Annotated in this window: 43 protein-coding genes, 1 tRNA gene and 1 pseudogene (2 of these 45 running past the window's edge); 32 read left to right on the forward strand and 13 right to left on the reverse strand. The window is 53.0% G+C overall.

Annotated features, from left to right (window positions below):
• Positions 1–2,575 carry the 5' portion of a phosphotransferase RcsD gene (rcsD, locus tag OGX91_RS20185; RefSeq protein ID WP_286627234.1) on the reverse strand. It extends 95 nt beyond the left edge of the window, so 2,575 of the gene's 2,670 nt are visible here — the first part of the coding sequence; it begins with the start codon at positions 2,573–2,575; the stop codon falls past the left edge of the window.
• A gap of 741 nt (positions 2,576–3,316) precedes the next feature.
• On the opposite strand from rcsD, the gene OGX91_RS20190 reads away from it, so the two are divergent.
• The 6 genes from OGX91_RS20190 to mgtE all read left to right on the forward strand — a co-directional run bounded on the left by OGX91_RS20190 (position 3,317) and on the right by mgtE (position 10,638).
• Positions 3,317–4,417: a porin OmpC gene (locus tag OGX91_RS20190; RefSeq protein WP_286627235.1), complete on the forward strand. Its 1,101-nt coding sequence runs from the start codon at positions 3,317–3,319 to the stop codon at positions 4,415–4,417.
• 115 nt (positions 4,418–4,532) lie between these two features.
• Positions 4,533–5,588 (forward strand): FAD:protein FMN transferase ApbE, encoded by a 1,056-nt coding sequence (gene apbE / locus OGX91_RS20195; RefSeq protein WP_155021348.1) that lies wholly within the window; start codon positions 4,533–4,535, stop codon positions 5,586–5,588.
• A 79-nt stretch (positions 5,589–5,667) separates the two neighbouring features.
• Positions 5,668–6,732: a bifunctional DNA-binding transcriptional regulator/O6-methylguanine-DNA methyltransferase Ada gene (gene ada / locus OGX91_RS20200; protein ID WP_005129364.1), complete on the forward strand. Its 1,065-nt coding sequence runs from the start codon at positions 5,668–5,670 to the stop codon at positions 6,730–6,732.
• Positions 6,732–7,382: a DNA oxidative demethylase AlkB gene (gene alkB, locus OGX91_RS20205; protein ID WP_040230573.1), complete on the forward strand. Its 651-nt coding sequence runs from the start codon at positions 6,732–6,734 to the stop codon at positions 7,380–7,382. Before ada ends, alkB begins: the two co-directional genes overlap by 1 nt.
• Positions 7,383–7,451: 69 nt before the next feature.
• Positions 7,452–9,095, forward strand: coding sequence for a multidrug ABC transporter permease/ATP-binding protein (locus OGX91_RS20210; RefSeq protein WP_182290222.1), 1,644 nt, complete (start codon positions 7,452–7,454; stop codon positions 9,093–9,095).
• A gap of 106 nt (positions 9,096–9,201) precedes the next feature.
• Positions 9,202–10,638 (forward strand): magnesium transporter, encoded by a 1,437-nt coding sequence (gene mgtE, locus OGX91_RS20215; RefSeq protein ID WP_005129351.1) that lies wholly within the window; start codon positions 9,202–9,204, stop codon positions 10,636–10,638.
• Here the strand turns inward: mgtE and OGX91_RS20220 are convergent.
• Complete coding sequence (locus OGX91_RS20220) at positions 10,601–11,848, reverse strand: SulP family inorganic anion transporter (protein WP_005129349.1); 1,248 nt, start codon at positions 11,846–11,848, stop codon at positions 10,601–10,603. The two genes, mgtE and OGX91_RS20220, sit on opposite strands and share 38 nt — an antisense overlap.
• 278 nt (positions 11,849–12,126) lie before the next feature.
• On the opposite strand from OGX91_RS20220, the gene mqo reads away from it, so the two are divergent.
• Positions 12,127–13,788 carry a malate dehydrogenase (quinone) gene (gene mqo, locus OGX91_RS20225; RefSeq protein ID WP_040230576.1) on the forward strand — a complete coding sequence of 554 codons (1,662 nt, stop codon included), beginning with the start codon at positions 12,127–12,129 and terminating at the stop codon, positions 13,786–13,788.
• 47 nt (positions 13,789–13,835) lie between these two features.
• On the opposite strand, the gene eco is transcribed toward mqo, so the two are convergent.
• The gene (eco, locus tag OGX91_RS20230; protein WP_005129346.1) at positions 13,836–14,333 is read right to left on the reverse strand and encodes a serine protease inhibitor ecotin; all 498 of its coding nucleotides are present in this window, start codon (positions 14,331–14,333) and stop codon (positions 13,836–13,838) included.
• A 412-nt stretch (positions 14,334–14,745) separates the two neighbouring features.
• On the opposite strand from eco, the gene napF reads away from it, so the two are divergent.
• From napF to OGX91_RS20305, 15 genes are all read left to right on the forward strand, one after another.
• Positions 14,746–15,237: a ferredoxin-type protein NapF gene (gene napF, locus OGX91_RS20235; RefSeq protein WP_040230577.1), complete on the forward strand. Its 492-nt coding sequence runs from the start codon at positions 14,746–14,748 to the stop codon at positions 15,235–15,237.
• Positions 15,227–15,490, forward strand: a complete 264-nt coding sequence (napD, locus tag OGX91_RS20240) for a chaperone NapD (protein ID WP_005129340.1) — start codon at positions 15,227–15,229, stop codon at positions 15,488–15,490. The genes napF and napD overlap by 11 nt, the downstream gene beginning before the upstream one ends.
• The gene (napA, locus tag OGX91_RS20245; RefSeq protein ID WP_005129339.1) at positions 15,487–17,973 is read left to right on the forward strand and encodes a nitrate reductase catalytic subunit NapA; all 2,487 of its coding nucleotides are present in this window, start codon (positions 15,487–15,489) and stop codon (positions 17,971–17,973) included. The genes napD and napA overlap by 4 nt, the downstream gene beginning before the upstream one ends.
• Before the next feature lie 6 nt (positions 17,974–17,979).
• Positions 17,980–18,675, forward strand: a complete 696-nt coding sequence (gene napG / locus OGX91_RS20250) for a ferredoxin-type protein NapG (RefSeq protein WP_137384108.1) — start codon at positions 17,980–17,982, stop codon at positions 18,673–18,675.
• The gene (gene napH, locus OGX91_RS20255; RefSeq protein WP_005129335.1) at positions 18,662–19,513 is read left to right on the forward strand and encodes a quinol dehydrogenase ferredoxin subunit NapH; all 852 of its coding nucleotides are present in this window, start codon (positions 18,662–18,664) and stop codon (positions 19,511–19,513) included. The genes napG and napH overlap by 14 nt, the downstream gene beginning before the upstream one ends.
• 132 nt (positions 19,514–19,645) lie before the next feature.
• Positions 19,646–20,095 carry a nitrate reductase cytochrome c-type subunit gene (gene napB, locus OGX91_RS20260; protein ID WP_005129333.1) on the forward strand — a complete coding sequence of 150 codons (450 nt, stop codon included), beginning with the start codon at positions 19,646–19,648 and terminating at the stop codon, positions 20,093–20,095.
• A gap of 156 nt (positions 20,096–20,251) precedes the next feature.
• A complete protein-coding gene (gene napC / locus OGX91_RS20265) occupies positions 20,252–20,854 on the forward strand; it encodes a cytochrome c-type protein NapC (RefSeq protein WP_003027548.1) in 603 nt (200 codons plus the stop codon).
• Between the two features lie 20 nt (positions 20,855–20,874).
• Positions 20,875–21,486, forward strand: a complete 612-nt coding sequence (gene ccmA, locus OGX91_RS20270; protein WP_286627236.1) for a cytochrome c biogenesis heme-transporting ATPase CcmA — start codon at positions 20,875–20,877, stop codon at positions 21,484–21,486.
• The gene (gene ccmB / locus OGX91_RS20275) at positions 21,483–22,142 is read left to right on the forward strand and encodes a heme exporter protein CcmB (protein WP_005129323.1); all 660 of its coding nucleotides are present in this window, start codon (positions 21,483–21,485) and stop codon (positions 22,140–22,142) included. Before ccmA ends, ccmB begins: the two co-directional genes overlap by 4 nt.
• Before the next feature lie 88 nt (positions 22,143–22,230).
• A complete protein-coding gene (locus tag OGX91_RS20280) occupies positions 22,231–22,968 on the forward strand; it encodes a heme ABC transporter permease (RefSeq protein WP_040230584.1) in 738 nt (245 codons plus the stop codon).
• Positions 22,965–23,177: a heme exporter protein CcmD gene (gene ccmD / locus OGX91_RS20285; protein WP_005129320.1), complete on the forward strand. Its 213-nt coding sequence runs from the start codon at positions 22,965–22,967 to the stop codon at positions 23,175–23,177. Before OGX91_RS20280 ends, ccmD begins: the two co-directional genes overlap by 4 nt.
• Positions 23,174–23,653, forward strand: a complete 480-nt coding sequence (gene ccmE, locus OGX91_RS20290) for a cytochrome c maturation protein CcmE (RefSeq protein WP_188232054.1) — start codon at positions 23,174–23,176, stop codon at positions 23,651–23,653. The genes ccmD and ccmE overlap by 4 nt, the downstream gene beginning before the upstream one ends.
• Positions 23,650–25,605, forward strand: coding sequence for a heme lyase CcmF/NrfE family subunit (locus OGX91_RS20295; RefSeq protein WP_005129317.1), 1,956 nt, complete (start codon positions 23,650–23,652; stop codon positions 25,603–25,605). Before ccmE ends, OGX91_RS20295 begins: the two co-directional genes overlap by 4 nt.
• Positions 25,602–26,159 carry a thiol:disulfide interchange protein DsbE gene (dsbE, locus tag OGX91_RS20300; RefSeq protein ID WP_040230589.1) on the forward strand — a complete coding sequence of 186 codons (558 nt, stop codon included), beginning with the start codon at positions 25,602–25,604 and terminating at the stop codon, positions 26,157–26,159. Before OGX91_RS20295 ends, dsbE begins: the two co-directional genes overlap by 4 nt.
• Positions 26,156–27,205: a cytochrome c-type biogenesis protein CcmH gene (locus OGX91_RS20305; RefSeq protein ID WP_199946858.1), complete on the forward strand. Its 1,050-nt coding sequence runs from the start codon at positions 26,156–26,158 to the stop codon at positions 27,203–27,205. The genes dsbE and OGX91_RS20305 overlap by 4 nt, the downstream gene beginning before the upstream one ends.
• Positions 27,206–27,306: 101 nt before the next feature.
• Here the strand turns inward: OGX91_RS20305 and narP are convergent, their stop codons facing one another.
• Positions 27,307–27,954, reverse strand: coding sequence for a nitrate/nitrite response regulator protein NarP (narP, locus tag OGX91_RS20310; RefSeq protein ID WP_005129312.1), 648 nt, complete (start codon positions 27,952–27,954; stop codon positions 27,307–27,309).
• Between the two features lie 600 nt (positions 27,955–28,554).
• Between narP and OGX91_RS20315 the strand changes: the two genes are divergently transcribed.
• The 6 genes and pseudogenes from OGX91_RS20315 to OGX91_RS24235 form a co-directional block, all read left to right on the forward strand.
• Positions 28,555–30,192: a ShlB/FhaC/HecB family hemolysin secretion/activation protein gene (locus OGX91_RS20315; RefSeq protein ID WP_286627302.1), complete on the forward strand. Its 1,638-nt coding sequence runs from the start codon at positions 28,555–28,557 to the stop codon at positions 30,190–30,192.
• Between the two features lie 12 nt (positions 30,193–30,204).
• Positions 30,205–42,180: a hemagglutinin repeat-containing protein gene (locus OGX91_RS20320; protein ID WP_286627303.1), complete on the forward strand. Its 11,976-nt coding sequence runs from the start codon at positions 30,205–30,207 to the stop codon at positions 42,178–42,180.
• Positions 42,180–42,683: a contact-dependent growth inhibition system immunity protein gene (locus tag OGX91_RS20325; RefSeq protein WP_199946859.1), complete on the forward strand. Its 504-nt coding sequence runs from the start codon at positions 42,180–42,182 to the stop codon at positions 42,681–42,683. Before OGX91_RS20320 ends, OGX91_RS20325 begins: the two co-directional genes overlap by 1 nt.
• 519 nt (positions 42,684–43,202) lie before the next feature.
• Positions 43,203–44,060 (forward strand): hypothetical protein, encoded by an 858-nt coding sequence (locus OGX91_RS20330; protein WP_286627237.1) that lies wholly within the window; start codon positions 43,203–43,205, stop codon positions 44,058–44,060.
• A complete protein-coding gene (locus OGX91_RS20335; protein ID WP_061068184.1) occupies positions 44,057–44,275 on the forward strand; it encodes a hypothetical protein in 219 nt (72 codons plus the stop codon). The genes OGX91_RS20330 and OGX91_RS20335 overlap by 4 nt, the downstream gene beginning before the upstream one ends.
• 5 nt (positions 44,276–44,280) lie before the next feature.
• Positions 44,281–44,453, forward strand: a pseudogene (locus tag OGX91_RS24235) (VENN motif pre-toxin domain-containing protein); the annotation flags it as partial.
• A 97-nt stretch (positions 44,454–44,550) separates the two neighbouring features.
• Here OGX91_RS24235 and OGX91_RS20340 read toward each other — a convergent pair.
• The 3 genes from OGX91_RS20340 to OGX91_RS20350 all read right to left on the reverse strand — a co-directional run bounded on the left by OGX91_RS20340 (position 44,551) and on the right by OGX91_RS20350 (position 46,722).
• Positions 44,551–44,627: transfer RNA gene (locus OGX91_RS20340), tRNA-Pro, on the reverse strand.
• Positions 44,628–44,702: 75 nt separating this feature from the next.
• Positions 44,703–46,463, reverse strand: a complete 1,761-nt coding sequence (gene yejM, locus OGX91_RS20345; protein ID WP_286627238.1) for an LPS biosynthesis-modulating metalloenzyme YejM — start codon at positions 46,461–46,463, stop codon at positions 44,703–44,705.
• Between the two features lie 31 nt (positions 46,464–46,494).
• On the reverse strand, positions 46,495–46,722 hold the full coding sequence (locus tag OGX91_RS20350; RefSeq protein ID WP_003027506.1) for a YejL family protein: 228 nt from the start codon (positions 46,720–46,722) through the stop codon (positions 46,495–46,497).
• Positions 46,723–46,856: 134 nt separating this feature from the next.
• Here OGX91_RS20350 and yejK point away from each other — a divergent pair, with 134 nt between their 5' ends.
• Positions 46,857–47,864, forward strand: a complete 1,008-nt coding sequence (gene yejK / locus OGX91_RS20355; protein ID WP_005129293.1) for a nucleoid-associated protein YejK — start codon at positions 46,857–46,859, stop codon at positions 47,862–47,864.
• 120 nt (positions 47,865–47,984) lie between these two features.
• Here the strand turns inward: yejK and rplY are convergent, their stop codons facing one another.
• Positions 47,985–48,269 carry a 50S ribosomal protein L25 gene (gene rplY, locus OGX91_RS20360; RefSeq protein WP_005129291.1) on the reverse strand — a complete coding sequence of 95 codons (285 nt, stop codon included), beginning with the start codon at positions 48,267–48,269 and terminating at the stop codon, positions 47,985–47,987.
• A gap of 124 nt (positions 48,270–48,393) precedes the next feature.
• Positions 48,394–50,154: a DNA repair helicase RadD gene (gene radD / locus OGX91_RS20365; protein ID WP_005129290.1), complete on the reverse strand. Its 1,761-nt coding sequence runs from the start codon at positions 50,152–50,154 to the stop codon at positions 48,394–48,396.
• A 151-nt stretch (positions 50,155–50,305) separates the two neighbouring features.
• Here radD and rsuA point away from each other — a divergent pair, with 151 nt between their 5' ends.
• The 3 genes from rsuA (at position 50,306) to OGX91_RS20380 (ending at position 52,897) form a co-directional block, all read left to right on the forward strand.
• On the forward strand, positions 50,306–51,013 hold the full coding sequence (gene rsuA, locus OGX91_RS20370; protein WP_005129288.1) for a 16S rRNA pseudouridine(516) synthase RsuA: 708 nt from the start codon (positions 50,306–50,308) through the stop codon (positions 51,011–51,013).
• A gap of 15 nt (positions 51,014–51,028) precedes the next feature.
• Complete coding sequence (locus OGX91_RS20375; RefSeq protein WP_149691476.1) at positions 51,029–52,219, forward strand: Bcr/CflA family multidrug efflux MFS transporter; 1,191 nt, start codon at positions 51,029–51,031, stop codon at positions 52,217–52,219.
• Positions 52,220–52,552: 333 nt separating this feature from the next.
• A complete protein-coding gene (locus OGX91_RS20380) occupies positions 52,553–52,897 on the forward strand; it encodes a YejG family protein (RefSeq protein WP_087051313.1) in 345 nt (114 codons plus the stop codon).
• Between the two features lie 3 nt (positions 52,898–52,900).
• On the opposite strand, the gene yejF is transcribed toward OGX91_RS20380, so the two are convergent.
• The 4 genes in view from yejF to OGX91_RS20400 are tightly spaced (at most 1 nt apart) and all read right to left on the reverse strand, a layout consistent with a single transcriptional unit that may run on beyond the window.
• Positions 52,901–54,490 (reverse strand): microcin C ABC transporter ATP-binding protein YejF, encoded by a 1,590-nt coding sequence (yejF, locus tag OGX91_RS20385; protein WP_149691477.1) that lies wholly within the window; start codon positions 54,488–54,490, stop codon positions 52,901–52,903.
• Position 54,491: 1 nt separating this feature from the next.
• On the reverse strand, positions 54,492–55,517 hold the full coding sequence (locus tag OGX91_RS20390; RefSeq protein WP_005129278.1) for an ABC transporter permease: 1,026 nt from the start codon (positions 55,515–55,517) through the stop codon (positions 54,492–54,494).
• Positions 55,517–56,611, reverse strand: coding sequence for a microcin C ABC transporter permease YejB (locus tag OGX91_RS20395; protein WP_040230596.1), 1,095 nt, complete (start codon positions 56,609–56,611; stop codon positions 55,517–55,519). Before OGX91_RS20395 ends, OGX91_RS20390 begins: the two co-directional genes overlap by 1 nt.
• Positions 56,612–57,671, reverse strand: partial view of an extracellular solute-binding protein gene (locus tag OGX91_RS20400; RefSeq protein ID WP_155021340.1) — the 3' portion only. 755 nt of this gene lie beyond the right edge of the window; the window shows 1,060 of its 1,815 coding nt (coding positions 756–1,815); its start codon lies off the right edge, out of view; it ends in the stop codon at positions 56,612–56,614. It lies immediately after the preceding gene.

Consider the following 57,671-nt stretch of genomic DNA (forward strand, 5'->3'; position numbering starts at 1 on the left):
ATAACTGCTTGCCGGGTACCAGATTAAGCATGGCAAACACGCCTTTCAGGCGATGGGCCGTTTGGGCTAACGCAGCGAAATCGCTGGTTGCTGCCTCAGTATACAACCTCTTAACATCATCCGGTACTGTGTCTACAAAGAGTGCATAGTAACCACTGGCATGAAGTTCGGCGTTTTCATCACCGCCGAGGGGGAGTTCCTGGATCTCTTCTTGCGCCAGTTGTTCTTCTATTAGCTCCAGAACAGCTTCCTGCATAGCATTGCTCATATTAAAGTTGACGCGCAGCTGACCGGGGCCAATTTTTCGCACGCCAGACTCATCATCGCTTAAAAGCAAGCCCGAGGCAGTAAGATTAGACGGATTATCAGTGATAAAGAGATCATATTCTTGACTATTCAGTCGCTCATCGGGCGTGATGCAGGTTGCTCCCCAGTTTTCCAGCTGACGCAATACAATGCTGCGTACGTCATTTGAGGTGACGTCAACCATCACACAGACGTCATCCAACAGCCGTTCTTCATTATCAGCATGTTGGTCATGCAGCGGCATCTTAACATGGACGATATAACGCGTTCCAAGTTCTTCCCGCGCTTTAATATTCAGATGTCCACCCAGTTTGCGCGCTAGCTGATCGCACAACCAGAACGTGAGTGGATTCGCTTTGCCATATCGATCGCTCTGCGTGTCATTACTGAACGGAAAGTGCAGGTTATCAATTTCATTCAGCGCGACGCCTTCCCCGGTATCCAGAATACGGAGGGTCAGACGCTCTGCCTCCGACTCATCCTGGTCGACGTCCAGCGTAATTTTGCCAATCTGCGTTGTGGTCACGGCATATTGGATTAGCAGCAGCAAAATACGACGTAGGGCATCGCGGTCGCCGCGGCGCTCATCATTGGCGCTCAGGTGATTTTTAATCAGCAGCTGTAACCCTTTACGCTTGATGGCGGGTAGCACTTCAGGTACCACGTCGTCAATTAACGCCTGCACGGAAAACAGCGTTGATTCACTTTTCCAGTCATCGCTTTCCAGAAGATTGGCCAACTGAATCTCATCGACCATACGTACCAGAACGTCTGCCTGGTTTGCCAGTTTGTGGCTGTCGGGCGTATTGAGTGCGGCAGCATTGATGGCCAGCGTTTTGGCGGGATCTTTCAGTGCGCGACCAATGTTTTGCATAAAGGCGGCGCGAGCCTGTTGGTTTTTCTCATACAGTCGCTGCGCTTGTTTCAGCTTTTTATTTACCAGCACTTCGCGGTCCTGGTCGCGAATGATAAAGATCTGCGTGCGGGCTGAGATCTGGCTGCGGAACAGCCTGATCTCATACAATTCATTATTGATTGTGGCCTGGATGACCCCCTGATGCTGCTCCGCCATGCTGGTGATATTTTGCAGATTTAAATGTGGCAGCAGGTGGTCGGCAATTTTATTGCTGATAACTGTGCGGTTGGATTCCTGGTCGTGAACCAATAACCCCAGCGGCAGCAGTGAAACAATTTCTTCATTGATTGCACGAAGCACCCGGAGTTCATTATTTGCGGCAAGGTTTGGCACCACTTCGTTTGAGCGGGCAGGGAGGTGGCGGAAAGTGGTATAGCCAAACAGCGCCAGCGCCAGCAGAGCGATGTTCAGTAACAGCGGCAGCAGAATGCTTTGCAGCGTATCAAGCAGTAATGAACCAAAGGGAACCTGCCAGACCAGTCGCATATCCGTTGAATTTAGCGCTGAGGAGATCTCAATCTTGCTATTGTTAAAGTTGATGCTGACGCTGTCAGGCGACTCTTTTTCACTGAGATGCTCAGCCGTAGACGTGGCATCAGGCTCCAGGTGAAAACTGTCCAACTGCATGCCCGGCGGGATCAAATCATTAATCGGCAGGTCAAACGCGACCACGGTTGCCAGATGCCCTGGCTGATTAAAGGTTGTGCGTAACGTGAAGTAATGGCCGTTTTGCCAGACCAGTCGGCGAAGGGATGAGAAGCTTTCACGCTCATCGAGCGCATTGGCCTGTTGTAACATTTCAGCGCGGCGCGAATCGACAATATTGCCAATTGTCGATTCTTTAAAGCCGGAGGTGAGATCTTTCAGCGGCAACGTTGAGATAAGGATCAGGCTATTGTCCTGACCATTTAGGTAATACATTGACCACGGAACATTTTCCGCGCCCCACAGCGTATCCAGATAGGTAGAGATGCGTTGGGTCATCTCCAGCGTAGAACTATCATGCGAGCCGAAAATCAGCGCCTCGGTCTTTCTACGGGGTTTTTCAAGATAGTAGACATCTTGCTTGAGTCGGGTTTCCTGTAACCCGTCGGCAGTCGATGAGTTGGTTGTCGCTGCAATATTGTCATAGATTTGCCAGGTCACGTATCGCCAGGTATCTACCCTTTTATGAATAGCGTGGGTGATATCGACAATCTGATAGCTCTTATCTTTTAGCCAGGTGTTGACCGCGCTCTGGACCATCACGCCCATCATCACCAACAGCACAACGATGAGTAATAAGAAGAAACGGGTAATACTTCCCGGAAGCAGGGAGAATCGGGTAGAAGCCGTTGTGTCAGACTGACTCATTCGTGTTTATGACCTGTTAAAACGACGCTAAAGATGAAGGGGCAGTATAAAGGGTAATGTATGAATTGCCATACTTACGCAACATCTGCTGAGCTGCGTTTTTTATTGCTGTGTATCGTTGCCAGGCAGGCAATGCAAACGTGTACAGCCGGTCACTATCAGTATAAATAGAGGTATGAAACCTACAGATTTAGCATTAAATAACAAGAAATTATTTACCTGATTTATATGTGATGGTGAACAGGTGAGATAGTTAATAGTCGTTATAGTTTTTCATTGGTAGCACAGAACGGTGATGTTTGTGTAAAGAAGGGTAAAAAAAAACCGAACGCAGAGCATTCGGCTGAAATAGGGGTAAACAGACATTCATAAATGAATGACGGTAATAAATAAAGTTAATGATGATAGCGAGTCTATTTTAGTTGTGAGTGAAGATTTTGTTTTATCATTCAGTGCTATGGTTGTGTTTTGCGTAATTTATTGATTTATATATATTTTGTAATGATTCTTGACTATTCGTGCTTATTATCACCATTTTATTAATTAAAAAAAGTTCCCTTTTGTTAATATTTTGAAACATCTACATCGATAAATGAAACATCTTTAAAGTATTAGTATCATATTCGTGTTGGATTATTCTGTATTTTTGCGGAGAATGAAGTTGCCGACTGGTTAATGAGGGTTAGCCAGTGAGCAGTGGCATAAAAAAGCAATAAAGGCATATAACAGAGGGTTAATAACATGAAAGTTAAAGTACTGTCCCTCCTGGTACCGGCTCTGCTGGTAGCAGGCGCAGCAAATGCGGCTGAAATTTACAACAAAGACGGCAACAAATTAGATCTGTACGGTAAAGTCGACGGTCTGCACTATTTCTCTGATGACTCTACTAAAGATGGTGATCAGACCTATATGCGTATCGGCTTCAAAGGTGAAACCCAGGTTAACGACCAACTGACCGGTTACGGCCAGTGGGAATACCAGATCATGGGTAACTCCTCTGAAAACGAAAACAACGCCTGGACGCGTGTCGCGTTTGCCGGTCTGAAATTCGCTGATGCAGGTTCTTTCGACTACGGTCGTAACTACGGCGTGGTTTATGACGTCACGTCCTGGACCGACGTTCTGCCGGAATTCGGCGGCGATACCTACGGTTCTGACAACTTCATGCAGCAGCGTGGTAACGGCTTTGCAACCTACCGTAACACCGATTTCTTCGGTCTGGTTGATGGTCTGAACTTTGCCCTGCAGTACCAGGGTAAAAACGGCAGTCCGGAAGGTGAAGGCATGACTGGCGTGACTGGCAACGGTCGTGACGCACTGAATCAGAACGGTGACGGCGTCGGCGGATCTATCACTTATGATATCGGTGAAGGCTTCTCCCTGGGTACCGCGGTCACCAGCTCCAAACGTACTGATGAGCAGAACAAGCTGAACTTCGGTACCGGCGATCGTGCTGAAACCTACACCGGCGGTCTGAAATACGACGCGAACAATGTGTACCTGGCAGCACAGTACACCCAGACCTACAACGCAACGCGTGCAGGTAAACTGGGCTGGGCTAACAAAGCACAGAACGTTGAAGCTGTTGCGCAGTACCAGTTCGACTTCGGTCTGCGTCCGTCCGTGGCTTACCTGCAGTCCAAAGGTAAAGATCTGGACAGCGGCTACGGCGACCAGGATATCCTGAAATATGTTGATGTTGGCGCGACCTACTACTTCAACAAAAACATGTCTACCTATGTTGATTACAAAATCAACCTGCTGGATGACAACCAGTTCACCCGTAATGCAGGTATCTCTACCGATGATATCGTAGCACTGGGTCTGGTTTACCAGTTCTAATCTGTATCTATTTCTATCAAAGGCCCTACGGGGCCTTTTTTAATGCCGTTTTTCTGACGTACAAACACTCTTTTTTGGTGTACTCTTGCGCCCGTTTTCATAAGGGTAATCACGTATGGATATGATTTTTTATCGTGCAGCTCTCGTGGCTGTAACACTCTTTTTTGTCGGGTGCGATGAGGCTCCGAAATCAACCCAGACCGCGCCATCAACCGCGACAGTCCTGGAAGGCAAAACAATGGGCACTTTCTGGCGGGTCAGTGTGGTTGGCGTGGATGCCAAACGTGCCGGAGAGTTGCAGGCGAAGATCCAGACTCAGCTCGATGCTGATGATCAACTGCTTTCTACCTATAAGAACGATTCTGCGCTGATGCGTTTTAACCTGTCAAAAAGCCTGTCACCGTGGCCGGTGAATGATGCGCTGGCGGATATTGTGACATCGGCGTTACGTATTGGCGCAAAAACCAACGGCGCGATGGACATCACCGTCGGTCCGTTGGTCAACCTGTGGGGCTTTGGTCCACAGCAGCAACCGCTGCATACTCCTGTGCAGGCAAGAATTGATGCGGCAAAAGCGCAAACCGGGCTTTCACATCTGAAGGTTGTTAATGAGGCGCACCAGAATTATCTGCAGAAAGATCTGCCGGCGCTGTACGTTGATCTCTCCACCGTGGGGGAAGGGTATGCGGCTGACCATCTGGCGCGATTGATGGAACAGGAAGGGATCGCCCGCTATCTGGTTTCTGTTGGTGGTGCTCTGAACAGCCGTGGAATGAATGCCGAGGGGCAACCGTGGCGTGTGGCAATACAGAAACCGACCGATCGTGAAAACGCGGTCCAGGCGATTGTCGATATCAATGGGCATGGTATCAGCACCTCCGGTAGCTATCGCAACTATTACGAACTGGACGGAAAACGTCTGTCCCATGTTATCGATCCGCAAACCGGCCGTCCGATCGAACACAATCTGGTCTCTGTGACGGTGATTGCACCTACGGCGCTGGAGGCTGACGGTTGGGATACCGGGCTAATGGTGCTTGGCCCGCAAAAAGCCAAAGAGGTCGTGCGTCGCGAAGGGTTGGCGGTGTATATGATTGTTAAAGAAGGCGAAGGGTTTAAAACCTGGATGTCGCCGCAATTTAAAAGCTTCCTGGTCAGCGAAAAAAATTAAAAAGCAAGATTGCGGGTTTTTATAACCCACAATGCGGACACACTGAGGCTAAGCGCTATGCTTAACAAAGGAGTCCATCATGACAAATCTCTTACATATAACTGATGATGAACGCTGGCAGTCTGTGCTGGACCGTGACGCGGATGCTGACGGTCAGTTTGTTTTTGCTGTTCAGACTACCGGCATTTTTTGTCGACCGTCCTGTCGGGCAAAACATGCGCTGCGTAAAAATGTCAGTTTCTTCGCGGATGCAGAGCAGGCACAGGCGGCAGGGTTTCGTCCCTGCAAACGTTGCCAGCCGGACAAAGATAGCGCGCAACAGCAGCGGCTGGGCAAAATAGCCCACGCCTGTCAGTTGCTGGAGCGAGAGTCCCCCCTCACACTGGAGGCTCTTGCGCAGCATGTTGCGATGAGCCCGTTTCACCTGCATCGCCTGTTCAAAGCAACCACCGGGATGACCCCCAAAGCCTGGCAACAGTCGTGGCGTGCCCGTCGCCTGCGTGACGCGCTGGCAAAAGGCGCACCGGTAACGCAGGCGATTCTTGACGCCGGATTCCCCGACAGCAGCAGCTATTACCGCAAAGCGGATCAGGCGTTAGGCATGACCGCCAGGCAATTTCGTAAAGGCGGCGGTAATGTTTCTGTGCGCTATACCCTCGCAGATTGCGCTCTGGGTCGCTGCCTGGTAGCGGAAAGTGAACGAGGTATCTGCGCGATCTTGCTGGGCGACGACGATGCTACGCTGATAGCAGAATTGCAGGAACTGTTTCCGACGGCACGTGACGAGCCCGCCGATGCGGAGTTTCAACAACATGTGCGTGAAGTGATCGCCGTGATTAACACGCGCAATACTGCACTGTCACTGCCGCTGGATATTCAGGGAACCGCCTTTCAGCAGCAGGTATGGCAAGCGCTGCGGGCAATCCCTTGTGGTGAGACGGTGAGTTATCAGCAACTGGCCAGCACTATCGGTAAGCCGAAGGCGGTGCGTGCCGTAGCCAGCGCCTGTGCGGCGAACAAACTGGCCATTGTGATCCCGTGTCACCGCGTAATTCGCGGCGATGGTGCGCTTTCTGGCTATCGTTGGGGAATAACACGCAAGGCGCAACTGTTGCAACGTGAAGCCACCCGTGAGGAAACATAATGCTCGATCTCTTTGCAGATGAGAAACCCTGGCACGAGCCGCTGGCGTCAGGTGCGGTGATTTTGCGGCGTTTTGCATTTGAATCCGCCCCCGCTTTACTGCGGGCAATCGCGGCGACAGCCAGACAGTCGCCGTTTCGCCAGATGGTCACCCCTGGCGGTTATACGATGTCGGTAGCCATGACGAATTGCGGCCATCTGGGCTGGACAACGGATCAACATGGCTACCTCTATTCACCGGTCGATCCATTAACTGGCGCTCACTGGCCGCCATTACCCGAGGTCTTTGCTGAGCAGTGCCAACAGGCGGCAACGGCCGCAGGCTATCCTGATTTTCAACCGGATGCTTGCCTTATTAATCGCTATACGCCGGGGGCAAAACTGTCTTTACATCAGGATAAAGATGAGCCTGACCTGCGAGCGCCTATCGTTTCGGTATCGCTGGGCCTGCCGGCAATTTTTCAGTTTGGTGGCTTACGGCGCAACGATCCCTTAAAGCGAGTATTGCTGGAACATGGCGATGTGGTGGTATGGGGGGGAAACTCGCGGCTGTTTTATCACGGCGTCCAGCCTCTCAAGACGGGGTATCATCCATTGACGGGAGATTGTCGTTACAACCTGACGTTTCGCCAGGCAGGTAAAAAAGAATAAGAATTATTATTGCTGTGAGCGAAGAGATGTTTAAACTGCGGGCTGTTATTACTTGTCCGGGTTGTGTGCATGGAACTTTTACTTCTTGTCTGGCGGCAGTATCGCTGGCCATTTATCAGCGTCATGGCGCTCAGTCTTGCCAGTGCCGCGCTGGGGATTGGGTTGATTGCGTTTATTAATCAGCGCCTGATTGAAACGGTCGACGCCACGCTGATGGTGCTCCCGGAGTTTCTTGGCCTGCTGCTGTTACTGATGGTCGTCACCCTCGGTTCACAGCTGGCGCTCACCACGCTGGGACACCACTTTGTCTACCGTCTGCGTAGCGAATTTATCAAACGTATTCTGGACACCCACGTCGAGCGTATCGAGCAAATCGGTAGCGCCTCGTTACTGGCCGGTTTAACCAGCGATATCCGTAACATTACCATTGCCTTTGTCCGCCTGCCTGAACTGGTGCAGGGGATTATTTTGACCGTCGGGTCGGCGGCGTATCTGGCGATGCTGTCGACGAAAATGCTGCTGGTGACGGCAATCTGGATGGCAATCACTATCTGGGGCGGATTTGTGCTGGTGGCGCGGGTGTATAAACACATGGCGACCCTGCGTGAAACCGAAGACAAGCTGTACAACGACTACCAGTCGGTGCTGGAAGGGCGCAAAGAGCTGACGCTCAACCGAGAACGTGCTGAGCATATCTTTAACCAGCTGTACGTCCCGGATGCCAAAGAATACCGCCACCATATTATTCGTGCTGATACCTTCCACCTGAGCGCGGTCAACTGGTCGAATATTATGATGCTGGGAGCCATTGGCCTGGTATTCTGGATGGCCAACAGTCTGGGCTGGGCGGATACCGCCGTGGCGGCAACCTATTCGCTGACGTTGCTATTCCTGCGCACGCCGCTGCTCTCTGCCGTCGGCGCGCTGCCAACGCTGCTGACTGCGCAGGTGGCGTTCAACAAGCTGAATAAGTTCTCCCTGGCCCCCTTCAAGGCAGAATTCCCGCGGCCAACCGCATTTCCGAACTGGCAAACGCTGGAGTTACGCGACGTGGTTTTCCACTATCAGGATAATACGTTCTCCGTTGGGCCAGTGAATCTGACCATTCGTCGTGGTGAACTGATCTTCCTGATTGGTGGTAACGGCAGCGGTAAATCCACGCTGGCGATGTTGCTGACCGGGTTGTACCAGCCGCAGTCTGGTGAGATTTTACTGGATGGCAAGGCGGTTGCTGTCGAAAAACCGGAGGACTACCGCAAGCTGTTCTCTGCGGTGTTTACCGACGTCTGGCTGTTTGACAAATTGCTGGGACCCGAAGGCAGAGAGGCTTCTCCGGTGCTGGTAGCAAAGTGGCTGGAACATCTGCAAATGGTGCACAAGCTGGAGCTGAACGACGGGCGCATTCTCAACCTGAAGCTGTCGAAAGGGCAGAAAAAGCGTGTGGCGCTGTTGCTGGCTTTAGCGGAGGAGCGCGACATTATTCTGCTGGATGAATGGGCCGCCGATCAGGATCCGCATTTCCGGCGTGAATTCTACCAGGTATTGTTGCCGCTGATGCAGGAGATGGGCAAAACCATTTTCGCCATTAGTCATGACGATCACTACTTTATCCATGCCGACAGGCTGCTCGAGATGCGCAACGGCCAGCTAACCGAGCTGCTGGGTGATGAGCGCGACGCCGCCTCGCGTGATGCGGTAGCCCGTACCGCCTGATCTCCGTAAGCCGCCGGTTTTTTATCCAGCCGGCGGCCTCGTTTATTGTTATTTACATAATTCGGCATCATGATTGATGATATTTCATATCATGGATTTATGATTAATGTCCGTAATAAACAAAAACAGCGCCAGGCTACGTGACGAGGAACGTGCTCGTCTTATCTGGCTACTGACCACTGATAAAGCCATTATTTCAACATTATTGGGTAAGCTTACCCTGGCTGAGCAATATGACGTCGGTACGTTAGCCGACGATATTGCTGAGGTAGGGGCACTGGTGGCGCATCTGCCGCCACCCGATCTGGCCGATACCCTTGAAGCACTGCCCTCCGAAGAGCGTCACGCCCTGTGGCGACTGGTCGAAAGTGAAAAACGCGGCAACGTCCTGCTTGAAGCATCAGAAAATGTGTGGGATGACCTGATCGACGAGATGAGCGACCGCGAGCTACTGGATGCGCTGCAATATCTCGACATCGACGAACAGATTTATCTGGTACAGCATTTACCCCGTAACCTTACCGGTCGACTGCTGGCATCATTGCCTGCTGAAGAGCGGGCGCGCGTACGTCAGGTGCTGCACTACGAGAAGAATCGCGTTGGTGCGATTATGGAGTTCGAAGTTATCACCGTTCGTCCGGACGTGACGCTGGAAGTGGTGCAGCGGTACTTGCGGCGGCTGGGAAAAATGCCGGAGAACACCGATAAACTCTTCGTAACCGATCGCAATAAAGTTCTGGTGGGTGAACTGACGCTAACCTGTATTCTGCTCAATGACGTGCAGCGCAAAGTCAGCGAAGTGATGGAGGATGATCCGCTGACATTTTCTCCGGAAGATATCGCCGAGAACGCTGCGCGTACGTTTGAACGTGACAACCTGGTCAGTGCTGCGGTGGTTGACCCTTCCGGCAAGCTGATGGGACGCTTAACCGTCGATGAGATCGTCGACGTGGTTTATGAAGAAACCGATACCGATCTGCGTCGAATGGGGGGCTTAAGTGCCGAAGAGGACGTATTCGCTCCGGTCACCAAAGCGGTAAAAACCCGTTGGGCGTGGCTGGCAATTAATCTCTGTACCGCCTTTATCGCCTCGCGGGTAATCGACGGTTTCGAGCACACCATTTCACAACTGGTGGCGCTGGCCTCGCTGATGCCCATTGTGGCAGGGATTGGTGGTAATACGGGTAATCAGACCATCACCATGATCGTCCGGGCGCTGGCGTTGCAGAATATTCAGCCCGGCAACCTGACGTTTCTGATCCTGCGTGAAATGGGGGTGGCGCTGATCAATGGCCTTGTCTGGGGCGGAATCATGGGCGGCATCACCTGGTGGCTGTACGATGATATGGCGCTGGGCGGCGTGATGACCCTGGCGATGATGCTCAATCTGCTGATGGCGGCGCTAATGGGCGTTATCATTCCGATGACGATGGTCAAGCTGGGGCGCGATCCGGCGGTCGGCTCCAGCGTCATGATTACCGCTATCACCGACACCGGCGGATTCTTTATTTTTCTGGGTCTGGCGACGCTGTTTTTGATGTAGACGCCCGTTTCCCTCTGACGATGCGCGGCAGTATCAACATCGTGATCACGCCGGCAACCACGCCAATCGCCAGGTTGCCGGTAGAGACTGTCGCGGCGACGGTAGCCAACATTGCCAGCGTTTCGGCGACCGGCATGTTGGTCAGCGTCGTGGGGCGGATGCTGTGCCAGCTAAACGTTTTTACCGCCACAATCACCATAATTCCCGCCAGTACTGACATCGGTATCTTTGCCATCACCTCGCTGAGTGCGGTGACGAGCAGCAGCAAGACCAGCCCGGCGGCAAACGTGGAAACACGGCTGCGGGCTTTCCCCATCTCAATGTTGACAATCGTTTGACCGATCATCGCGCATCCGGCGATGCCGCCATAAAAACCGGCCAGGATATTGGCTACGCCCAGTCCGGTGCTTTCGCGGTTTTTATTCGACGGGGTGACCGTCAGGTCGTCAACCAGTCGGGCAGTTAATAGCGATTCCATCAATCCAACAAAAGCGATGCTCAGCGCGCAGGGCCAGATAATGGCTAACGTTTGCAGGTTGAGTGGTACGAGTAACTGCGTCAAGCCCGGCAGACCGCCGCTCATTGAACCTTCGTCACCGACGGTCGGTAACAGTTGCCCGCTGGCGACAGTGAACACCGTCAGCAGCACAATGGCGATAAGCGGCGCGGGGATGGCTTTGATAAACCGCGGAACCCACAGCACAATCAGCAGCGTCAGGACGAACAGCCCCCAGATTAACGGGCTTTTCCCCCAGAAGTGCGGGACCTGAGCAAAGAAAATCAAAATACCCAGCGCGTTGACGAAACCGGTCATCACAGCTGTGGGGATGAACCGCATCAAACGTGCCATTCCTGACACACCAAACAGGATCTGAATAATCCCGGCCAGCACTACCGCAGGCAGGATGTACTGCACGCCGTGTTGATGCACCATCGGGCCAATGACTAATGCAACCGATCCTGCAGCGGCGGTAACCATTGCCGGACGCCCACCTAAAAAGGACATCGCCAGGCACAGTACTACCGAGGCTATCAGGCTGATCTTAGGGTCCACGCCGGCGATAACTGAAAACGAAATCACTTCCGGGATCAGCGCCAGGGCGGTTACCACACCAGCCAGCGTTTCACGAACCAGCAGGTGGGGTTGGCGTAACACGATGCGGGTGGTGTGTTCTGCCATCGCGGCAGGGGAAGAGTGTGTTGCAGACATAGTTACTCTCAGGTCAGAAAAGGCCTGATGACAGCAGACCGACAGGCATCCGTGCAGTGAATAGCAAAGCGCAGCATAGTACCCGTCTGACGGGGAGGTTTCCAGAAATGATTGTCAATAACCACATAAAGAATCAACGTATTAATAACATTTTTAAAATTTAAATATAATTTATAAACAATATTTAATTATTTTTACTTAAGTGTTACCGTTGATGCCGCTCGATTTTCACCTGCATAAAAAGCAAAAAGCGATACTAAAAGTAAGGCATTAACATTATGAAAAAAGTGACTGCCATGCTCTTCACCATGGCCCTAGGGCTGAATGTTGTCTCAATGGCAGCAAAAGCGAAAGCGGCGGAAGAGCAGGAAACGGATGTACTGTTGATTGGCGGCGGCATTATGAGCGCCACACTGGGAACCTATTTGCAGGAGCTGGAGCCGCAATGGTCAATGACCATGGTAGAGCGACTGGATGGCGTTGCTCAGGAGAGTTCAAACGGCTGGAACAACGCCGGAACAGGCCACTCCGCACTGATGGAACTGAACTACACGCCTAAAAAGGCTGACGGTAGCATCAGTATTGAAAAGGCAGTCGACATTAACGAAGCCTTCCAGATTTCCCGCCAGTTCTGGGCGTATCAGGTCAACAACGGCGTGATGCATGAACCCCGCTCGTTTATCACCACTGTTCCCCATATGAGCTTTGTCTGGGGCGACGAGAACGTGAATTTCCTGCGTGCCCGTTACACGGCACTCCAGCAAAGCACCCTGTTCCGCGGTATGCGCTACTCTGAAGATCACGCGCAGATTAAAGAATGGGCGCCTCTGGTTATGGAAGGTCGCGATCCGAAACAGAAAGTTGCGGCAACGCGTACCGAGATCGGTACTGACGTGAACTACGGTGAAATTACGCGCCAGCTGATTGCATCGTTGCAGAAAAAATCTAATTTTGCTCTGCAACTGAACACCGAAGTTCGCGGCTTTAAGCGTAACGCGGATAATAGCTGGACCGTCACGGTTGCCGATCTGAAAAACAACGAAGCGGAACACGATATTAAGGCGAAGTTTGTCTTCATTGGTGCCGGTGGTGCAGCACTGAAACTGCTGCAGGAAACCGACATTCCGGAAGCGAAAGGCTATGCCGGATTCCCGGTTGGTGGGCAGTTCCTGGTTGCGGACAATCCGGACGTGGTAAATCGCCATCTGGCGAAAGTGTATGGTCAGGCATCAGTCGGCGCGCCGCCGATGTCCGTGCCGCACATCGATACCCGTATCCTCGATGGTAAACGCGTGGTGCTGTTTGGGCCGTTCGCGACCTTCTCCACCAAGTTCCTGAAAAATGGTTCATTGTGGGATCTGCTCAGTTCTACCACCACGTCGAACTTTATGCCGATGGTGAATGTTGGTCTGGATAACTTCGATCTGGTGAAATATCTGGTAAGCCAGGTGATGCTCAGCGACGACGATCGTTTTGCTGCTCTGCAGGAGTACTATCCAGAGGCGAAGAAAGAAGACTGGCGTTTGTGGCAAGCGGGTCAGCGCGTGCAGATCATCAAAAGCGATGCTGAGAAGGGCGGCGTTCTGCGTCTGGGAACCGAAGTGGTCAGCGATAAAGAGGGAACCATTGCTGCACTGCTGGGGGCTTCTCCGGGAGCGTCAACCGCGGCGCCGATCATGCTGCATCTGATGGAAAAAGTGTTTAAAGATAAAGTAGCCAGCCCTGAGTGGCAGGCGAAGCTGAAAACGATTATTCCGTCTTATGGCACGAAGCTGAACGGTAACGTTGAGGCTACGGAACAAGAGCTGCAGTACACCAGTGACGTTCTGGGGCTGAAATATGATAAGCCGCAGGTCGCTGATGAAGCGCCGAAACCACAGCTGAAACCTCAGGCACAACCGCAACCTGAGCAGAAAGCCGTGGCGGATATCGCGCTGTAAATAAAATGCCGGATGAGGCGCTACGCCGCCATCCGGCACATTCTCACTTATCGCACGACGGCGTCCTGAATCTTATCTTCTGCTTTCCAGATGCGGTATTTCACCTCCACGTTTTCCGGGGTGTAGACCACAATCGGCAACTTGCTGTTGTAACGCAGCATACCGTCATCACCCAGATACGCGGTGATGAATTTCTTCTCTTTCTTACCGTCCGGGCAAGCCATCATGGTTGAGACCGGAGACGTAACTTTGTCAAAGACATAGTAGTCATATCCCCAACCTTCCAGCGTTTTGCTGTCCAGTTCTCCGCCCAGGCGGTGTTGGTTGCAGTCAACTTCCAGCGTTTGTCCGATCAGCAGTTCTACTTTGAGAGTAGATTCATCTTTCTCAGGAGTAAGCTGAATAACCTGACGCTTCATTCCCTTGTCCGCTTTAGGATAAGGGGCGACTTTTTCCAGCGGCTGAGCGCTGGCATCGGTGGTTGTCGCCCACACAGAGGTGCTGGCGAAGGCGGCAAGGAGTACGGCAGGGACAATTGTCTTCATCTTATTGTTCACAGTATTTCCTTTCTTCTGTCTTATCAACGTATCAAGGGCAGGTTAGCATATTCATATCGTCCATTAATCTAAATTTACTTATATTTTAAGTGTATTAATTGAAGGTTTATAATTTATGTAGCGATAAACACCATGAATTATCTGAATAATGAGATTATTCTCTGTTTAATTTTTCGTTATATAATTGATTATATAACTCATTGAAATGTGAACAAAAGCGCACTTTTTCCCGCCAACTCAACACTCTTTTGATCCGGCAACAGCATTTACCCCAATTGGGGTATGCACCTCAAACACATCCTGAAATATCTTACGGCTAAAAATAACTACTCATAAATAGTGTGTTTTTTATTGTCGTTCAACCCGCCGAGGGAGAGCGTCATTATGGAAGGACAATGTCATGGTTGATTTATCCCGTCGAGGCATGTTGACAGGCAGTTGGCGTAAAGCCAGCAATGGGATTCGTCCGCCGTGGAGCAAGGAAGACTCTCACTTTCTGGCTCATTGCCTCCGTTGTGACGCCTGCATCCAGGCGTGTGAAACCGACATCCTGCAGCGAGGCCAGGGTGGTTACCCGAGCGTAAATTTCAAACATGGCGAGTGCAGCTTTTGTTATGCCTGCGCAGAAGCCTGTCCCGAATCACTTTTTCTTCCGCGCCACACCAGGGCATGGGATCTGAATTTTTCGATCGGTGACAACTGTCTCGCGCATCAGTCCGTTGAATGCCATCGCTGTCAGGATAGCTGTGAACCCATGGCCATTACCTTTCGTCCCACGCTGTCCGGTATTTATCAGCCACAGCTCGACAACCAGGCATGTAACGGATGCGGCGCGTGTGTCGCTATCTGTCCGGTATCAGCCATTAATGCGGAGTACAACCATGGACACTAACTGGCAGGTCTGCAGCCTGGTCGTTCAGGCCAAAAGTCAGTACATCAGCGATATCGCCACGCAGTTACGTTCGTTTCCGGGTTGCGAAGTTGCTCTCAGCGATGTGGAAAGCGGTCAGCTGATTGTGGTGGTAGAAGCTGAGCATAGTGAAACGCTAATGAAAACAATTGAGTCAGTGCGCAACGTTGCGGGCGTGCTGGCGGTGTCGCTGGTTTATCACCAGCAGGATGAGCAAGGTGAGGAAACACCATGAAACTCAGTCGTCGTAGCTTTATGAAAGCTAACGCCGTTGCGGCCGCTGCGGCGGCTGCCGGGTTAAGCGTGCCGGGCGTAGCCCGTGCGGTAGTCGGTCAGCAAGAAGCCATCAAATGGGATAAAGCCCCGTGCCGTTTTTGCGGTACCGGTTGTGGCGTATTGGTAGGCACTCAACAAGGGCGTGTTGTGGCATGTCAGGGTGACCCGGATGCGCCGGTTAACCGTGGGCTTAACTGCATCAAAGGTTACTTCCTGCCGAAAATCATGTACGGAAAAGACCGTTTAACGCAGCCGATGCTGCGCATGAAAGACGGCAAATATCACAAAGAAGGCGAATTCACCCCGATTAGCTGGGATCAGGCCTTTGATGTGATGGAAGAGAAATTTAAAGCCTCTCTGAAAGAGAAAGGGCCAGACGCTATTGGTATGTTTGGCTCCGGTCAGTGGACCATCTGGGAAGGCTACGCTGCCGCAAAACTGTTCAAAGCCGGTTTCCGCTCGAACAACATCGATCCGAACGCGCGTCACTGCATGGCGTCAGCCGTTGTGGGCTTTATGCGTACCTTTGGGATGGATGAGCCGATGGGCTGTTATGACGATATCGAGCATGCGGATGCTTTCGTCCTGTGGGGCGCAAATATGGCGGAAATGCACCCGATCCTGTGGTCGCGTATTACCAACCGTCGTCTGTCCGATCCTAACGTCAACGTCGCCGTTCTCTCTACCTTCCAGCATCGTAGCTTTGAGCTGGCGGATAACGGCATCGTCTTTACGCCGCAAAGCGACCTGGTGATCCTCAACTACATCGCAAACTATATCATTCAAAACAATGCGATAAACCAGGACTTCTTTAGCAAGCACGTTAATCTGCGTAAAGGGGCGACGGATATCGGCTACGGTCTGCGTCCTACCCATCCGCTGGAAAAAGCGGCGAAAAATCCAGGTTCCGATGCCTCTGAACCGATGAGCTTTGAGGACTACAAAGCCTTCGTTGCCGAGTATACACTGGACAAAACCGCCGAAATGACCGGCGTACCAAAAGATCAACTGGAACAGTTGGCGCAGCTGTATGCCGATCCGAAGAAAAAAGTCATCTCCTACTGGACGATGGGCTTTAACCAGCATACCCGTGGCGTATGGGCTAACAACCTGGTCTATAACCTGCACCTGCTGACCGGTAAAATTTCTCAACCAGGCTGCGGCCCATTCTCGCTGACGGGTCAGCCTTCCGCTTGTGGTACCGCGCGTGAAGTCGGGACCTTCTCTCACCGTCTGCCTGCGGACATGGTGGTGACGAACGAGAAACACCGCGATATCTGCGAAAAACACTGGAACATTCCGGCGGGGACAATTCCGGCGAAAATCGGTCTGCATGCTGTGGCGCAGGACCGCGCACTGAAAGATGGCAAGCTCAATGTCTACTGGGTGATGTGTAACAACAACATGCAGGCTGGGCCGAACATCAACGAAGAGCGTATGCCTGGCTGGCGCGATCCGCGCAACTTTATCATCGTTTCCGATCCGTACCCGACGGTCAGTGCTCTGGCGGCCGACCTGATCCTGCCAACAGCGATGTGGGTAGAGAAAGAAGGGGCTTACGGTAACGCCGAGCGCCGTACTCAGTTCTGGCGTCAGCAGATTAAAGCACCGGGTGAAGCGAAATCTGATCTGTGGCAGATGGTGCAGTTTGCCCGCCGATTCAAAACGGAAGAAGTGTGGCCGGAGGAACTGCTGGCGAAGAAACCCGAGCTGCGCGGTAAGACGTTGTATGACGTGCTGTTCGCCACGCCAGCAGTAACGAAATTCCCGGTCAGCGAACTGGCTGAAGATCAACTGAACGATGAATCTCGCGAACTCGGTTTCTACCTGCAAAAAGGTCTGTTCGAAGAGTATGCCTGGTTTGGTCGCGGACACGGACACGATCTTGCACCGTTTGATGATTACCACAAGGCGCGCGGGTTACGCTGGCCGGTGGTCGACGGTAAGGAGACTCAGTGGCGCTACAGCGAAGGCAACGATCCGTACGTGAAGGTTGGAGAAAGCTACAAGTTCTACGGCAAACCGGACGGCAAAGCGGTCATCTTCGCGCTGCCGTTTGAGCCTGCTGCTGAAGCGCCGGATAAAGAATATGACCTGTGGCTGTCTACCGGACGTGTGTTGGAACACTGGCATACCGGCAGCATGACGCGCCGTGTGCCTGAACTGCACCGCGCTTTCCCGGAAGCCGTGCTGTTTATCCATCCGCTGGATGCAAAAGCGCGCGATCTGCGCCGTGGCGATAAAGTCAAAGTGGTTTCCCGTCGTGGCGAAGTGATTTCGATTGTTGAAACACGCGGTCGTAACCGTCCGCCGCAGGGGCTGGTGTACATGCCGTTCTTCGATGCCGCACAGCTGGTGAACAACCTGACGCTGGATGCGACGGATCCGCTCTCCAAAGAGACGGATTTCAAGAAGTGCGCTGTGAAACTGGCGAAGGTGTAACGCGTTATGTCCCGGTCAGCTAAACCCCAAAATGGCCGCCGCCGCTTTCTGCGCGATATGGTTCGCGCAGCAGGCGGGCTGGCCGTCGTTGGCGTGGCGCTGGGGTTGCAACAGCAAACCGCACGTGCAACCGGCGTGCGGCTGCGCCCGCCTGGGGCTCTGAGTGAGGACGCATTTGCCAGCGCCTGCGTGCGCTGTGGCCAGTGCGTCCAGGCTTGCCCATACGACACGCTGAAATTGGCAACGCTGGCCTCCGGGCTGGCGGCCGGAACACCCTATTTTGTCGCTCGCGACATCCCCTGCGAGATGTGTGAAGACATTCCGTGCGCCAAAGTCTGCCCCAGCGGTGCGTTGGACAGGGAGATTGAGTCTATTGACGATTCACGCATGGGACTGGCGGTACTGCTGGATCACGAAAACTGCCTCAACTATCAGGGGTTACGCTGCGACGTTTGCTATCGCGAGTGCCCGAAAATCGATGAGGCTATCACCCTGGAGCTGGACCGCAACATGCGTACCGGCAAGCACGCGAGGTTTATTCCGACCGTGCACAGCGATGCCTGTACCGGCTGTGGGAAATGCGAAAAAGTCTGCGTACTGGAGCAGCCTGCAATAAAAGTGCTGCCGCTGTCGCTGGCGAAAGGGGAGTTAGGACACCATTACCGCTTCGGTTGGCTGGAGGGGAACAATGGCAAATCGTAAACGTGATGCCGGGCGTGAAGCGCAGGCGAAAAAAGGGTGGTGGCGGAGCCATCGCTGGCTGGTGCTGCGTCGTCTGAGTCAGTTTTTGATCCTGGCGATGTTCCTCAGCGGTCCGTGGCTGGGCGTGTGGATCCTGCATGGTAATTACAGCAGCAGCCTGTTGCTGGATACCATTCCGTTAACCGATCCACTCATTACCCTGCAAAGCCTGGCCAGCGGGCACCTGCCAGCAACAGTCGCGTTAACAGGCGCCGCCATCATCACGGTGCTGTATGCCCTGGCAGGTAAGCGACTGTTTTGCAGTTGGGTTTGCCCAATGAACCCGGTTACCGATTTAGCCAGTTGGCTGCGCAGAAGGTTTGACCTGAATCAGTCCGCGACCCTGCCGCGCTATATACGGTACGTCCTGCTGGTGGTCATTCTGGTCGGTTCTGCGCTGACCGGTACGCTGCTGTGGGAGTGGATAAACCCGGTCTCTCTGCTGGGACGTAGTCTGGTAATGGGATTCGGTAGCGGAGCGTTGCTGATCCTCGCGCTGTTTTTATTTGATTTACTGGTTGTTGAGCATGGCTGGTGCGGGCATCTCTGCCCACTGGGTGCGCTGTATAGCATAGTGGGCAGTAAAGGTGCATTAACCGTCTCGGCCAAAGAACGTAACAGATGTAACCGCTGTATGGATTGTTTTCATGTTTGCCCGGAACCGCATGTGCTACGTGCGCCGGTGCTGGATGAGCAAAGTCCGGTGCAGGTAACCAGTCGCGATTGCATGGCCTGCGGTCGCTGTGTGGATGTCTGTTCTGAGGATGTTTTTACAATAACGATACACAAAATCATTTGAGATGCATCGCGGCGGCAAGCGAGAAATTCCCCAGGAGCATAGTAACTATGTGACTGGGGTTTCGGAGCGCAGCTAACAAAGAGGCAGCTTAAAGGATGAAGTGTAAATGCGATGGAGTTCGGGAGCGAAACAATGAAAAGCCATGACCTGATTAAAGCGCTGAGTCAATGGACCGCCGCGCTGGCCTTGCTAGTCAGTGGGGCCGTTTGGGCTGCAAACGGAGTGGATCTGAGCCAGTCACCGGAAGTCTCAGGGACACAGGAAGGGGCAATTCGCATGCCGAAAGAGCAGGAGCGTATGCCGCTGAATTATGTGAATCAGCCGCCGATGGTTCCGCACAGCGTTGAAGGGTATCAGGTGACGACTAACACTAACCGCTGCCTGCAATGCCACGGTGTGGAAAGCTATCGCACCACCGGTGCGCCGCGCATCAGCCCGACGCACTTTATGGACAGCAACGGCAAGGTACTGGCTGAAGTCGCGCCGCGTCGTTACTTCTGCCTGCAGTGTCATGTCCCGCAGGCGGATGCGGCGCCGATTGTTGAAAATACCTTTACCCCCTCGAAAGGTTACGGGAAATGAGAGCCTGCCCCATTAGGCTATTTTATTTGCCATTTCGGACCAGGGCAGTGCTCACAGTCCTCACGTACTGTAAGTACGCTCCGGTTGTTCCGCGCTGTCCGTGTCCAAACTGGCTGCAACAATTTACGCCTACTGGAATAGGCTCGGGAGGTCATTATGGAAAATTCTAACCGTAAACCAGGCTGGATTAAGCGCGTCTGGCAATGGTGGCGTCGCCCCAGCCGTCTGGCGCTCGGCACGCTGTTGTTAATCGGCTTTGTGGGCGGCATTATTTTCTGGGGCGGCTTTAATACCGGTATGGAAAAGGCCAATACAGAAGAGTTCTGCATTAGCTGTCACGAAATGCGCAATACGGTGTACCAGGAATATATGGAAACCGTACACTACAACAACCGTAGTGGTGTGCGCGCGACTTGCCCTGATTGCCACGTCCCACACGAGTGGGGCCCGAAAATGATCCGTAAGATCAAGGCCAGTAAAGAGCTGTACGCGAAAGCACTGGGGTTAATAGATACACCGCAGAAATTTGAAGATCATCGTTTAACGATGGCGCAAAATGAGTGGCGGCGTATGAAAGATAACAATTCGCAAGAGTGTCGAAACTGTCACAACTTCGAGTTTATGGATTTAACCGCCCAGAAAGGCGTAGCGGCCAAAATGCACGACCAGGCCGTGAAAGACGGGCAAACCTGTATTGACTGTCATAAAGGGATAGCGCACAAACTGCCTGATATGCGCGAAGTCAAACCGGGCTTTTAACAGGATGTAGATAACCAGGTATGCTTGAAGCCAGAGAATTACTTTGCGAGCGGGATGACAGAATACTGTTCAGCGAGTTGTCATTTCGCGTCAACGCAGGGGAATGGGTACAAATTACCGGCAGCAACGGCGCAGGGAAAACCACTCTGCTGCGGTTGCTTACCGGGCTGGCTCGTCCTGATGCCGGAGAGGTTTGCTGGCAAGGGAAATCGCTGCACCAGGTGCGGGACAGTTACCATCAGGAACTACTGTGGATCGGACATCAGCCGGGGATAAAAACCCGGCTTTCGGCGTTGGAGAATCTACGGTTTTTCCATCACGATGGCGATTGTCTGGCGGCGCTGGCGCAGGCGGGGCTTGCCGGATATGAAGATATTCCGGTGAACCAACTCTCCGCCGGGCAACAGCGACGCGTGGCGCTGGCCCGTTTGTGGCTGACTCGCGCCCGGCTGTGGATCCTCGATGAGCCCTTTACCGCCATTGATGTGAACGGCGTTGAACGACTGACTCAGCGTATGGCGCAACATACGGAGCAGGGCGGTATTGTTATTCTCACCACCCACCAACCGCTCAATGTCGAGACCGATAAAGTGCGACGTATTGCGCTGACCAGCGAGAGGGCAACGCAATGATGTGGCAAATCTTCCGTTTAGAACTGCGGGTTGCGTTCCGTCATAGTGCAGAGATCGCCAATCCGTTATGGTTCTTCCTGATCGTCATAACACTGTTCCCGCTCAGCATTGGGCCGGAGCCGCAGCTGCTGGCGCGTATTGCACCGGGCATTATCTGGGTTGCCGCATTGCTGGCCTCATTACTGGCGCTGGAACGTTTATTCCGGGATGACTTGCAGGATGGCAGCCTCGAACAATTGATGCTGCTGCCATTGCCGCTACCGGCAGTGGTGTTGGCTAAGGTGATGGCGCACTGGGTTGTGACCGGTTTGCCGCTGCTGATCCTCTCGCCGCTGGTGGCATTGCTGCTGGGTATGGATATGTATGGTTGGCAAATTATGGCGCTGACGTTGCTGCTTGGAACGCCGACGCTGGGTTTTCTCGGCGCACCGGGCGTAGGGTTGACGGTGGGTTTAAAGCGCGGTGGTGTGCTGTTGAGCGTGCTGGTACTCCCGTTAACCATTCCATTGTTGATTTTTGCGACCGCCGCGATGGATGCAGCTTCCATGCACTTACCGGTTGAAGGGTACATGGCGATTCTGGGCGCGTTGCTGGTAGGTAGCGCCACGCTAAGCCCGTTTGCCACGGCTGCAGCGTTACGTATCAGCGTGCAATAGCGCAGATATGACTTGTAGGCCGGACAAGGCGAAGCCGCCCTCCGGTAAAACGGACATTTACTAATTTACTGAGTCTGGTGACTGAACTATGTGGAAAACACTTCATCAACTGGCGATGCCCCCACGTCTCTATCAGGTCTGTGGCTGGTTTATTCCATGGCTGGCGATTGCCAGCGCAGTGGTACTGGTAACAGGATGGGTTTGGGGATTTGGCTTCGCGCCAGCGGATTATCAGCAGGGGCAGAGCTATCGCATCATCTATCTGCATGTCCCGGCGGCAATCTGGTCGATGGGCATTTACGCATCAATGGCGGTTGCCGCATTTATCGGCCTGGTCTGGCAGATGAAAATGGCTAATCTGGCGCTGGCTGCGATGGCGCCCATTGGTGCAGTGTTCACCTTTATTGCGCTGGTGACGGGTTCCGCATGGGGCAAACCGATGTGGGGAACCTGGTGGGTCTGGGATGCCCGTCTCACCTCTGAACTGGTGCTGCTGTTTCTCTACGTTGGTGCCATTGCGCTGTGGCATGCCTTTGATGACCGCCGTCTGGCGGGGCGCGCTGCCGGCATTCTGGTGCTAATTGGCGTGGTCAACTTACCGATTATTCACTACTCGGTCGAGTGGTGGAACACGTTGCACCAGGGGTCGACCCGCATGCAGCAAAGTATTGATCCGGCAATGCGCGCGCCGCTGCGTCTGGCGATCGTCGGCTATCTGCTCCTGTTTGTCACGCTGGCGCTGATGCGCATGCGTAACCTGATTTTGATGATGGAAAAACGCCGCCCGTGGGTGAGCGAACTGATCTTAAAAAGAGGCCGCCAATGACCCCTGCATTTGCATCATGGAGTGATTTTTTCGCGATGGGCGGTTACGCCTTATATGTCTGGCTGGCTGTGGCCATGAGCGTAATTCCGTTGCTGGTGCTGGTGCTGCATTCTGCACTACAGCATCGCGCGATTTTGCGCGGGGTGGCGCAACAACGGGCGCGGGAAGCCCGCATGCGTGCAGCGCAAGTGCAACGGGAGGCGGCGTGAATATTCGACGTAAAAATCGGCTATGGGTAGCCTGTGCGGTGCTGGCGGGTCTGGCTTTGACCATCACGTTGGTGCTCTATGCGCTGCGTTCCAATATCGATTTGTTCTATACGCCGGGAGAAATACTCTACGGCAAGCGTGAAACTCAGCAGATGCCGGAAGTCGGTCAACGCCTGCGCGTTGGCGGAATGGTTATGCCGGGTAGTGTGAAGCGCGACCCGCAGTCGCTGAAAGTTAACTTCAGCATCTATGACGCCGAAGGCGTGGTGGATGTGACTTATGAAGGTATCCTGCCGGACCTGTTCCGTGAAGGGCAGGGCGTCGTTGTTCAGGGAGAGCTGGATCAGGGGAATCATGTGCAGGCCAAAGAGGTTCTGGCCAAACATGATGAAAATTACACCCCGCCGGAAGTCGAAAAAGCGATGCAGGAGAACCACCGTCGCCCGGAAAGTGTTTATAAGGATAAAACGTCATGATGCCTGAAATTGGCAATGGGCTGTTGTGTCTTGCGCTTGGCGTTGCATTACTGCTGTCGGTCTATCCGCTGTGGGGCGTAGCGCGTGGCGATGTCCGGATGATGGCCTCTGCGCGCCCCTTTGCCTGGGTGTTGTTTATCTGTGTGATGGGTGCGTTTCTGGTGCTGGTAAACGCATTTGTGGTCAATGACTTTACCGTGACCTATGTCGCCAGCAATTCCAATACGCAACTTCCGGTCTGGTATCGCGTCGCCGCGACATGGGGCGCGCATGAAGGCTCATTGTTGTTGTGGGTGTTGCTGATGAGCGGCTGGACGTTCGCGGTGGCGCTGTTCAGCCAGCGGATGCCGCTGGATATCGTCGCCCGCGTACTGGCGGTGATGGGCATGGTCAGCGTTGGCTTCCTGCTGTTTATCCTGTTTACTTCCAATCCGTTTGCCCGCACGTTGCCAGATTTTCCTATTGAAGGCCGCGACCTGAATCCGCTGTTGCAGGATCCGGGGCTGATCTTCCATCCGCCGTTGCTGTACATGGGTTATGTCGGTTTCTCCGTGGCCTTTGCCTTTGCCATTGCCGCGTTGATGAGCGGCCGACTGGACAGCACCTTCGCCCGTTTTTCGCGTCCGTGGACGCTGGCGGCGTGGGTGTTTCTGACGCTGGGTATTGTGCTCGGTTCTGCCTGGGCATACTACGAACTGGGCTGGGGCGGTTGGTGGTTCTGGGATCCGGTAGAGAACGCATCGTTTATGCCGTGGCTGGTGGGGACTGCGCTGATGCACTCGCTGTCAGTGACCGAACAACGCGCCAGCTTTAAAGCCTGGACGTTACTGCTGTCAATCTGTGCCTTCTCGCTCTGTTTACTGGGGACGTTCCTGGTGCGTTCGGGGGTATTGGTTTCGGTGCACGCTTTCGCCTCTGACCCGTCACGCGGGATGTTCATTCTTGCCTTTATGGTACTGGTTATCGGTGGTTCCCTGCTGCTGTTTGCAGTGCGCGGTCACAAGGTTCGCTCGCGGGTGAATAACGCGCTGTGGTCGCGTGAATCGCTGTTGCTGGGTAATAACGTGCTGCTGATTGCTGCGATGCTGGTGGTGCTGTTGGGTACGCTGCTGCCATTGGTGCACAAACAGCTGGGACTGGGCAGTATTTCGATTGGCGAGCCGTTCTTCAACACTATGTTTACCTGGCTGATGGCGCCGTTTGCGCTATTGCTGGGGATTGGGCCACTGGTGCGCTGGGGACGTGACCGACCGCGTAAGCTGAAAACGCTACTGATTGTCGCGTTTGTTACCACGCTGGTACTGTCCGTGCTGCTACCGTGGCTGTTTGAGGATCGCGTTGCGGCGATGACCGTCGTGGGTATGGCGATGGCGTGCTGGATTTTTGTGCTGGCGATGTCCGAAGCGTTCCTGCGCATTTCGCGCGGCACGAAGTTGACGCCGAGCTACTGGGGCATGGTTTCAGGTCACGTAGGACTGGCTGTTACCATCGTCGGTATTGCCTTTAGCCAGAACTACAGCGTTGAACGTGATGTGCGCATGAAGGCGGGCGATAGCGTCAGCATCCATGATTATCAGTTCACTTTCCGCGAAGTAAAAGATATTACCGGACCTAACTACCGGGGGGGCGTGGCCGTGATTGGTGTTACCCGTGACGGCAAGCCGGAAGCAACGCTGCATGCGGAAAAACGCTTTTACAACAGCACCAGTTCAATGATGACCGAAGCGGCGATCGATGGCGGACTGACGCGTGACCTGTACGCGGCATTAGGCGAAGAGCTGGACAACGGCGCGTGGGCAGTGCGTCTGTACTATAAACCGTTTATTCGCTGGATTTGGGCCGGAGGGTTGCTGATGGCGCTGGGCGGGTTGTTCTGCCTGTTTGATCCACGCTATCGCCAGCGCATGCGTCCTCGCGCTGCGGTGCAAAAAAACGCGTCGGAGGCTGTATGAAGCGCAACGCACTGTTAATCCCGTTTATTATTTTTCTCATCATTGCGGCGGCGCTGCTGTGGCAGTTAGCGCGTAACGCGCAGGGGGACGACCCGACGAATCTGGAATCGGCGCTGATTGGCAAACCCGTTCCAACATTCCGCCTCGAATCGCTGGAAAATCCGGGCCAGCATTATCAGGCCGATGTGCTGACGCAGGGCAAACCGGTATTGCTGAACGTCTGGGCGACCTGGTGTCCGACCTGTCGTGCTGAGCACCAGTATCTGAACCAGCTGTCGGCACAAGGCGTGCGGGTCGTTGGGTTGAACTATAAAGACGATCGTCAGAAAGCCATTGTCTGGCTGAAAGAGCTGGGCAATCCATATGCGCTGAGCCTGTTTGACGGCGACGGGATGCTTGGTCTGGATCTTGGGGTGTACGGCGCGCCGGAAACGTTCCTGATCGACGGGAAAGGCATTATTCGCTACCGCCATGCTGGTGATTTAAACGCCAGGGTGTGGGCAAGCGAGATCAAACCGTTATGGGACAAGTACAGTAAGGAGGCTGCGCAATGAGATTTTTACTGGGCCTGCTGATGCTGGTTATCTCGGGATCCGCTCTGGCGACTATCGACGTGATGCAGTTTAAGGACGAAGCGCAGGAGCAGCAGTTCCGCCAGCTTACCGAACAACTGCGTTGTCCTAAATGTCAGAACAACAGCATTGCTGACTCTAACTCAATGATTGCCACCGATCTGCGTCAGAAGGTTTACGAACTGATGCAGGAAGGAAAAAGCCAGAAAGAAATTGTCGATTACATGGTGGCGCGCTACGGCAACTTCGTGACTTACGATCCGCCGTTGACGCCGCTGACCGTGCTGCTGTGGGTGATGCCCGTTGTGGCAATTGGTCTGGGGGGTTGGATTATTTTTGCCCGTACTCGCCGACGTGTCCGGGTGAAACAGGAAGCGTTTCCTGACGACGTTATCCCGGATGGCAAGCGCGGTGGGTTCGGGTTGTTTGTGCCCGGCATCGTGGTGGCGCTGGGGGTTGGCGCAGTGAGCTATTATGAAACCGGCAACTATAAGCAGGTTCAGGTCTGGCAGCAGGCGACTGCACAGGCTCCGGCGTTGCTGGAGCGGGCGTTAGATCCAAAGGCTGAACCGCTGAATGAAGAGGATATGGCGCGTCTGGCGTTGGGATTACGCACTCGGCTGCAAACCGATGCCGGGAACGTTGAAGGCTGGATCATGCTTGGGCGCGTAGGCATGGTTCTCGGTAATGCCAGTACGGCGACTGAAGCGTATGCCAATGCCTACCGACTGGATCCGAAAAACAGCGATGCCGCGCTGGGCTACGCGGAAGCGCTGACCCGTTCTTCCGATCCAGATGATAACCGTCGGGGAGGGGAGCTGCTACGCCAGTTGGTGCGCGGCGAACATGCCAACGTGCGGATTCTCAGCATGTACGCGTTTAATGCTTTCGAACAGCAACGCTTCGGCGAGGCGGTTGCGGCGTGGGAGATGATGCTGAAATTATTGCCCGCCAATGATACCCGTCGGGCGGTAATTGAGCGCAGCATCAAACAGGCGATGGAGCAGCTAACGCCGCAGGAGAAGTAAGAGTGGAAGATGCCGGATGGCGACGCAAAGCGTCTTATCCGGCCTACTGATGCACGTGACTTGTAGGCCCGATAAGCGTAGCGCCATCGGGCAATATCTGATTACTGCATGCCGCGTGTTTGTAAAAACAGGATGGTGGCGGCAACGCGAGAGCGGACGTTAAGTTTTCGCAACAGGTTGCGGATATGCACTTTCACCGTTTGCTCGGAAATATTCAGTACGGATGCAATCTGTTTATTCGATAATCCCTGAGCCAGTTCATGTAACACGTCCAGCTCGCGTTCGGTGAGTACGCTGAACGGATCTTCCTCGGCGCCAAACAGTTCCCGTTCCCGCAGATAATCGCTGACGCGTTGACTAAAGGCTTTACCTCCTTTTGCGCCAGCGCGAATGGCTTCCAGCAGGACTTCAGGATCGCTGTCTTTAAGTAAATAGCCATCCGCGCCGGCATCAATTAAGGCATACACATCGCTGGCGGCATCCGAAACGGTAAGAATAATAATTTGCGCTGTGACGCCATCCCGGCGCAGCGCATTCAGGGTGTCCAGTCCGCTCATGCCTTTCATATTGAGATCGAGCAGGATCACATCAATGTCCAGACGGTTTGCCAAATCGATAGCGCTCGCACCGTCGCCGGCTTCGGCAACTACGTCAAATGCGCTATCCAGCTGCAGTAATTGACTGATTCCTCGCCGCATGAGTGGGTGGTCATCAACGATCATCACCTTAAAAGGTGTTAATTCAGGCATCTTCTTCTCCTGAGCACTCTTAATTTCGTTATATTCCGGGGCATGGGATAATCCTGATTTATCACGTAGATGATAAGGCAACGTGACCTTACTTTTTACAGGTGCAAATAGTATATCCTGACTCAAAAAGCTCTCATTGGATTTTTTACAAAGAATACTCTTTATGATTTGAATCAAGGTGCTGGCGGTTTGCGAGACGAAAGTATTCCCGATTTGCTGTTTGACAACATTAATTAAATATCAACATTAATAAGTGGCAATAATAAGCAATGTTGATATTAAAGGTGCAAGCAGTTGGAAGAGAACTCCGCAGACGTCACCCATGCGGCACGACGTGCGCGACATACTCATCCCAGCGATCTTCATGCTAATGGGCGACTAGCGATGGGATTGGGCCAATAGAGTAAGAGTAATTTAACTTAAGAATATAAAAAAATCTGAAATGCAATAGGAATAAGGTGAAAACGCATTTATTGCCTTTGCCTTTGTTTGCATTTTGTGCTTTTTTGGCAAGGGTCGTACAGCCAGGTTCGGTTTCGTACTTTTTGGGGGGATAGGGTGAAGTTCAGGGATGAAAGAAAGTTGGCATTACTGATTGGGGTGTTAGTTTTGCCGTTCACAACTGTTTCTGCCGCACCACTCTCTCCTGCGGATCGTAATACCATTCAGCAGCAACAACAGCTGCTACTTAATGAAAATCAGCGCCAGCGTGAAGAGCTGGAGCGTAGCGTTACGCTGCCCGAAGCCGTCACGCCGAAAACGCCAGCCCGGACTGAAGGGCCGTGTTTTATGATTTCGCGCATTGATATTGACGGCGCAACGAAGTTGTCCGCTGCTGCCTCGGCAAAGCTTACCGCGCCGTGGGTGAATCAATGTCTGGATATTCCTCGCCTGACGGAACTGACAAATGCAATTTCCGACTGGTATATCAGCCGAGGTTACATCACCAGTCGTGCCTTTTTAACCGAACAGGATCTCTCCTCTGGGGTGCTGCACATTGCGGTGCTTGAGGGAAAATTGCAGCAAATACGTCTGGAAGGTGTCCCATCGCGCACGCTGAAAATGATCTTTCCTGGGCTGGAAGGAAAGATTCTCAATCTGCGTGACATTGAACAGGGTATGGAGCAGTTGAACCGGATTCGCCAGACGCCGGTGGAAATTGAAATTTTGCCGGGCAGCCAGCAGGGGTTATCAATAGTTAATCTGAGCGCCACGCCTGAATTCCCTGTTAACGGCTCCGTCAGTTTTGATAACAGCGGACAAAAGAGCACCGGAACCGGACAACTGAGCGGGGCATTATTTTTCAATAATATGCTTGGGCTGGCGGATAAATGGTTTATCAGCGGTGGGCGTAGCAGCGATTTTTCCAGCAGTAAAGATGCGCAGAACGTTGCTGCTGGCGTGAGTGTTCCTTACGGCTACGGATTGCTGGATTACAGCTACAGCTGGAGTAACTACCTTAGCACCATTGATAACAATGGCTATGCCTGGCGCTCCACCGGCGACAGCGAAACCCATCGTCTGAACGGCTCCTGGGTTTTGTTTCGCAACGGTGATATCAAAACCGCAGCATCGCTGGGTCTCACGCATCGAATCAATCGTAACAGATTGAATGATGTCCTGCTGGAAACCAGTAGCCGCAAGCTTTCCAGCGTTTCGCTGGGTATCAACCATACGCAAAAAATTGTGTCCGGCGTTGCGACGTTTAACCCCTCATTCACCCAGGGCGTGCCGTGGTTTGGCGCAGAGGATGACAATGATAAACAGGGTGATGTGCCAAAGGCAGAATTTCGCAAGTGGAGCGTCAGCGGCAGTTTTCAGCGCCCGCTGACAGAAAGACTGTGGTGGCTGAGCAGCCTCTATTTTCAATGGTCACCGGATCGCCTTTACGGCAGCGAACGCCTGACGCTGGGCGGTGAAACATCGGTACGCGGCTATAAAGAACAATACATTTCAGGAGATAACGGCGGCTACTGGCGCAACGAAGTGAATTACTCGCTTTTTACGCTGCCGGTGTTGGGACAGATTGGCGCGCTAGCGGCATTCGACGGCGGCTGGCTGAAACAAGATAGCGTTGACAGGTATGCCTCCGGCACGTTGTGGGGGGCCGCGCTGGGATTAACCAGCTCAGGGCGCTGGTTCTCCAGTCAGTTTACCGTAGGAACACCAGTGAATTATCCGGACTGGCTGGCACCGGATCATCTCAATGTGTATTACCGCGTTGCGGTGGCTTTTTAAGGAACAAGGATGATGAAAAAGGATCAGGTTCGTTTCTCCCAGCGTTTGCTAAGTGGCATGTTGAGTTTCCTGCTGGCTACCCAACCACTGCTCCCGGCGATGGCTGCCGCCATCACGCCTGAAGGCAATACGCAGATGGATAAAGCTGCCAATGGTGTTCCGGTGGTGAATATTGCCACGCCGAACCAGTCCGGGATTTCACACAACAAATATAACGACTACAACGTGGGAAAAGAGGGACTGATCCTCAACAACGCGACCGGGCAATTTACCCAAACCCAGCTCGGCGGCATCGTCCAGAATAACCCGAACCTGCGTCCCGGAAAGGAAGCATCAGGGATCATCAACGAAGTTACCGGCGCTAACCGTTCGCAGCTACAGGGCTATACCGAAGTCGCGGGGAAAGCCGCCAACGTCATGGTTGCCAACCCTTATGGCATTACCTGTAACGGGTGCGGGTTTATCAACACGCCTAACGCCACACTGACTACCGGTAAACCAGTGCTGGATGCTAACGGTAACCTGCAGTCGCTGGATGTGAGCAAAGGCAGCATTACCATTGAAGGCAAAGGACTGGATGGAAGCCAGAGCGATGCGGTGTCAATTATTGCCCGCGCCACGGAAATTAACGCTGCGCTACACGCCAAAGATCTGAATGTTATCGTCGGCGCGAATCGCGTCGCGGCGAATGGCCAGACGAGCCCGCTGAATGGCGAAGGAGAAGCACCGAAAATCGCGGTAGACACCGGCGCATTAGGTGGGATGTACGCTAACCGTATTCATCTGGTCTCCAGCGAGAAAGGGCTGGGGGTCAACCTCGGGGATCTGAATGCCCGCCAGGGTGATATCACCCTCAATGCTAACGGGAAATTAACGATCGGCAACACTCTGGCAAACGGTGGTCTTTCCGCCAGTGGCGAAGGCGTCACGTTGACCGGCAGCCATAAGACCGCAAGCGGGATGGTCATCAACAGCACCGGGGCGTTAGCGCTACAAGGTGCAAATCTCTCCAGTGGCGCAAACGTGCAGTTGGGTAGCGATGGCAAGGTGACGATCGATGGTGGCGGGATTGCCGCAGCTGGCGAGTTGCAGGTGGCTGCTAAACAGGATGTAGCCATTGCTGCAACTACTCTGGTGAGCCAGAAAACCACCTCATTGCGCAGTGACGGCTCGCTGACAGTCACCGACGGCAGCCTGACCAGTAAAGAAAAACTGGATGTTGCGGGTACTAATGGGCTGACGCTGACCCGCTCCACGCTGGGGAGTGGTGCTGATGTTAGCCTTAACAGTCACGGCAATCTGTCGGCTAAAGCGGGATTGCTTTCTGCAGGTAACGGACTCACGCTGAAGGCACAGCGCATAGCACTGGATAACGCCAGTCGGGCCGATGCGAAAGGCGCATTAAGCTTGGCCGGTAGCGAAATGAACAACCAGGGACAGGTCAATGCGGGAGGCGCGTTGTCTCTTTCCGGTGACCACCTCGTGAATGGTGGTCAACTGGCGGCAAACGGCCATCTTGATGCTTCTGTCAGCAGTCTTAGCAACACAGGTCTGATGCAGGGTAGCAGCGTATCGGTCCACAGCGGGACGCTGGATAATAGGGGGTCGCTGGCGAGCGGTGGCCTGCTTTCAGTACAGACAACAACGCTGAACCAACAGGGCAACCTCAGCGCGAAAAACGATGCGGATATCCGGGCGGATGCCAGGCTGCTGAACGGTGGAACGTTGCTCTCTGATGGCTCATTAACGGTGCAGGCCGCGACAGTTGAACAATATGGCGTCCTCTCTGGCAACCGGGGGGTGACAGTCAAGGCAGAGAACCTCACCGCCGCGAAAGATTCGCTGATCGCCGGGCAACAGGGCATACAGTTAAACGCTGCGCAAAACCTGAACCTGAACGGTCAGGTTAATGCCGCTGGTGCGCTTAACGTGGGCGCAAAGCATCTGATTACTGGCAAGGACGGCCATCTGCAGAGTGGTCTGGACCTTGCGATTACCGGCAACAGCGTCACGCTGGACGGTGTACAGGCGGCAAAAGGTTCGCTGGACGTAACGGCGGGCAGGATCAGCCATGGCGGAAAATCCACCGGGGCACGCGTTGGTTTCAGCGCGCAGCAGTCAGTTGATAACCAGGGTGAACTGCTGGCTGATACCCTGACGCTCAGCGCGGCGACGCTGACTCATAGAGGTAGCGCCAGCGCTGAACGCATTTCGATTATTGCACCTGAACTTCTCACCAGCAGCGGCTCTCTGGTAGCCGAAACGCTAGTTCTTCGCAGTCAGTATGTTGTGAATAGCGGTCTGATGCAGGGCAACGCGGCATTGGATCTGCAGATTGATAAGTTAGATAACCTTAGCGGCGGCTCGCTCTATGCCCGGCGTTCTCTGGCGCTGGATATACCGTATCTGACCAACCATGGGCTGATTACTACCGACGGTTCATTGCACCTCAACGGTCGCCAGTTGGTTAACGGCGGAGAAATTAACGGCGTTGATCTGCAAAGTGAATATGCGACGGTAAAAAACGAAACCGCGGGGCGCCTGCTGGCGGACACGTCATTATCTGTTAACGGACAGCAGACAGATAACCTCGGACTCATGGCCGCCGATACGCTTGTGCTGAACAGTCGGGACGTGAATAACGACGGCAATGTGCTGTCGGTGGGGGAATTAAGCCTGAAGAATCAGACCCTCCACAACGCCGGCTTGCTGCAGGGCAGCACGCTGAATCTGGAAGCAAATACGTGGCAAAACAGCGGTAATGCGTTGGGTGAAACAGGGGTAACGGCAACGGTACACGACGTGTTCACTAACCAGGGCAAGGTACTCAGCCAACAGGGTATGACCGTGCATGCCGCCAGCGTGAATAACGGCGGACTGCTGGCGGCGAAGGTGCTGGCATTACACGGCGATCTCAGTAACAGCGGGATCCTGCAGGGGAATCAGATGCTCGGCTGGGATGGCAATCGCTTCACTAACCTTGCTGGCGGGCAGGTAACCGGCGGCGAAGAGTTGCATCTTAGCGGAAAGCGTATCGACAACGATGGCCAACTGGAGGCCCGAACTGCGGCGATTACGCTGGACATCCTGCGGAACGGCGGCAGTATTCAGGCTCAGAATAGCCTGAAGATCACTGCCAGCGAGCGACTGGACAATCAGGGAGCGCTGCGCAGTCTGAATCTGTTCGAACTGGCTGCAGCGCAGTTGTTTAACGACAACACGATTGCAGCAAAATCCCTTAGCATTTCCGCGCCGGAGCTTATGAATAACGGCACTGTGCAGGGTAATTCGGTGCTACAGCTCACCACCCGCAATCTGTTTAATGGTCAGCAGGGACAACTGGTTAGCGGCGCGGGGCTGGATTTAGGCCTCGACACGCTGGAAAACCACGGTCTGCTGTTGACGAATACCGACTTCACGCTGCGCGGCAGCACATTAATTAACGCCGGTGATATTCAGGCCGATTCCCTGGATCTGACGCTGGCAAACTCAGTTGAAAACCAGGGTAACCTGGTGGCGAAACAGGGGGCGTCGATAAATACCGCCTCTCTGGATAACCGCGGTACGCTGGCGGCGAAAAGTGTCACTCTGGATGGAAAATCCATCCGTAACAGCGGTCTGGTTCAGGGTAATGACAGTACCTCGGTTTCTGCGAATACCTTCACCACGGATGCCACTGGTAAATGGCTGGCCGGTAATGCGTTGTTGGTGCATACCAGTGCGATGGAAAACGCCGGTGTACTGCAGGGGGATGTCCTGACATTCACTGCCGACTCGCTGAATAACAGCGGCGTGCTTAACGGTTTACATGGCCTGGAAGGCAAGCTATCCGGGCGACTTATCAACCCCGGATACATTCAAAGTGGCGGCGCACTGACGCTGACGGCTGATGATATCAACAGCGCCGGGCGTATTGCCGGTGACAGGCTGACACTTGCAGCCTCGACGCTAAACAATACTGGCCTGTGGCAGGGGACGAACGGGCTTGCGCTGTCTGGCGATGTGCTCACGACGGGTATAACGTCCCGTACGCTGAGCGGTGGCGCGTTGACCTTCGATGTCGGCAATATTACGACGCAGGGAACACTGCAGGGGCAGCAACTTACGCTGACCGCTGATGACTGGCTGCACAAAGGCTCGCTGGTAAGCCTCGGTAATCTGACGGCGACGGTAAACAACGGCCTTACCACGTCAGGCGACATGATGAGTCATGGCGGAATGTCACTGACCGCGCAGCAGCTTGATAACAGCGGAAAGCTGCTCAGCGAAAGCGACGTAACGCTCGACGGCGCACAGCTTGATAACAGCGGCACGGTACAGGGAAAGACCCTGACCCTGCAGCAAAACCGGATCCACAATCAGGGCACGCTGACCGGCCTGCAAAGCCTGACGCTGGAAGTGCGTCAGCGTCTGATGGCGCGCATGGCGATGGCTTCACCGCAACAGGAATTGATTAACGCAGCAGGTGGTTCACTGCTGACGCAGGGAACGCTAAAACTCACTTCTGGCGATGTGACGAATAATGGCACATGGCAGGGGCAGTCGATTCTGCTCAATGCGCAAACGCTGACAAACAATGGGGCAATACACAGCGCCGACGCTCTGCAGCTTACGCTCGCGAATAACCTGACTTCCACGGCGGGCAGCAAAATAACCGCGCTGGGTAACGCGACGCTACAGGCGCTTTCTCTGACTAACGCCGGGCAATGGACGGCGAAAAATCTTACGCTGAAGGGGACAACCCTCGATAACAGTGCGGCAATTAGCGGCGTAAATGCGCTCACGCTTGCCATGAACGGCGCGGTCAGGCAGCAGAAAGCGGGCAGTATGCTGAGCGGCGGCGCGTTGGATCTGACTGCGGCGTCAGTCACCAACGAGGGCAAAATTCAGGGGGCGACGCTGGGCATGACGTCCGGCGCATTGACCAACAGCGGACGCCTACAAGGGGATAATGGCGCAACGCTGTCGCTGAGCGGTGATTTGATAAACCAGGCTTCCGGGGAGATTGTCAGCCGCCAGGGGCTGACGCTTTCTACGCCAGTGCTGTCCAACTACGGTTTAATGCAGAGCGGTGGAGAGACCCATCTTAACGCCACAACTCGCGCGCTCAATGACGGCAAACTGCTTTCCGGCGCGGGAATGACGCTGACCACGCCGCTGTATTCCGGCGCAGGTTGGTTACAGGCGACAAACCTCATTCTGAATGCGACAACGGCCACCAATGGCGGGAGCTGGCTGGCCGACAGCGCCACGCTTACAGGTAACAATTTTACCAACCAGGGAACTACGCAGGCCGGTCAACTGGCGGTGAAATACACGCAGGTGACGAATAACGGTACGCTGTTGGGCAACTCGCAACTGAGTGTTAATGCCAGCCAGGTTAATCAGAATGCAGCAGGTAAACTGTTCAGCGGTGGTGACCTGTCCGTTGAAAGCCACGGGCTTGATGCGTTGGGGCAGGTGGTTGCGCTGGGTAATCTGACGCTGAAACTGGTGAATGGCTTTACTGCGCAAAGCGCGTTTGCTGCGGGTAAAACGCTGACCATGACCAGCGAGGGTGCTATCGACAACCGTAGCGTGCTTCAGGGGCAGTCGCTCAACCTGACGGCGGGCGGGCAGCTCAGCAATAACGGGCAAATCACAACGGGCAACGGTGCGAGCCACCTCAGCGGCAGCAACGTGGCGCTCAATGCCGCCGGAACGTTACAGGGTGGTGGGGATATTACGCTGACCAGTCGCGGTAATATTTCAGTCGATGGTTTCACCGGCACGCGTGGTTCTCTGACGCTCAATGCGCCTGGCGCTATCGTTAATACGGCGCTGTTGTACGCGGCAAATAATCTGGCGCTTTATGCCAACACCATTACCAACCAGCGCGGCGATATCCTTGCAGGCAACAATCTGTGGATGCAACGAGATGCGGCGGGAAATGCCAACAGCGAAGTGGTCAACACTTCCGGCAATATCGAAACCCAGAACGGTGATATCACCATCAAAACCGGGCATCTGCTGAACCAGCGGGATGGGTTGACTATCAGTCAGAGAAAGCAGGATTTTTCTAATGCATTACCTTCGGGACCATTTTTATTTCCAATCACGATTGGTGATGGTAAGAAAAAGCCGGATGTTGAGCTTAGTCTGCAGGAATGGCTGAAATCACCTGAAAATATTATCTGGAGCTATTGGGGAGAACGTTGCGCCGGAAATAGTCAGATCTGCCACGATAGATATAAGTATCTTTTAGTTGGGAATGATCTTCGTCGTTTTATATTAAGTGAATCAATAGTTGAAGCGAATGCTACGGGGGATGCCGCACGTATTGCCTCAGGTAGGGATATTGTTATCAACGCTACAATAATGGATAACCGTGCAAGCCATATTCTTTCGGACAGAGAGGCATTACTGAGAGGAGATTCGTTGAATAATCTTTCTGCCGAAGCCGGGCATGAAATCGTTTATCAAGAGGCTGAATACCGGTGTGAGTGGTTCTCTGATAATTGCAATTTAACCCCTGAGAGACTTAAGGGCTATCCCAGATACGGTAAATGGTATCAGTCCACTGATACTTACGGAGGACTGGTTATACCCAATAAAGATGGCTTCGAATACATAGGGGTTCCGTATGTTTTAGGGGAAATTAAAAAGGAGTTTACAGCTGATAGTGAGTCATACCGCTCAGTAATTAGTGCGGGTGGGAATATTACAGCGACTTTCACTAATGACATTAGTAATACCAGCATCACAGCGAACAGTGGAGTTGGCACCACTATTTCTGTGCCAACCCTCAACACTCTCAGCAACCAAACCCTCAGTAATGGGGTGCAAAAGCAGGCGCTGGCAGGCAATGACACGGTGAGCGTCAGCTCCCCACAGTGGAACGACCAACTGCAGGATGCATTACAGCAGATTACCGGCGGCGGCACGCTGGAAAGCGGTGGCGTATCGGACGCCACGCTCAGCTCTGTTTCTACCACACAGAAAGGTGATGCCAGCCTCGGCCAACTCAATGGCCTGATTAACCCAGACGAGAAGGGCGTGAATACCGCCGGGCAAAACCAGGGCAAAACGGTGGATACCAGCGCGTATCCGATGCCTTCCGGAAAGAACGGTTATTTCGTCGTCTCCGACGATCCGAAAAGCCCGTACCTGATCAACGTCAACCCGAAACTGAATGGCCTTGGTCAACTCGATCCCAGCCTGTTTGGTGATTTGAATGCCATGCTGGGTATCAAACCGGGCGAAGCGCCGCGTGAAACTAACGTTGCGTATACCGATCAAAACCAGTTTCTGGGATCGGCCTATATGCTCGATCGTCTCAAACTGAACCCGGAATATGACTACCGTTTCCTCGGTGATGCAGCGTTCGATACCCGCTATGTCAGTAACGCCATGCTGAATAAGACGGGAAGTCGATACATCAACGGTATAGGTTCTGACCTTGAGCAGATGCGTTATCTGATGGACAGCGCTGCCAGTACTCAGCAGTCGCTGGGGCTGAAATTTGGGGTGGCCCTGACGGCCGATCAGATAGCGTCCCTTGAGCACAGCATGCTGTGGTGGGAAGCCGCGACCGTCAACGGTGAGACGGTAATGATACCGAAGCTGTATCTCTCGCCGAAAGATATCACGGTGAGCAACGGTAGCGTCATTGCCGGGAATAATGTTCAGCTTACCAGCGGGAATATCACCAACGCTGGCAGTACGCTGCTGGCGAGAAACGATCTCACTCTCGACAGTCAGAACAGCATCAGCAACCTTAACAATAGTCTGATGCAGGCCGGGGGCAACCTTGAGCTGAGTGCGATTGGCGATATCAATAACGTCAGCTCCGCCATCAGCGGAAAAACGGTGACGCTGGAAAGCCTGGACGGCAACATCAATAACCTGACGCTGGCGGAACAGATTGATGTGAGTGCCAGGGACAAATACCGCAATGTGAGCTTTAAAGATACGTTGCTGGGTTCTGTGGCGTCCATTACCGCGCAGGACGGATTGTCGCTCTCGGCAGGCAAGGATATCACCGTTACTGGCGCGAATCTCTCTGCGGGTGGCTCATTGCTGATGGCTGCGTGGGGAGATATTGCGGTAAATGCCAACCAGATTAACGATGCCCGGAGCCATTCCGGACGCAGGGTCACTGAGACCGGTCGTTCGTCGGTGGACTGGCAGGGGAGCGCCATCAGCGCGGGCGGTAACCTCGGTATCAATGCCGGGAATAACCTCAACGTCACCGCCAGCAATGTTAACGCGGGGGGGAATGCTCAGCTTACAGCGGGTAACGATCTCAATCTGAATGCGGCCACCACTCAGCAGAATAGCCGTAACGGCGGCAGTGAATCGCACAGCACCGGGCTTTCCCGTACCACCGTCTCAGCGGGTGACTATCTGGTGTTGAAAGCGGGTCAGGATATTAATTCTCACGCGGCCGGGCTGGCAGCGGAAAATGATGTGGGTCTGCTGGCCGGGCGTGATGTCAACCTGCTGGCTGAAGCAACGACCGACGGCGACAGCTATCGTGCGAAGAAGAAAACCGTGGTCAATGACGCCGTACGCCAGCAGGGGACGGAAATTGCCAGCGGCGGCGACACGGTCATTATCGCCGGGCGCGATGTGAGTGCGCAGGCAGCGGATGTTACGGCGCAGGGCGATATCGGCGTCACGGCAGGCCGGGATGTGAATCTCACGACCGCCACAGAGAGCGATTATCACTACCAGGAAACCACGAAAACCAAAAAAGGATTCCTCAGTAAAAAAACTACCCATGCGATTGAAGAAGACAGTGCTACGCGGGAAAAAGGCGCGTTGCTGAGCGGGGACAATGTGACTGTCGCCGCCGGGAATAACATTCTGGTACAGGGCTCAGCCGTTGCCGGTGACGGCAATGTGACGCTGGGGGCTGGCAACAATGTGGATATCGTTGCTGCCACCAATACGGATACCTCATGGCGCTTTAAAGAGACGAAAAAGAGCGGGCTGATGGGGTCGGGCGGGATCGGCTTCACCATCGGTAGCAGTAAAACGACGCACGATCTGCGCGAAAAAGGCACCACCCAAAGCGAGAGCTTCAGTACGGTCGGTTCTACGGGGGGCAACGTCAGTATCACCGCAGGCCAGCAGGCACATATCGGCGGCGCGGATATCATCGCCCAGAAAGATATTGCTGTTCGCGGCGATAGTGTACTTATTGAACCGGGACACGACAAACGCACCCGTGATGAGAAGTTTGAGCAGAAAACCAGCGGACTCACGGTGGCGCTGTCAGGGACTGTGGGCAGTGCGGTGAACAGCGCGGTTTCAGCAGCGCAGGATGCGAAAGATGAGAGTGATGATCGGCTTGCAGCTCTGAAGGCAACGAAAGCGGCGCTTTCCGGCGTGCAGGCTGCGCAGGGGGTTGCAGTTGCTCAGGCTGGCGGTGATCCGAATAACGGTATAGGCGTCAGCATTTCTCTGACTTCCCAGAAATCAAAGTCTGAGCAGCATGCCAGGAGTGATACTGTGGCAGGCAGCACCCTGAATGCAGGCAACAACCTGGCTATTACGGCGACGGGTAAAGGTCCGAGCGGGAACAGCGGCGATATTCTGATCGGCGGTAGCCAGATAAAGGCGGGCGGGGACACCACGCTTGCAGCAGCGAATGATATCGTACTGAGCGGTGCGGCAAACACTCAACAGACAACCGGGAAAAACAGCAGCAGCGGCGGCGGTGTAGGGGTCAGCATTGGCGGAGGAACCAATGGCTATGGTATCAGCGTCTTCGCCAACGTGAATGCGGCAAAAGGACATGAGAAGGGTAACGGCACGGCGTGGACGGAGACCACGCTGGACAGCGGTGGCATAGTATCGATGACCAGTGGTCGCGATGCCCTTCTGAATGGCGCGCAGGTCAGCGGCGATAAAGTGGTCGCGGATATTGGTCGCGACCTGTGGATGAGCAGCCAGCAGGACAGCAACGACTACAAATCGAAGCAGAACAGCGTAGCGGCAGGCGGCAGTTTTACCTTCGGTAGCATGACCGGTTCGGGCTATATCAGTGCCAGCCAGGACAAGATGAAAAGCACTTATGACTCGGTTCAGGAGCAGACAGGGCTTTTTGCGGGCGATGGCGGATTTGATGTGACGGTGGGACGTCACACGCAACTGGATGGCGCGGTAATCGCTTCGACGGCAACGGGGGACAAAAACAGCCTGGATACCGGAACGCTGGGGTTCAGGGACCTTCATAACGAAGCGGACTTTAAGGTCAGTCATTCAGGCGTCAGCCTGAGCGGCGGCGGTTCTTTTGGCGGCGACACGTTTAAAGGCAATATGCCGGGTGGAATGATTTCAGCGGGTGGCAACAGCGGGCATGCGGAAGGAACCACGCAGGCGGCGGTAGCGGAAGGAACAATTACGGTTCGTGATACAGCGAACCAGCAGCAGGATGTATCCGGTCTGAGTCGTGATACGGAACATGCGAACGACAGCATCAGCCCGATTTTTGACAAAGAGAAAGAGCAGAAGCGGCTGCAGACGGTAAGTCTCATCAGTGATATTGGCGGTCAGGCAGCGGATATTGCCAGAACACAGGGAGAGATAAATGCGCTGAAAGAGGCGCGCAGGGACAATCCGAATCTGCCTGCGGATAAGCTGAAAGATACCCCGAAGTATAAGGAAGAACTGGCGAAGTATGGCACGGGCAGCGATATTCAGCGGGGGATTCAGGCGGCAACGGCGGCGCTTCAGGGGCTGGCTGGCGGTGATATGGGGGCCGCGCTGGCGGGGGCGTCGGCACCGGAGCTGGCGCATCTGCTTAAATCGACAGAGGGCAATACTGCGGTAAATGTCATTGCCCACGCGATATTGGGCGGCGCAGTGGCGGCGATGCAGGGCAACAGCGCGGCGGCGGGCGCAGCGGGTGCGGCAACGGGTGAACTTGCGGCCCGGGCGATTGCAGGTATGCTGTATCCTGATGTGACTGACCTGTCGCAACTGAGTGAGGATCAGAAGCAGACCATCAGCACGCTGGCAACGATATCAGCAGGGATGGCCGGTGGTCTGTCGGGTGACAGTACGGCGTCGGCGGCTGCCGGGGCGCAGGCCGGGAAAAATACGGTTGAGAATAATTATCTTAGCACAAACCAGTCTCTGACCTTCGATAAAGAATTGTCTGATTGTCGGAAATCTGGAGGTAACTGCCAGGACATTATTGATAAATGGAAAAAAATCAGTGATGAGCAAAGCCAGCAACTGGATAAGACCCTGAAAGATAACCCGGCTTCCGCGCTTGCCTGGGATAAGGAATTGGCCGAAGGTGGTCTGGATATGGCGAGTCGTCCGGCCTGGATGAATAATATTCCGGGAGCCGGGGGAATGAGCGATGAACAGGCTCGGGCGTATGTTCAGCAGTGGAACAGTCAGGATCTGAGTAAGATAGACGCCAGTACACCAGGCTGGATGCAGTTTGCGGCATTTGTTTCAGACCCGGAAAATCAGGCGGCGCTGGGTTCGCTTGGGCTCTTAACGAAAGAGCTTGCGACTGCTGCCGTCTCCTTTATGGGTCGTAATACGGCGACAGCAACGGTCAGCGCCGCAGATATTGGTCTGAAGTGGGGCCAGGGGAATATGAAGCAGGGCATGCCGTGGGAGGATTATGTTGGAACATCTTTGCCTGCGGATGCCCGCTTACCTCCAAGATTCAAAACCTTTGATTACTATGACGGGGCGACAAAAACGGCGGTGAGTGCGAAATCGTTGGATACTCAAACATTGTCCAGACTTAACAAGCCAAATCAGCTTTATACCAAGGTTAAAGGAGATATTGATGCTGCAGCTAAATTTGAGACATATACTCTTTCGAAGACTCCCCTTGATTCTTCAATGATTTCTAATAGAGAAATCCAACTTGCAGTTCCGGCCAATACTACTAAAACACAATGGACAGAGATAAATAGGGCTATTGAGTACGGTAAAAGTCAGGGTGTAACCGTTAAAGTGACTCAGGTGAAATAATGAAATTTAATAAAGAACAGGATTATTGGGCAACTTGTTATTGTACCAAAGAGTTTTTATTAATTGAAACTCAATCAGGACTAGGAAGAACTAGTGCAGATCCACTATTCCCTCCCCATTTACTACTACCTGAAGCTGACGACGAATGTACCGGTGAAACTATATTACAGGCTTTATCCAATAGCCGGACACTGAATAAGTTAGAGGATCGTGTTGTTTTTTTTGACCTTGAGAAAGGTAAGGAGAAGTATGCGGCCTGGATAGCCATGCTGATGGATAAATACGGTTATAAAACCAAACGCGCTTTATTCAAGGATATGAAACATTGCATTATTCATTGTGTTAATGGTGTCATTACCATATCACCAACACGTCATGAAAAATTAGAAGGCTGGGGTAGAACTAAAGGTGATGGTATTGAAGATGTCATTCTTCCGGCCGACAGTTCCCTGGCAGAGATTGGTGCAGGTCTGCGGTTAGCCCTCAGTCGTTGCAAAGATTAATTTGAAATGTCGGCTGAATTGCTTTGCCCTTTTCACTTCCATACAAAATGTGTTTTAGGAGCGCCGCCATAATGTTGTGTGTGCTTCCGGCAATCTCACATTGATGCTCACAGGTGCCGATTGTGCTGACGTTTTTCCAGTGTGCAGGGACTAGCGGTCAACAGTGTCTGGTCGTGGTGTGCTGAGTCAGTCCCGGTGGCAGGGAACTGGATTTACTGCAAGGGACCGGACGCCAGAGCAGATCGCACACCATCGGTACATTGTGGCGGGGTATGCCACATCTGCTCAGGGCGTCAGGTCACTGTTCTGGTGATCTCCGCCGGGGCGGTAGCGTGCTAGGGCGAAAAACGCTTAACAGCGCAAAAAGTTACCACTCCGGAAGTATAGCAGGGAAAATCGGTTGTAACTCACGGAAAGAACAGGGTAAAACCGGGTTCATCGCAGCAACCTGTACCGGACAGAGTTGTTATTGAGAATAACTATCTGAGCTACGACGAGGCTCATGCTTTTGACAGAGAAATGACTGCCTGTCGTAAAGCCGGTCGTGAATGCGGAGATATTCAGAACAAGTATGCTGTAATTAGTGCTGATAACCGGCTGAAATTGCATATTGATTTGGCTGCCGACCCTCTGACGGCGCTGTCCGGGGAAGATAAATGGAATATTGAGGGCGGACTTAGCGCGGCAGGTCGGCCTGGCTGGCTGTATGGTTCGCTGGAAAACCCGGATGTGAAGGACTACGTCATTGAAGGTAACCGCTACGACTTAAACTATCTGAATAGCAATACGTCACAGGGTGATAGAGCTCTGGCTTTCTTCGGTGAGCCAGAAAATTATTGGGGTACGGTTGCCGGAGCGGGTTCGTTGTTAACGTCATCAGCCACGCTGACGGAAAAATTTGTTAGTGCCGGGCTGAGTTACGGAGCAAATGGGGCTGTCCAGGTTGCAACCGGCAATACCGGTGAGAAGTTCGATTACCTCAGTTTCATGATGTCAGGCTTAACTGGTGTAGGTACAGCCAGGAAAGGATATTACGCTAACCAGTTGTTAGGGGCCGGTAGCGCTTACATGAGCAGTCAGATTGAAGGCCAGGACAGTACCGCATCAGTAGTGGGCAGTATGGCCGGTACAGGTTTTGGCTATAATATTGGTGCTTCAATTACTAATAAGTTTGAATCACAGTATATAAAAAATCAGCTAGGAATGGATGCCAGTAAGTATTCACTGAAATATTCGGAAAAATCTATCGGATACGGTATATATCAGGGCGGTCAAATGAGCTCATACCCTGGTATACTGGGTGGTTTTGGTGGTTCTGTAATCTCAGAATGGACTGGCAATGTGACGCAAAAAGAAGCTAATGGAGATAGTAGATGAAACATCCTCTATTAGAACTTATTAAGTTGGTGTTTATACTGGCAGTTACGTTCTCTATTGGAATGGTTGCTAGTACCTGGCTGATCAGTAAAGGAGATGTTCCCTTTTCGGAATATATCTTAGCTGGAAAAATTGGTGCAATTGTTGGTGTGTGGGGAGGGGCAGGAGTTTGGCTACTGCTCTATTTACAAGTACTAAAATATAATCGTAAGTAGTTGTTGTTGAGAATAATTTCCTTTGTGCAACATCTTCAGACAAACTTGATAAGGCCGTTGAGAAAATTAAGAACGGTGATAAGTCATTAGCAACTGCTAATGACTTATCAAGCTGGAGAATGCCGATAAACGTAGCGATGCACTGGTTCCTAAATTCACCAAAGATCCTTCACATATGCGCCGGGGTTTTTCCCCGATAATTCCCCATTGCTTCCCCATACAGAAAACAGGCATAAAAAAACCAACCGTAGAAGGTTGGTTTTTTTGGGGAATTTTGGTCGGCACGAGAGGATTTGAACCTCCGACCCCCGACACCCCATGACGGTGCGCTACCAGGCTGCGCTACGTGCCGACACTTATGGCTGCTAATACTACTGCTTTCCACCACGAATGCAAGAGGATGGACTGCTAACTGATTTATAATTAATCAGTTAGCGATAAATCGTTTCTCATCCGTCAGCACTTGCAGCAGCAAACTTAGCTGCGGTTTCTGATCTTTAATTTTCTCGCCGCGTAAATTATAGGTCTGGTAATTACCGTTGTTATTAAGCACCAGCGTCATCTCTGGTGTGGTAATGGCCATGGTGCTGCTGTCAGCTGCCGTGACCCAGTAATGGCGCCGTGTTGCATTAAACAAATCCTGACCCTGTGAGTACTCGCTTGCTGGGGTACTGACGTGGAGCAGGCGCTGCATCAGTGTTGTCATCAGGTCAGTATGATCGGTCAGACTATTAATACGCTGCGCAGGTGTTCCCGGCCAGTGAATAACCAGAGGCACCTGTAGATGGCCACGTGACCAGGCAAAGTTATTCTCTTCCTGCGTCAGCGGCACGCCCCGACCTGCGGTAATAATGACCACCGTATTGTTCAGCTTCCCGGAATCACGCAGTGCGCTGAGAATACGGTTGATGTTGGCATCCACATCTTGCGCCGCGCTGGCGTAGCGTTTGGCAAAATTCTTCTGGTTGCTGTCATCAAGGTTCGTCCCGTTAAAGGAGACCCACGAGAACCAGCGGTTATCTTCTTGCGCGTAGCGTCCCAGCCAGTTAATCCACTGGCTTGCGGTTTGTTCGTCAGATTGCGTTTGTACGCTTGGCATCGAGAAATCTGACAGTAGCGCCTGGCGATAAAGCGGGCTGGTAAAGCCATCCGAGGAGAATAGCCCTAACTGATAACCCTGCTGGTTCAGCGCGGAAATCAGCGCCGCAGGCGTTCGGGTCGATAAAATGCCATCCATGTAGCTTGGTGAGACGCCGTAGAACAGGCCGAAAATACCGTTATCCGTGGTGTTGCTGGAGCTCATGTGACGCGTAAAGGAGATGTTCTGCCCGGCAAATTCTGCCAGTGCAGGCATCTGCTGTTCAAAGCGCGAGTAGTTCAGACCGTCAACGGTGATCAGCAGGACGTTCTGGCCGGTGCCCATATCGCGATAGCGCAGTTCGCTAAGCGGGTACTGCACGGAAACTGCTTCCGGATTCCCCTGTTCGATCAGGCGACGCTGATACTCTTGCGCATCCAGCAGACCATGTTTTTCCAGGAACTTACGCGCCGTCATCGGATAGGAGAGCGGCAGGTTTGCGCGCTGCATGGTAACCGGGCGATAGAAATTGGCATCTGCCCAGATATACATCACGTGCGAGGCGATAAAGCAAATGAAGAAGAATGCGGCTAACGGTTTGGCAAAATGGCGGCGACGCGTCAGGCTGCGCAGTTTCTGCCAGCTCCAGGTCGCAAACAGCATTTCGATTAGCAGAATGATTGGCACGCTGATAAACATCAGTTGCCAGTCGCGGGCCGCTTCATTCTGGTCAGGGTTAATGACCAGCTCCCAGACGATGGGGTTGAGATGCAGGTGGAAGCGGGTGAACACTTCGCTGTCGATCAACAACAGCGTCATGCCTGCTGTCGCCAGAATCGCTGATAAGAATCGCATCAGCCTCTGGGACATGACGATAAACGTCAGAGGAAACAGGATTAGCAGATAGGTGGCAAACACCAGGAAGCTAAAATGCCCGACAACGCTCAGGTAAGAATAAACACGCCCTGCAAGCGTTGTCGGCCAGTCGGCGACAAACAGGTAACGGCTACCGAGTACCATGGCCAACAGAATGTTGAACAAGGCAAACCAGTGCCCCCAGCTAACCATCTGGGAGACTTTCTCACGGTAGCGCTGACGATGAGTTACCATAAACTGTTGTTCGTTTCCCCGGAGCAGGCTCTTAGTGCGCTTGGTCGTCGTTTACCGAAGACTGCAATGCGCGGGCAAAAGAGTTCGCAATCGCCTGGCGCTGGGCCGGTGCGATGCTTGTATTGATAAGGTTAGTCACCATATTTCCCAAAACCATCAGGGAAAGATCGGTTGGTGCCTTATGTTTTTCCAGTACGTTGAGCATCTCATTCAGTAATTGTTCAACGTGTTCGTCACTATAGCGGGAAATTTGTGGCATAAATCGAAATCAGTCTGTTCATGAAAGGGCAACATATTACCGTAGAGACAGTTTTTTTTCTGCTTTTTTATCTTCTATTGCGTCACTGCCCGGCAGGTGGTTGAATACCGCCCGGTCTAAAAGGAGAGTTTATCATGAGTCTGGATATCAACCAGATTGCCCTGCACCAGCTTATCAAACGTGACGAGCAGAATCTTGAGCTGGTCTTGCGCGATTCATTACTGGAACCGACAGCGACGGTTGTCGAGATGATGGCTGAGTTGCACCGGGTGTATAGCGCCAAGAATAAAGCCTATGGCCTGTTTAGCGAAGAGAGCGAGCTGGCGCAAACGCTGCGCTTACAGCGCCAGGGTGAAGAGGATTTTCTGGCTTTTAGTCGTGCTGCGACCGGGCGTTTGCGGGACGAGCTGGCGAAATATCCTTTTGCCGACGGCGGTATTGTCCTGTTCTGCCATTACCGTTATCTGGCGGTAGAGTATCTGCTGGTCGCCGTGCTGAACAATTTAAGCAGCATGCGCGTCAATGAAAATCTGGATATCAACCCGACGCACTATCTGGATATCAATCATGCGGATATCGTCGCGCGTATTGATTTAACCGAGTGGGAAACCAACCCGGAGTCCACGCGCTATTTGACGTTCCTGAAAGGGCGGGTCGGGCGTAAAGTTGCCGATTTCTTTATGGATTTCCTCGGCGCCAGCGAAGGTCTGAATGCCAAAGCGCAAAACCGTGGCCTGCTGCAGGCGGTCGATGACTTTACTGCCGAGGCGCAGCTCGATAAAGCTGAACGCCAGAACGTGCGTCAGCAGGTGTACAGCTACTGCAATGAACAGCTACAAGCCGGTGAAGAGATCGAGCTGGAGTCGCTGTCCAAAGAGCTTTCCGGCGTCAGTGAAGTTAGCTTCAGCGAATTTACCGCTGATAAAGGTTACGAGCTGGAAGAGAGCTTCCCTGCGGATCGCAGTACGCTGCGTCAGTTAACCAAATTTGCCGGCAGCGGCGGTGGGTTAACCATCAACTTCGACGCCATGCTACTGGGTGAACGTATTTTCTGGGATCCGGCTACAGATACTTTGACCATCAAAGGTACGCCGCCGAACCTGCGTGACCAACTGCAGCGTCGCACGTCGGGCGGGAAATAAAACCGTTTGCCGGGTGAGAGCGTAAACGCCTTATCCGGTCGACGAGAACCATCAGTATCGATTACAAAATCCCATAAAAAAACCCCGCCTTGGCGGGGTTTTTCTTCAACTTGTTTGCGATTACGCGCGAACGAAGTCGATGTGAGACAGCTTCGGCTTGAACGGGTGACGCTGTACAGCCTGAGCTTTAACTTTAACTTCTTTACCGTCAACAACGATGGTCAGAACTTCGCTGTAGAATTCAGCTTTAGCTTGCATGTTCATAACTGCATCGTGATCCAGTTCGATAGCAACCGGGGCTTCTGCGCCACCGTAGATGATTGCCGGGAACTTGTTAGCGGCACGCAGGCGGCGGCTCGCACCCTTACCCTGCTCTTTACGTACTTCAGCGTTGATAGTAAACATTTAAATCTCTCTTTAATAATTCCTGCTACAGGCGACCCAGCAACAGGTAAGTGATCTGCTTTGCGTATGCAAAAGCGGGCGAGATTCTATACTCAAACGGCTGGTACATCAATCAAAAGTACGATTAACCGCGTAATTCATGTGCCCGCCGGAAACGACCTTCGTAATCAAAGACCTTTTCACGCACCTGCCAGTACTGACCTTTCATGCGCGCCACCACGAAATCAGGATGACGTAACAGTGCCTGCTGGGCGAGGATATCAGCGGCGGTTATCCAGCGTAAGGGAATGCCAGGCGTTCGGGTGTGCGGGCGAATAAACAGTTGCTCGAAGGCTGTACGCTGCGCGGGAGTATGCAGGCGAAAGCGTTCGCTGACGTCGGCGCCATCTTCATCGTAATAGGTAATTTTTAGCCATTCGCCTTTTTCATCCTGACCATTTTGTAGCGCCATCCCGCTGCAGCGCAGAACCAGCGCATCTTTAAGCCTGAGCGCGGCTTTCAGCATGTCATCCGGGTCAACCAGTACTGTGTCGCACTCGCGGCAGCGGCGGGCGGCGATGTCATTTTCCGCGTTGCACTGCGGGCAGTTTTTAAAACGGAAACGAAAATCGCACTGTTCGCGATGGCCGTCATCATCTTCAAACCATCCCTGACAGCGGCGGCCAAAGTGCTCAATCAGCGTGCCGTCGGCCGTTGTTTTGCCCCAGAAGGTGTTGGCAAAGCCGCAGGCAGGACAGAACACCTGTACCGGAACGTTGTCACTTTTTCCTTTCGGCGCACCCACTTCCGGGGCGTACAGATCGTGCGGGTTGCCAGCGTAATCGAGGATCAGACAGTCGGTTTTCCCCGGCGCCAGGCGCAACCCACGACCGACAATTTGTTGGTAAAGGCTAACTGACTCGGTCGGGCGCAGAATGGCGATAAGGTCGACGTGCGGGGCATCGAAGCCAGTGGTCAGGACCGACACATTCACCAGATAGCGAAAGCGCTGCGCTTTGAAGTTTTCGATTAATACATCACGTTCCGATCCCGGTGTCTCTCCGGTGATAAGCGCGGCATCATCAGCGGGCAGCAGGCCGACAATCTCTTTGGCGTGCTCAACGGTAGCGGCGAAAATCATTACCCCTTTGCGCGTCTGAGCAAACTCGACAATCTGACTGATGATATGCGGTGTTATGCGTTGTTGTTTTTTCAGCTCCTTATTAAGGTCGGCTTCACTGAACAGGCCATTACTCTGCGCCTGCAGGCGGCTGAAATCATATTGTACGACCGGCATATCGAGGCGTTCCGGCGGCGTCAGATAACCGTGCTTAATCATGTAGCGCAGCGGCAATTCATAAATGCAATCGCGAAATAACGCTTTTTCATCGCCGCGTACCATTCCGTGATAATGGAAATGATAAATCCAGCCTTTGCCCAAACGAAAAGGCGTGGCGGTAAGCCCGAGCAGTCGTAAGTGGGGATTTACGTTGGTCAGGTGAGTGAGGATTTGCTGATACTGACTCTCTTCATCATCGCCAATGCGATGGCATTCATCGACGATAAGCAGGGAGAATTCTCCCTGAAAGGCATCCAGATTACGCGCCACCGACTGTACGCTGCCAAATACCACTTTCCCGTGGCTCTCTTTACGCTTCAGACCTGCCGCAAAAATATCGGCTTCCAGCCCCAGAGCGCAGTACTTGGCATGATTCTGCGCGACCAGCTCTTTGACGTGCGCCAGCACCAATACGCGCCCACGTGCAACCCGCGCCAGTTCAGCAATCACCAGGCTTTTGCCTGCGCCTGTGGGGAGGACGATAACTGCCGGAGTGCGGTGATGGCGAAAATGGTTGAGCGTGGCATCCACGGCTTCTTTTTGGTAAGGACGAAGAGTAAAAATCATGGGCTCACAATATGTAACAGTCTCGCGTATAGTATGCCACGAATCTTTTTCCCTTGAGGGAAGTTGTTAGCTCGTTATACTGAGCGGAAAACGGCTCCACTTTTCGGGCATAACGCCCGATTTCCGTATTGTTACAGGCAAAATCACACTCATGCGACTTGATAAATTTATCGCTCAGCAACTCGGCGTCAGCCGCGCTATTGCCGGGCGTGAGATCCGTGGTAACCGTGTTACCGTCGACGGCGAAATCGTCAGAAATAGCGCTTTTAAGCTGCTGCCAGAACATGACGTTGAATATGACGGCAATTCTCTGGTTCAACAGACTGGCCCACGCTATTTTATGCTGAATAAGCCTCAGGGCTATGTTTGCTCCACGGATGACCCGGATCACCCGACGGTGCTCTATTTTCTTGATGAGCCTGTCGCGCACAAACTGCATGCGGCAGGGCGTCTGGATATCGACACCACCGGACTGGTGCTGATGACCGATGACGGACAGTGGTCGCATCGGATCACTTCGCCACGCCACCATTGTGAGAAAACCTATCTGGTGACGCTGGAATCGCCGGTAGCAGATGATACCGCTGAACAGTTTGCCCATGGTGTACAGTTGCATAATGAGAAAGACCTGACCAAACCGGCCGTGCTGGAAGTCATTACGCCAACTCAGGTGCGCTTGACCATCAGCGAAGGGCGCTATCATCAGGTTAAACGTATGTTTGCCGCCGTGGGTAACCACGTTGTGGAACTGCACCGCGAACGGATTGGTGACATCAGGCTTGATGATGATCTGGCACCGGGTGAATACCGTCTTTTGACCGAAGAAGAAATCGCCAGCGTTAACTTAACCCCGCGTTAATTTCAGGAGCTAAATGTGACCACCCGGCAGAACTCGTCAATTGCCATTGTCTTTATCCTTGGCTTGTTAGCCATGTTGATGCCGTTGTCGATTGATATGTATCTTCCGGCGCTGCCAGTTATCTCTGAACAGTTTGGTGTGCCAGCAGGTAGCGCGCAAATGACCCTCAGTACCTATATTCTGGGGTTCGCGGTGGGGCAGTTGATCTATGGTCCGATGGCCGACAGCATCGGGCGTAAACCGGTGATACTGGGCGGGACGCTGGTGTTTGCGGCGGCGGCAGTGGCCTGCGCGCTGGCGCAAACCATCGATCAACTGATCGTGATGCGTTTCTTCCACGGCCTGGCGGCCGCGGCGGCGAGCGTGGTTATCAACGCCCTGATGCGTGATATCTATCCGAAAGAAGAGTTTTCGCGCATGATGTCATTCGTCATGCTGGTGACGACAATTGCGCCATTAATGGCGCCGATTATCGGTGGCTGGGTGTTGGTGTGGCTGAGCTGGCACTACATCTTTTGGATCCTCGCCGTGGCGGCTATTCTGGCGTCGGTGATGATCCTTACGCTGATCAAAGAGACCTTGCCCGTTGAGCGTCGTCAGCCGTTTCGCTTGCGTACTACTCTGGGCAACTTTGCCTCGCTGTTTCGCCACAAGCGCGTCCTGAGTTACATGCTGGCCAGTGGGTTCAGCTTTGCCGGGATGTTCTCATTCCTGAGCGCCGGACCTTTTGTCTACATTGAGATCAACCACGTTTCACCGCAGAATTTCGGCTATTACTTCGCGCTGAATATTGTGTTCCTGTTCGTGATGACCATCATCAACAGCCGCTTTGTTCGGCGGGTTGGTGCACTAAATATGTTCCGTACTGGCCTGTGGATCCAGTTTGTGATGGCGGGCTGGATGGTATTCAGCGCGCTATTCGGGATTGGATTCTGGGCACTGGTTGTCGGTGTTGCGGCGTTTGTAGGCTGTGTGTCGATGGTGTCATCCAACGCCATGGCGGTGATTCTCGATGAATTCCCACATATGGCGGGAACGGCGTCATCGCTGGCAGGAACGTTCCGCTTCGGTATTGGTGCCATCGTTGGGGCGCTGTTATCTCTGGCAACCTTTAACTCAGCCTGGCCAATGATTTGGTCGATTGCATTTTGCGCCACCAGCTCAATTATCTTCTATCTCTACGCCAGTCGCGCCAAAAAACGGTGATCTATTACACAACCTGGGGGTCATAAGGCCTCCGGAGTTGATGTATATCAACCGCAAATCTATCATTTTCCCCGCTTATGTTTATTTTATGTAAAATCAATTTATGTAAAAAGTCACATCATTGTAGTTAAAAAGGTTGAGTTAGATCGCAGAAACGAGTACATATAGCGCGGAAACATGCCTGAACCGTTGAATAAATTTAAATAGTGGATTCGGAAAGCGGCATAAAGACTGGGTGTAAACGTTTACCAACTGTCTAAAGACGTATTGTCAATGATGTGTTAATATTGATGTAAAATAATTGTGAAGTGATTGTGCTTCCAGGGAAAGAAAGTGATGACATTACAACTCTCAATCGTTCATCGTCTGCCGCAGTGCTATCGTTGGTCGGTGGGTTTCGCAGGTTCAAAGGTTGAACCGATTCCGCACAACGGTCAGAGCAATGAGAACAGCCTGGTGGCCCTCAAATTGCTTAGCCCTGATGGTGACAGTGCGTGGTCAGTCATGCATAAACTCAGCCAGGCACTTAGCGATATTGAAGTTCCTTGTTCCGTACTGGAATGTGAAGGGGAACCGTGCCTGTTTGTGAATCGCCAAGATGAGTTTGCCGCGACCTGCAGGCTGAAAAATTTCGGCGTGGCCATCGCAGAACCGTTTTCAAACAACAATCCGTTTTGAGCGTCAGCTTAGCGCGAGCAACTGACGCGTATAGGCCCGTTGTGGCGCGTTAAATACGTGCTCGCATTGCCCCTGTTCCACGACTTCTCCCTGCCGCAACACAATTACCTGATGGCATAGCGCACGTACAACGTGTAAATCATGGCTGATAAAAATATAAGCCAGGCGATGCTTTTCCTGTAAGGACTTTAACAGCGTGAGGATTTGCGCCTGTACGGTTCTGTCGAGCGAGGATGTCGGCTCATCCAGAATGATCAGCGAGGGTTTCAGAATCAATGCCCTGGCAATGGCTATGCGCTGGCGTTGACCACCGGAAAACTCTGCAGGATAACGATGGCGGGTTTCGCTATCGAGTCCGACTTCAGCCATCACTGCTTTTACCTGCGCTTCACGCTGTTCAGCGGAAAGCGTTGGCTGGTGAACGCGCAATCCCTCTTCAATAATTTGTAATACGCTCAAACGCGGATTCAGTGAAGAGTTGGGATCCTGAAAGACCACCTGAATGCGGTGGCGTATTGGCAACAGTTGGCGACGATTTAAGGTATGCAGCGCCAGACCATCGAACACAATACTGCCTTGTGATGTGATTAATCGCAGCAGCGCCAGACCGGTGGTACTTTTCCCGGATCCTGATTCGCCCACCAGCCCCAGTGTTTCACCGGGTCTGAGGGTAAAACTGACGTTGTTAACCACCACGTTATGATCCACCACGCGCTTGAGGATACCTTTGCGTACAGGAAAGGCGACCCTGAGCCCATTCACTTCCAGTAATGGCGGCTGTCCGGCTGGTAAAGGGACTGGATCGCCGGAGGGTTCGCTATTTAACAGTTTCTGTGTGTAGGAATGGGTTGGCGCGGCAAGCAGTGGCTCGGCACGGTTTTGTTCAACGCATTGACCGTTCTGCATGACGGCAATGGAATCGGCCAGTTTTCTCACGATGCTGAGATTATGAGTGATAAACAGCAATCCCATGTTCAGCTCACGCTGCAACTCCCGCAGCAGTTGCAAAATTTGCGCCTGCACAGAGACATCCAGCGCGGTTGTGGGTTCGTCGGCAATTAGCAGCTCCGGGCGGGTTAACAGCGCCATAGCAATCATTACGCGCTGGCGCTCACCGCCGGAAAGCTGGTGCGGATAATCTGTAAGGCGTTTCGCTGCATGGCGAATGCCTACACGATCCAGACAGGTCAGAATTTCTGCCCGTGCGGCTTCCCGACGCATTCCCCTATGCAAAGACAGGACTTCATAGAGCTGTTTTTCAAGGTTATGCAATGGGTTCAACGACACCATTGGTTCCTGGAAAATCATGGCGATTTTATTTCCCCGTACACCGCGAAGCGTCTGCTCGTTAGCGTGAAGTAATGATGCACCGTGAAAGCGGATATCACCGGAGAGGTACACCGCGGGCGGCGTGGGTAACAGACGCAACACCGAAAGCGCGGTGACGCTTTTACCTGAACCGGATTCACCCACCAGCGCCAGCGTTTGCCCGGCATCAACGCGCAAAGAGAGTGTATTGACTACAGTGCGTACGCTATCTTGTTGACGAAAACCGACTGATAAATTCTCAATAGCTAACAGAGGTTGTGTCATCTTAAATCGCCTTATTGGGATCAAATGCGTCGCGTACCGCTTCACCAATAAAGATCAGTAGCGATAATAGCAGGGCAACGGAGATGAACGCGGTGATGCCAAGCCACGGCGCCTGCAGGTTGTTTTTACCCTGTAACAGGAGTTCTCCCAGCGATGGCGAGCCAAGCGGTAAGCCAAACCCAAGAAAATCCAGCGAGGTAAGGGTCGTTATCGAGGCGCATAAAATAAACGGTAAAAAGGTCAGGGCGGCAACCATCGCATTCGGTAGCATATGGCGCAGAATAATACTGCGATCGCTAACCCCGAGCGCTTGCGCTGCGCGAATGTAATCAAAGTTTCGGGTGCGCAGAAATTCCGCGCGTACCACGCCAACCAGGCTCATCCAGCCAAACAGCACGGTGATAGCTAATAGCCACCAGAAGTTAGGTTGAACGACGCTGGATAGCAAAATAATCAGAAACAGCGTTGGCATACCGGACCACACTTCGATGAACCGTTGTCCCCACAGGTCTACCTTACCGCCATAATAGCCCTGTAGCGCGCCGGCCATCACCCCCATGACGCTGGAACACAGGGTCAGCATCAAGCCAAACAGAATTGAGATGCGGGTGCCGTAAAGGATACGCGCCAGCACGTCACCACCATTTGCGTCAGTACCCAGCCAGTTTTGCGCAGAGGGGGGAGAGGGGAAGGGCTTATCGGTGGCAAAGTTGATGCTGGTAGCGCCGAACCGGATGGGGGCCCATAGTATCCAACCCCGGCTCTCCAGACGGTGTTGCAGCCACGGATCCTGATAATCAGCCTTTGTTGCTAACGGGCCGCCGAAATCGCTCTCACTGTAGTTTTTAACCAGAGGGAAATACCAGCTGTCGTCATAGCGTACCAACAGCGGCTTATCATTAGCGATCAGCTCGGAACACATGCTCAGGCCAAACAACACCAAAAAAATCCATAATGACCAGTAGCCGCGGCGGTTATGACGAAAACGCGCCCAGCGGGCCTGATTGACGGGGCTTAATCGCGACATTAGCGTCCCTCAAAATCAATACGAGGATCGACCAACGTATAGCTGATATCACTGAGGATATTGAGCAACAGGCCGATCAGGGTGAAGATGTAGAGTGTGCCGAACATCACCGGGTAGTCGCGCGATACGGTAGATTCATACCCCAGTAATCCCAGACCATTAAGTGAAAACATCACTTCAATCAGCAGTGAACCGGTGAAAAACATACTGATAAATGTGGCGGGAAATCCTGCGATTACCAGCAACATGGCATTGCGGAACACATGCTTCCATAGAATATTTTTCTCACTAACGCCTTTGGCACGCGCAGTAACGACATATTGCTTACGTACCTCATCCAGAAATGAGTTTTTAGTCAGCATGGTCAGCGCGGCGAACCCACCCACCACGGTTGCCAGCACTGGCAGAGTAATGTGCCACAGATAATCGGTAATTTTTTGATACCAGGGCAGGGCGTCAAAGTTAGCGGACACGAGCCCACGTAGCGGGAACAGGTCGTAATAGCTGCCCCCGGCAAAAAAAACGATCAGCAAAATGGCAAACAGAAAGGCCGGAATGGCATAGCCAATAATAATAAATGCGCTGCTCCAGACATCAAACCGGCTGCCATTGTGAACCGCTTTGCGGATCCCAAGCGGTATCGACACCAGATAGATGATAAGCGTACTCCACAGCCCCAGGGTAACGGACACCGGGAGGCTGTCTTTGATTAGCGTAAGAACAGAGGCGCTGCGGAACAGACTGTCGCCAAAATCAAAACGGATATAGTCCCAGAGCATCTTGAAATAGCGTTCATGAATGGGTTTATCGAATCCGTAGCGACGGGTAATTTCCGCAATAACCTCCGGGTCAAGGCCCCGACCGCCACGGTAGTTACTGTCGCTGATATTCCCAACGCCGGTTTGCGCGTGGCTGGCGCGAACACCTTCGCTGCCCGCACCGGGCAACGCACCGCTTTGTCCGAACTCAATGGCGGCGACGGCCTGCTCAACAGGACCGCCAGGTGCTATCTGTACGATAAAAAAGTTGATAGTAATGATGGCCCAGAGCGTGGGGATCACCAGCAGCAGACGTCGAATCAGATAAGCACCCATTTATTCTCCCTGCCGTCTGGCTGCGGGCAGTTTCGCCGCTTTGTTGACGTCATACCACCAGTTGTCGATGCCAATGGTATAAATCGGGCGGATAGCCGGATGCGAAAACTTATCCCACCAGGCGATACGATCTTCTGCCATGTACCACATCGGCAACATGTAGTAGTTCCAGGTTAATACCCGGTCCAGTGCCCGCCCCAACGGGATCAGTTTGGCTTTATTCCCTTGTGCGGCAATGATCTGGCTAATCAGTTTATCAATGACCGGGCTTTGCACACCGGGCGCGTTATAGCTGGAGTCTATATATTCAGAGGCCCACAGAATTTGCAGGTCTGAGCTTGGCCACGGCATTGCGCGATAGAGCCTGGGCATCATGTCATAGTCACGGCTGCGCAAACGGTTAGTGATTTGCGAGTTATCGACCTGGCGGATATTCATCGTAATACCTAACCGTTGCAGGTTGTGCTGGAATGGCAATACCCACTGGCTGTTGCTGCCTGCCGGGAGTAATAACTCGAAGGTCAGCGGTTTACCGCTGGTGATATTTATCCGTTGTTGTCCTTTTAGTATCCATCCCGCCTGTTGGAGTAACGTATCGGCTTTCAACAGGTTTTCACGATCGTAGCCATCGCCTTCCGACATCGGTGGTTGATAGATTTGACTGAAGACTTCCGGTGGCAGCTCTTTTTTCAATGGCGCGAGGATCACCAGTTCATCCGCATCGGGATAACCTCTGGCTGCATACTCGGTGTTCTGGAAATAGCTGTTTGTCCGACTCCAGGCATTATAAAACAGGGCCTTATTCATCCATTCGAAATCGAAGGCCAGCGTAATCGCTTCCCGTACACGTCGGTCACTAAACATTGGACGTTGAATATTAAAGGCTAACCATCGAGTGTCCTGCGCGGACTCATTCTTTTGTTGGTCTTTGACAATGTAATGATTGGCGAAATTCTTACCGGTATAACGGGTTGCCCAATTTTTTGCATCGTTTTCAAGTCGCAGGTCGAACGCTCCAGCCTTAAATGCTTCAAAAGCGACGTTATCATCTAAATAGTAA

It is taken from the genome of Citrobacter sp. Cpa228, assembly GCF_030333085.1.
GTDB lineage: Bacteria > Pseudomonadota > Gammaproteobacteria > Enterobacterales > Enterobacteriaceae > Citrobacter > Citrobacter pasteurii.

What these genes read in the sequence shown, in the direction of transcription:
- OGX91_RS20190 (WP_286627235.1), top strand. Translation starts at nt 3,317, where the DNA reads ATGAAAGTTAAAGTACTGTCCCTCCTGGTACCGGCTCTGCTGGTAGCA.
- apbE (WP_155021348.1), top strand. Translation starts at nt 4,533, where the DNA reads ATGGATATGATTTTTTATCGTGCAGCTCTCGTGGCTGTAACACTCTTT.
- ada (WP_005129364.1), top strand. Translation starts at nt 5,668, where the DNA reads ATGACAAATCTCTTACATATAACTGATGATGAACGCTGGCAGTCTGTG.
- alkB (WP_040230573.1), top strand. Translation starts at nt 6,732, where the DNA reads ATGCTCGATCTCTTTGCAGATGAGAAACCCTGGCACGAGCCGCTGGCG.
- OGX91_RS20210 (WP_182290222.1), top strand. Translation starts at nt 7,452, where the DNA reads ATGGAACTTTTACTTCTTGTCTGGCGGCAGTATCGCTGGCCATTTATC.
- mgtE (WP_005129351.1), top strand. Translation starts at nt 9,202, where the DNA reads ATGTCCGTAATAAACAAAAACAGCGCCAGGCTACGTGACGAGGAACGT.
- OGX91_RS20220 (WP_005129349.1), bottom strand. Translation starts at nt 11,848, where the DNA reads ATGTCTGCAACACACTCTTCCCCTGCCGCGATGGCAGAACACACCACC.
- mqo (WP_040230576.1), top strand. Translation starts at nt 12,127, where the DNA reads ATGAAAAAAGTGACTGCCATGCTCTTCACCATGGCCCTAGGGCTGAAT.
- eco (WP_005129346.1), bottom strand. Translation starts at nt 14,333, where the DNA reads ATGAAGACAATTGTCCCTGCCGTACTCCTTGCCGCCTTCGCCAGCACC.
- napF (WP_040230577.1), top strand. Translation starts at nt 14,746, where the DNA reads ATGGTTGATTTATCCCGTCGAGGCATGTTGACAGGCAGTTGGCGTAAA.
- napD (WP_005129340.1), top strand. Translation starts at nt 15,227, where the DNA reads ATGGACACTAACTGGCAGGTCTGCAGCCTGGTCGTTCAGGCCAAAAGT.
- napA (WP_005129339.1), top strand. Translation starts at nt 15,487, where the DNA reads ATGAAACTCAGTCGTCGTAGCTTTATGAAAGCTAACGCCGTTGCGGCC.
- napG (WP_137384108.1), top strand. Translation starts at nt 17,980, where the DNA reads ATGTCCCGGTCAGCTAAACCCCAAAATGGCCGCCGCCGCTTTCTGCGC.
- napH (WP_005129335.1), top strand. Translation starts at nt 18,662, where the DNA reads ATGGCAAATCGTAAACGTGATGCCGGGCGTGAAGCGCAGGCGAAAAAA.
- napB (WP_005129333.1), top strand. Translation starts at nt 19,646, where the DNA reads ATGAAAAGCCATGACCTGATTAAAGCGCTGAGTCAATGGACCGCCGCG.
- napC (WP_003027548.1), top strand. Translation starts at nt 20,252, where the DNA reads ATGGAAAATTCTAACCGTAAACCAGGCTGGATTAAGCGCGTCTGGCAA.
- ccmA (WP_286627236.1), top strand. Translation starts at nt 20,875, where the DNA reads ATGCTTGAAGCCAGAGAATTACTTTGCGAGCGGGATGACAGAATACTG.
- ccmB (WP_005129323.1), top strand. Translation starts at nt 21,483, where the DNA reads ATGATGTGGCAAATCTTCCGTTTAGAACTGCGGGTTGCGTTCCGTCAT.
- OGX91_RS20280 (WP_040230584.1), top strand. Translation starts at nt 22,231, where the DNA reads ATGTGGAAAACACTTCATCAACTGGCGATGCCCCCACGTCTCTATCAG.
- ccmD (WP_005129320.1), top strand. Translation starts at nt 22,965, where the DNA reads ATGACCCCTGCATTTGCATCATGGAGTGATTTTTTCGCGATGGGCGGT.
- OGX91_RS20295 (WP_005129317.1), top strand. Translation starts at nt 23,650, where the DNA reads ATGATGCCTGAAATTGGCAATGGGCTGTTGTGTCTTGCGCTTGGCGTT.
- dsbE (WP_040230589.1), top strand. Translation starts at nt 25,602, where the DNA reads ATGAAGCGCAACGCACTGTTAATCCCGTTTATTATTTTTCTCATCATT.
- OGX91_RS20305 (WP_199946858.1), top strand. Translation starts at nt 26,156, where the DNA reads ATGAGATTTTTACTGGGCCTGCTGATGCTGGTTATCTCGGGATCCGCT.
- narP (WP_005129312.1), bottom strand. Translation starts at nt 27,954, where the DNA reads ATGCCTGAATTAACACCTTTTAAGGTGATGATCGTTGATGACCACCCA.
- OGX91_RS20320 (WP_286627303.1), top strand. Translation starts at nt 30,205, where the DNA reads ATGAAAAAGGATCAGGTTCGTTTCTCCCAGCGTTTGCTAAGTGGCATG.
- OGX91_RS20325 (WP_199946859.1), top strand. Translation starts at nt 42,180, where the DNA reads ATGAAATTTAATAAAGAACAGGATTATTGGGCAACTTGTTATTGTACC.
- OGX91_RS20330 (WP_286627237.1), top strand. Translation starts at nt 43,203, where the DNA reads ATGACTGCCTGTCGTAAAGCCGGTCGTGAATGCGGAGATATTCAGAAC.
- OGX91_RS20335 (WP_061068184.1), top strand. Translation starts at nt 44,057, where the DNA reads ATGAAACATCCTCTATTAGAACTTATTAAGTTGGTGTTTATACTGGCA.
- yejM (WP_286627238.1), bottom strand. Translation starts at nt 46,463, where the DNA reads ATGGTAACTCATCGTCAGCGCTACCGTGAGAAAGTCTCCCAGATGGTT.
- OGX91_RS20350 (WP_003027506.1), bottom strand. Translation starts at nt 46,722, where the DNA reads ATGCCACAAATTTCCCGCTATAGTGACGAACACGTTGAACAATTACTG.
- yejK (WP_005129293.1), top strand. Translation starts at nt 46,857, where the DNA reads ATGAGTCTGGATATCAACCAGATTGCCCTGCACCAGCTTATCAAACGT.
- rplY (WP_005129291.1), bottom strand. Translation starts at nt 48,269, where the DNA reads ATGTTTACTATCAACGCTGAAGTACGTAAAGAGCAGGGTAAGGGTGCG.
- radD (WP_005129290.1), bottom strand. Translation starts at nt 50,154, where the DNA reads ATGATTTTTACTCTTCGTCCTTACCAAAAAGAAGCCGTGGATGCCACG.
- rsuA (WP_005129288.1), top strand. Translation starts at nt 50,306, where the DNA reads ATGCGACTTGATAAATTTATCGCTCAGCAACTCGGCGTCAGCCGCGCT.
- yejF (WP_149691477.1), bottom strand. Translation starts at nt 54,490, where the DNA reads ATGACACAACCTCTGTTAGCTATTGAGAATTTATCAGTCGGTTTTCGT.
- OGX91_RS20390 (WP_005129278.1), bottom strand. Translation starts at nt 55,517, where the DNA reads ATGTCGCGATTAAGCCCCGTCAATCAGGCCCGCTGGGCGCGTTTTCGT.
- OGX91_RS20395 (WP_040230596.1), bottom strand. Translation starts at nt 56,611, where the DNA reads ATGGGTGCTTATCTGATTCGACGTCTGCTGCTGGTGATCCCCACGCTC.